We start from the raw sequence: 57,671 nt of genomic DNA, 5'->3' as shown, positions 1-57,671 counted from the left end.
CATTTCACAATATACAAAGGCAAAAATTTTCTCTGAAGTCGGTAAGAAAACAGATATGTTCCTACGCTTTTCAACTGTTGCAGGCGAACGCGGTGGCGCTGATGCAGAACGTGATATTCGCGGATTCTCTGCGCGCTTCTACACAGAAGAAGGAAACTGGGATCTTGTCGGAAACAACACACCTGTGTTCTTCTTCAGAGATCCAATGCAGTTCCCTGACCTAAACCACGCTGTTAAACGCGACCCACGTACGAATATGCGTAGTGCGAACAACAACTGGGACTTCTGGACATCACTGCCTGAAGCACTTCACCAAGTAACAATTGTCATGAGTGACCGCGGACTTCCAAGTTCATATCGCACAATGCACGGTTTCGGAAGCCATACATTCAGTATGATCAATGCACAAAATGAACGCGTTTGGGTGAAATTCCACATGCATTCACAACAAGGCATTGAAAACCTAACAGATCAGGAAGCTGAGGTAGTTGTTGGAAAAGATCGCGAGAGCCATCAGCGCGACCTTTACGACAACATCGAAAACGGCAACTTCCCGAAATGGAAAATGTTCATTCAAGTGATGACAGAAGAACAAGCTGCAAACATGCCTTACAACCCATTTGACCTAACAAAGGTTTGGTACAAAAAAGACTTCCCACTTATCGAGGTTGGCGAATTCGAACTTAACCGTAATCCAGACAACTACTTTGCTGAAGTAGAGCAAGCTGCTTTCACACCAGCAAACGTTGTACCAGGTATTAGTTTCTCACCAGACAAAATGTTGCAAGGTCGCCTCTTCTCATATGGCGATGCACAACGTTACCGTCTAGGGGTTAACCATCACCAAATTCCGGTCAACCAACCGAAATGCCCATTCCACAACAGCTACCATCGCGATGGCGCAATGCGTGTTGATGGTAATCACGGCAGCAAAATTCACTATGAGCCAAACAGCCATGGTGAATGGCAAGAACAGCCGAAATACAAAGAGCCAGCTCTTGATATCTTTGGCGCAGCAGACCAATGGAACTTTAGAGAAGATGACGACAATTACTTCGAGCAACCAGGTAAATTGTTTAACTTGATGAGCCCAGCACAACAGCAAGTGTTGTTCGAAAACACTGGACGTAATATGCAAGGCGTTGACAAGCATATTCAACTACGTCATATCGCTCACTGCTATAAAGCAGATCCAGCATACGGAAAAGGTGTTGCAGATGCACTTGGTATCGCTTGGAGCGAAGTAGAAGCTGCAGCAACATTCGAAGCTAAATAAGTATTTTATTGCTCATAAGGAGTAGCCGAAGTGGCTACTCCTTTTATTATGGTGAATGGAATTATGTTTGGTGGTTTAGTTTCGCCAAAGCGTGGGGCAATTTACGAAATCGGTAGCTCAGTTTCGTCAAAGCGTGGGACAGTTTACAGAATCGGTAGTTCAGTTCAAAATATTCCCCGGAAATCACGAGTATTTCCGGGGAAATCGCACGAAAATCATAGATTCGTCGTTTACATCGAAAATCCCCTAAAATAAGACCAAATTAAGAAAAAAGACCTCTTCTCCTCTCGCAAATACCGCAATCATACTACTAACTCTTCCCTTGCTAGTCCAATTTCCTAAAAGGATGTGCGTATAAACGAAGAAACATAGTTAGAAAAATTAAGGTAGCGAAACCAAACAAAATTCGAATCGGAAACCATTCAGCCCATAATCCCGCAATAAAAAGACCAAATGGCAAAGTCATTTTCATAAACATGGAGGACGTACCTGCAACGCGTCCAAGCAAATGATTGGGGGTGAATTCCTGCCTAATCGTGAAATAAACAATGTTAGAAATCGTTGTAGAAAACGTCCGAATGGCAAGCGCAATGCCAATTGCCCACCATGTCGGTGCAACTATTAAACAACCCATGCCGATAACATCGAACAGCAGACAGAACGTAAAAATATTTCCTCGTCCAAATTTCTTCCGGACACGACTGACAACTGCTGCCCCGACAATTCCACCAATCGCAGAAATCGTGTACATCAAGCCAACTTGTACTGCAGTCACACCGAGTTGATCGGTAACGTAAAAAATTAGTACACCAATCACAAGGCTAGAGGCAAAATTCATGAACAAGATTGTAAAGGTCGGCGTTAGCAATGTTTTATTACGAAATAATTCATCTATGCCCTCTTTGATATCCTGCACAACTGTGGTTTTCTTGTGCTCCATCCGACCAGTTGCCGGAGTTTGAAATAAAGAAACGCAAATAAATAAGATAACTAGGCACAGCATATACACAGCCAATGTTGACGTATATGAAAAGGCCACTAGGAGTACTCCTGCCAAACCAGGTCCGATTGTCTGGATAAATGTACTGACAAAAGATAGCTTCGCATTCGCGGAAGTAAGTTGTTCCTTCGTTACGATTTGCGGGAGAACTGCATGATGAGCATTACCAAATGTATAGCCCGCAGAAGATAAAAGAAATCCAAGGATATATAAATGCCAAAGTGATAGGTGCCCCGTAAAAAGAAGCATAATCATCCCTAGCATCGACATCATCTGAATGAGACTTGTCCATTGCATCATCCTTTTTCGATTCAACCGATCGACAAAGACACCAGCCATCATACCGATGACAATATTCGGGAAGAATTCAATGGCCCGCATTGTACTCATCGCCAATGCGGATCGACTTAAATCATAAATTAATAGCGGAATTGCGATGATGTACATTTGATGACCAAAGCTAGATATGATGGAGCCGCCCCAAATAAGCATGAAATTCTTATTCCTCCAAAGTGCCCGTTCTGTTGCCACTTGCTCTGTTGCTTCTAAAGCCATTTTCCCATCCCCTTATTGCTTCTTTCCGTATATAAACTATAGAATAGATAAAGGTGAAGAAAAAGTGAGCGTTATATTTTTATCAGTTCACCTTTTTAGAGTGGAGGATAGCTATATGAAATATATTGAGCATACAAAAGAACTAACACGGCATTTCATCAAAAATATAGAGACAGAAACAACAATCGCTCAGCTAGCGCTACTGCTAAATTGCTCAGAACGCCACAGCAAAACCGTCATGAAGTATTTACATCAGCAAGGACATATTCGTTGGGTAGTTCAAAAAGGTCGAGGCAAAAAGCCGAAAATCACTGTACTTCAATCCAACGATGAGATTCAGCTGACAGAAGCAAAGCACAACATTCAGCAAGGCCATTACAAAGATGCATTCCAGATTATTCAGCAGTTTGATAGCCATTTACAAGATGATTTTCAACGGTGGTTCGAAGAGCATTTAGGTCTGTCACAAGAAAACACGACAGAACTGAACAACGATGTGCTGCGCTATCCCTTTTATGAAACAAGTCTTATCATGGATCCTCCATACATCCTTTCCAGGCATGATGCACATATGGTCCAACAAATTTTTGACCGTCTTGTAGAATACGACTCTATCTCTCAGCAACTGCTTCCTCGAATTGCTCACCATTGGGAGAGTTCGGATGGGCAGCAATGGACTTTTTATCTTCGAAAAGGCATCCGCTTCCACCATGGACGCGAGTTAACAAGTGAGGATGTAAAAGCAACTTTTACACGATTCCCTTTGCAGGAACCGATTATTCAAAATCTCAAACAGATTGACACGCCATCCCAAACCGCAATTATTTTTCATCTAAAAAATCCGGATTTTCTCTTTCCGAGATATTTATCTAACAAAAAGGCATCCATTATACCAATTGAAATGATTGAGAAGGATGACAGTTTTAGTCTACACCCTGTTGGTTGCGGCCCCTTTCAATTAGTGCGGCACGATGAAGACATGGTTCGCCTCGATGTCTTCCCAGACTATTATGGAAATCGACCATGGCTGGATTGCGTAGAAATCATCAAAACCCCTTTCACAATTCATGCTGAAGCGAAACATCCTCTACTGTTAAATGCACCGGATGCCTCATGGAAGGAAATTCGTGTTCAGGAGGAAGGCGCAGATTATATCGCATTCAATTGTCGTAAAAATGGACCAATGCAAGACGCACAGTTCCGCCGATTCATCTATTCAATCGTTAACCGAGCTGATTTTTGTTTGCAGGGCGGAAATGAAAAAGTCGCATACAGTTTTGTCACTGAGCGGTCAATGATACTAAACAATAAGGAGCATCAGCCTTCAATTGAATGTATTCCACCAGATGTTATTATTAAAATTGCGGCACAACAAATTCGACCAGATGCTAATCACGAACGTGAGGCACTCATTCTTCAACTGCAGCTGGCAGAGCACGGAATCATATCTACTGTAGAACTCTTCGACTTACCTGAACTGAATGATAGGCTGTTCGATTGTTTTGATATGTTTGTCGGTGGTATTGCCTTAGGGGAGGATCGACTATTATCTGTTTTGACAGCGAGCCAATCATCTACCCTACCCATCTACCCTTGCTTAACTGATGAAATGAAAAAAGTGGTTGATCAAAAAATTACCACAATTAAAGAATCTAGAACTGATAAAACGCGTTGGGAATCGTATTTTCAATTAGAGTCGTATTTAACAACGAACCACATACTTCTTTTTTTAACGCATCGTTCACACACTATATATGAACCGGGAAATAGCTCGTATGTGAATATACAATTGGATCGTAATGGGAGAATTGACTATCGAAAAGTATGGAAACGAGCTGGTAGATAGGGGGCGTATACATTTTGCGTAGGCGTAAATGAATGAAGTTACTGCTCTTTATTCCCCGGAAATCACGAGTATTTCCGGGGAAATCGCGCGAAAACGGAAATTTCGCAGATTAAAGCGTAATTACATGAAAATAGTAGACCCCGTCCCCTATATTAATAAAGATTCCGACAAATATACTGACTTTTTCGTCAACCATAGTTAGAATAGACATAGCACGCATGATTACTTTTAGGGGGAAATAACAATGACTATCCAATTCACAGCACATGAAGAATTTTTCACATTCCATGATCCAATGCAAGAGCGAAAACTCACTGACCGCAAAACCGAAATCCGTAAAGATCCACTTACAGGTGAAACATCACGCATTATTTTTGATCCTGGAGCTCCATTTGTACCGACGGATTACAGCGAACTTGCGAAAGAGACAGCAGGTAGCAAATGTCCCTTCTGTCCTGAAAATGTACAATCATTTACACCGACTTTCCCTGAAACGCTAGTGACAGGAGGTAGACTTACCAAAGGCGAAGCAGTCGTTTTTCCAAATTTATTTCCGTATAGTAAACACAATGCCGTCGTTCGCATGTGTGATCTGCATTACGTGAAGCTCGATGCATTCACAGCTCCGATGATTGCCGATTCATTTTCAGCTGCACATGACTATTTGAACAAAGTAATTGCCCAGGATGCACAAACAACGTATGCATCCATCAACTGGAACTACTTACCGCCATCAGGAGGTAGTATTTTACATCCACATATTCATGTATTGGCATCTGAACACCCTACGAACTATCAGGCAACAACATCAGCAGCAGCCGCGCAATTTCACAATACACAAGGTCAAAACTTCTATGCTGCATTAGTTGAACAAGAACGCGAACTAGATGAACGTTTCATCGGGACAGCCGGAACGATTGACTGGCTACATGCGTTCGCACCCAAAAGCCATACCGACTTTATCGGCGTATTCAACGCTGCTTCTCTTGATGAATTGACCGATGACAACTGGCAAGACCTTGCCGACAGCCTTACACGTTTCTTCCGTTACTTTAACAGCATCGGCATTGCCAGTTTCAATCTCGGGCTCTTTATTCCCGTTTCACCTAATGGCGCTGAACGAGTTCACGTTCGACTTGTCCCCCGCCTCACTATTGGCGCACTTCAAACGAGCGACATGAACGTCTTTAACTTCCTGCATAATGAACCGCTGTGCTTAAAAGTTCCAGAACAAATTGCAAAAGAGGTTGTCCCTTTTTTCGGCTGAAAAAATGAAAAATCGCAGCTAGACAACAATTCCCCTGTTGTCTAGCTGCGTTTTCAACTAAAATAATAGGAAGAAAAACGGTAGAAAGAAGATAGATAGCACAATAACAAGCAAAACGCCTGGAATCACAACTGTCCAAAAGCCACGCCATCCGGAGATTCTATGCGCTTCCGCAACAACCATTACCGTAATGATGAAACTCCATATACCTAGCACAATACCGACAAATCCACTAAAAAACTGCCAAATTAACCGCCAACCTGAGACAGTAAAATCTTCTACAAATAAAGATTTCCCCAATATAAGGAGATCCGGAATCCATATAAGCCCTCCAAGTATGACAGGTATATACGATATCGCAAAAGCCATTTTCAGCTCAGCAAAAGTCCCTGTACCACCGAACCATGTACCAACCATCGTAGCAATCCCAGCACCAATCCACCAACCAATTAATCCTAAAACAGGGCTTAATACTATCAACCAGATAAAAAAACTAGGCGATGTAAAAGTGGCACCCAGATTATTTTGCGTCGCCGCATTCAACACATCAAATAGACCGGCAATTATGACCAACATGATGGCATACTTCATCGTCTTATGGTCGATCGCATAACGTACAGTTTCTCTTGGTTCCAGCCAAATAGACGTCCATAGATTCCGTTGTTCTTTCTTATCCAACGCATCATTTCCCTCATTCATAGATGAACACCCTCTTTCACTACCTATTCTACGTGTAGTAGGATAATAAGTTTCATCGAAAACAAAAAGATGTAGAAGCCTATCGCCTCTACACCATTATTGCCTTACAGTAATTAACTGCTCCGCCATTTTAATCTTTCCATCATAAAGTCTCTGCGCTAATAGTTCCTTCGCCTCGATAGAAGCTTTCAAATAATCCGTATCATTGACCGTGGCCACAATTGTAAACTTATAGCCATATGGACTCGTATCTAATGAATGCAAGCCATAAATCTTATACATTTCCTCAAACTCACCCGTAGATGAATCTACTTTTAAATAATGCTTTTGCATTCCATTCAACTCTTCACAAACCTCTTGCAATAATTGCTTTACCTCGCCTGGATTCTGCTTAAAAGACACAATGATACTTTCAAAGACTCGTCTTTTCTCCACGGAGCCATTGACAAATTTCCGGATTTCTCCATTAGAAATCGTCACCAGTTTTCCATTAATCAACCGAATCTTCACAATCCGAAAACCTAATTCCTCAATCGTTCCACCTTCAAGCTCGCCATTGACATGGACAAAATCACCTTGTTTAATTGTCCCTTCAAAAATCATGAATATCCCACTGATAATATCATTGATAAGTTTTTGAGCACCAAAGCCAATGACAGCTGCAATAATTCCCCCAGCCACTATGACTTCCTTCAAATCACCGACAAATGGTTTGATTGCCGCGATTAAAATAATGATAGCAAAGACATACTTGGATGTATTTTTCACAACACTTTCAATCGTTTCTTTCTTTTTTTCTTCTAAAATTGTTGTACGCTTAAATAATTGCTGCATCGCGATTCTAAAAATAACGAGAAGTCCATACGTTATAGCAATCGTCAACGCTAATTTTGAAAAATAAGAACTTACATCGTCAAAACCAAACGGAAAAAATTTTCGTATTTCTTGTAAAATACCTTGCATAGCTATCCAAATCCTTTTCTGCAAAAATCTGCAAGTCGCATAATCGTCATACACCACTTACTGATTATAGTAGCAGGTATTGCGCTGAAAATCATTTTTCAACGCAGACAATCCCCAATCGCACATAGAATTGGGGATTGTCTGGATTTTATTGTACTGGCAAATATCCTAAGCTACTCTAAGCGTGGAGGTTCATTATTAATTTCCCTCGATTGCCTTCAGCTGATCCAATTGAATCATGCCCTTAATATTACTACTTTTAATATAATCTGCTTCTTTACTAATATCGGCCATCTCCTGAATGACTTGCTCATTGACAGCTGTTGTTACTTCAAGATGCGCAAATGCTGCCTGCAGTTCTTCTTTATTAATTTCTTTCCCTGTTAAGCCTTTGATATGCTGAATGACTAGGTCTTGGCTTTCTTGTGGATTTTGTTTTATAAAAGCAACCGCTCTAGTGTGAGCTGTTAAATAAGCTGTGACAAATGGTTCATTACTCACAAAGTTTTTAGTCGCTGCGACAACTGTATTGGTCGATTCTTTGCCCCACGCAAACGACTCCCAATCTAGCAATAACTTGCCGTTCGCCTGCGTTTCTAAAATATAGCCCCATGGCTCTTGCGTTGCTGCTGCATCCACTGACTTTTGGATGAATAGCGTTGCTGTATCAGCAGGTGCCGCTGCAAATAATTCAACTGTTCCACCATTCGATGTCGGCTTCAATCCAACATCCTTGAGCGCTTTACGCAGCATGACATCTTGAGTACTGCCAATGACAGGAATAGCTACTTTTTTTCCGTCTAAATCCGCTAGATTTGTAATATTACTATGTTCACTCGTAACAAGCACAGCTCCACCATTGACAGCGCCTGAAATAATATGGTAATTCGGATCTTTCACATATAAATTTAATAATGGCCCCGGTCCAACAGTGCCGACATCGATTGATTTAGTCACCAGTGCTTCCGTGAACAAGCCACCATTACTGACCGTCTTCGTATTGATCTTAATATCTTCTCCGAACTCTTCGGCAAAATAGCCTTTTTCTAAGGCAACAATCGTTGCGATATGTGTTAAGTTTGGAAAATAACCGATATTTACTTCTTTACTACCGGCTGCACCTTGATCTCCTTTGCCACATGCTGTTCCAAAAGCTAATACCAGTATCGAAATAACTCCAAGCATCCATAATTTACGTTTCATTTTTCTCTCTCCCCCGAATGATGTCATTTAATGAATGCCCCATTTTTTCTGGACACTACGTTCTAATCGTAAAAACACCAGATTATCCATAATCGTACCGATAACACCAATGATAATCATGACGGAAATGACTAAATCCATCTGGCCAAGCGATCTGCCCGTTTCTAGTAGATGGCCAAGTCCCCCTCCTCCACCAAGTAATTCACCGGCCATTAACGCACGCCATGAAAATGCCCAGGCGATGCGTAAGCCCGATATAATTTGTGGAACAGATGCCGGTAAGATCACTGTTCGTAAAAAGTGGAAGCCACTTGACCCTAATGTTTTAGCAACCCGTTGATACAATGACGGCACATTTTTAAAGCCACTTGTTGCACTGATCGTCATGGTCCATGTGGCCCCAATCGTGACGATAAACAGAATGGAGAAGTTATTTAAACCAAACCAGATAATGGCGAGTGGAAACCACACAATACTTGGAATGGATTGTAAAGCCGTTATCAGAAATCCTAGTGTGTCCTCTACAAGCTTAGAACGCCAGATTAGGTAGCCTAGGAACACGCCTACTACTACGGCTATCAAAAATCCAATGAGTAACCGTGCCATACTGGTGACAATCGCTGTCGTGATTTGCCCGCTAGTGATCCCCGAAAAAAGTGTTTGAAGTACTTGGGTTAGCGTTGGAAACATAAAATCTGGCAAACTTGATAATCTAGATGTTACTTCCCATATCGCCGCTAGTAGCCCGATGAAGAGGATCCGTCTCCAAAATGTAGTCATCCCCCATCTCCTCCTTTAACACTTTCTCTATTTCACCTTGTAATTCCGCTAAGATTACCTTCTCTAAATGGAATGTCACATCATTCGGTGTAATTCCATCTGTCGACGTCTTCATCGTATGAGTCGATTTAATTTTTCCAGGCCTTGTTTCAAACACAACAATTTTTTCAGATAATAAAACCGCTTCGCGAATATTATGTGTGATGAAGAAAATGGTCACTTTTGTTTTCCGCCATATTTCAAGCAGTTCATGATGCAAAACCATTCTTGTTTGCTCATCAAGAGCCGCAAATGGTTCATCCATCAACAAGACGGCGGGCTCCATCACGAGTGCACGCGCAATGGACACGCGTTGTTTCATGCCCCCCGAAAGCTGATGAGGATAGGAATCGATATAATTACTTAAATGCACCATTTTCAACATATCTTTTGCTTTATCTTGTGCCTCACCTTTAGCCATTCCTTTCAACAGCAAGCCGTAAGTAACGTTCTCCAGAACAGTAAGCCAAGGGAATAGCCCCGCTTCTTGAAATACAACGACGCGATCTGGTCCCGCATCCGTCACTTTCTTTCCTTCAATGCGGATTTCTCCTTTGTCAGCCTTCTCAAGACCCGCAATGAGATACAGCAACGTGGACTTGCCGCATCCTGATGGACCAACAATCGAAACAAACTGACCTTTCTCCACTTCTAATTGGATATTATCGAGTACTTTCACTTGCCCTTTTTCTGCGTGAGGAAAGCTTTTTTCGATGCCATCAATTGTTAAATACATGCGAATCCGCCTCCCTTCAAAATGCCGATTAAATCAATATATTTAATAAAAAATCACTAATTTCTATATCATTTGACAACTATTATTCTAAAAATTCTCTTCGTTTTTTTTGAGTTGTGACCGCTATGAAATGATGATTAAAATGTAAATAAATCACTCGACAAGTAACGTTCACCTGAATCTGGTGCTATACAGACGACTGTATCGTTTGGCGTCAGACGCTTCGCAACGATGAGGGCTGAGTAGATAGATGCGCCTCCCGACGGACCAACAAGAAGCCCTTCTCGCGCCGCGGCACTACGGACAATGTCATACGCTTCTTCATCCTTAATCTGAAATATTTCATTATAAATAGTCGTATTTAACACCGAAGGAATAAAGCCAGGGCTGGTCCCGACGAGTTTATGTTTCCCTGGCTCTCCGCCTGATAGTACAGGCGATCCCGCAGGCTCCACAACATGAACAGTGATGTTGGCATCATGCTCTTTCAGTGCCTCTCCAGTTCCTGTCACCGTACCACCCGTGCCTGACGTACAAACGAAAGCAGTCAGTGTCCGATTAATAGATGCTAGCGCCTCAATGATTTCAACAGCTGTCGTTGTTCGATGAGCGTCTGGATTGGCTGCATTTTCAAATTGCATCGGAATAAAACTATTATCAATTTGCGAAGCCAATTCATTGGCCTTAGCAATCGCCCCAGGCATCCGCTCTTCACTAGGTGTTAGGACGACTTCCGCTCCGTAAGCCTTCATTAAATTGATGCGTTCAATCGTTGCGTTATCTGGCATGACAAAAATCGCCCGATACCCTCTTGCTGCCGCATTCATCGCTAATCCAATGCCCGTATTTCCAGACGTTGGCTCAATAATCGTTGCCACTTCCTTCAATTGCCCACTTTTCTCAGCCTCAACAATCATATTAAAAGCCGCCCGATCCTTGACACTTTTGCTCGGATTAAAAGACTCCAGCTTGACGTAAACAGCTGCCCCCCGCGGATCAGCAAGCCTATTTAATCTGACCAATGGTGTTTGACCAATCAGTTCAGCTATATTATTCACGACTCTCACAGCCATCATCCTTTCAAATCCCACATTATCTTACTAGAAGAAAGGCAAATTCAACTAAGCCTCTCAATAAAGGAATAATCGTTTTCAAAGCGATCTATCATCTCCAGAAATGCTTGCTGCATTCCATACGATTGTCGATATGATTCGCCCGTAATTTCTTTCAATATGCGCATTTTTGTTGGTTGATCAAATCTAGAATGCTTCACTTTATCCCGAGCGAACGCAAGGAAATTTAAATAGTCCTTATAAGAGTCATCATACTTCTCCGCCAGTTCATCACGAATAACCGTAGCCAACGAGGGACTAGACCCACCCGTCGCCACACAAATCGTTAAGTCACCGCGCTCCAGCTTAGCTGGTACTTGAAAGTCACTTAACGCCTGGCTATCCACGACATTTACAAGCTGATGTTCACCAGTTGAAGCAGCGACAAACGCATTGACTTGCCGCTGATTCGTCGCTGCAATGACGAGTAAAGCATCTTGAAGATCTTGCGGCTCAAACGCTTTATTATGCCACTTAATTTGCTTATCTATAAATAGTGCTTCCATTTTCAAATGAAGGGCTGGGCTAATGACTGTTACGTTAGCCCCCGCCTGCAATAAGCCAAGTGTCTTCCGATAGGCAATCGTGCCGCCCCCAACAACGACAGCTGCTTTGTTTTTCATATTCAACATGATTGGATATGTTCCCATCCCTAAAGCCACCTATCGTTCCAAAGTTACGCTAACTTACTATGCATTTGTACTAGCTACCTCATCATGAAAATCCAGACCATTTTGAACGGCATTGACATGACCCGATCGGATGACAAAGTCACCAAAATGCTCGCCTTCCAATCTTTCTTTTGCATATTGTGCCAGTAGTGGTTTAAGTAAAGCCAAAATCTCTTCTTCTCCGACATTTTCACGATAGATTTTGTTTAAACGATCGCCAGCAAAACTCGCACCTACATACATATTGTATTTGCCAGGCGCTTTCCCTATAAAAGCAATTTCCCCTAATGCTGGACGTGAACAACCATTCGGACAGCCCGACATACGAATAACAATTTCTTTGTCCCGTAAGCCAGATTCATCTAAAAGGACTTCAATTTTATCTACTAACAAAGGTAAATAGCGCTCTGCTTCTGCCATCGCCAGCCCACATGTTGGAAACGCAACGCAAGACATAGAACTGCGACGTAATGCAGAATGGTGCGCACCGTCAGTCATATTATGCCGTTCTAGCAACTCCACAATTTCCTTCTTTTTCTGGCTCGTCACATTACTAATGACAAGGTTTTGGTTTGGACTCAGTCGGAAATCTCCCGTATGGATGTTGGCGATTTCTCGTAGACCTGTCATGAGTGGATACCCATCCACATCGCGAACCCGCCCATTTTCGATAAACAGCGTGTAATGCCATTTTCCATCATTGCCTTTAATCCAACCATAGCGGTCGCCATTATGCTCAAAACGATACGCGCGTGCAGCTTCAAGATCCCAGCCTAAACGGTTATTGAGCTCACTTGCAATCCACTCCAACCCTTTCGTATCGACTGTATACTTAAAACGAGCATATTTTCGGACAGAACGATTCCCGTAATCGCGCTGAATCGTAATCACTTTTTCCGCGACTTCAATAATTTTATCAGGTGTACAGAAACCAATTACCCTCGCCAACTGCGGATATGTCGCTGCATCTCCATGCGTCATCCCCATGCCGCCACCGACAGCAATATTGAAACCAACTAATTGGTCATCTTCTAAAATGGCAATCATCCCAAGGTCCTGTGAAAAGACATCAATATCATTGCTAGGCGGAACTGCCAAACCAATTTTAAATTTACGTGGTAAATATAGCTCACCATACATCGGCTCAACTTCGACCTCTTGGCTATTCACCACTTTTTCGCCGTCCAACCAAATTTCATGGTAGGCTTGCGTCCGCGGAGATAAGTATTCACTCAATTCGCGGGCCAATTCATACACTTCCGCGTGAATGTCTGATTGGTAGGGATTCGGATTACACATAACATTACGATTGACATCCCCACAAGCTGCCAGAGTATCCATCAATGCTGCATTAATTTCTTGCACGTTTTTCTTCATATTCCACTTTAAAATGCCGTGCATTTGGAATGATTGGCGCGTTGTTAATTTCAGCGTCCCATTGCCATATTTATTGGCAAGATCATCCATCACCAGCCATTGCGCGGGTGTGGCAATACCACCTGGTGCACGCACTCGTACCATAAATTGATACGCTGGTTCTAACTTTTGACGTTGGCGCTCGTTGCGTAAATCACGGTCATCTTGTAAATAACTGCCATGGAATTTCATCAACCGATTATCATCATCATTAATCCCAGAGCTGATTTGTTCTGTCAGTGATTGTGCAAGCGATCCCCGCAAATAGTTACTTTCTAGCTTAATGCGCTCGACATCACTCGGCTTGCCCGCTTGTGGCGGTAATACAATTTTTTTCGTCATCTACGCTTGCTCCCTTCACAATTTCCTTAATAAACATCTCTCTGATAGCGTTTCTGCTGTTGCATCTCTGCCAAATAGTCTGCCGCTTCTTTCGCATTCAAGCCGCCTTCATCCTGCAAAATGGTTTCCAATGTATCGTGGACATCTGCGGCCATATGTTTTTCATCCCCACAAACGTAAAGGACAGCTCCCTCTTCCAACCACTCGAAAAGTTCCTGACTTTTCTCTAGCATGCGGTGCTGTACATACACCTTGTCGGCTGTATCACGTGAAAATGCCACATCAATTTGCGTCAAGATGCCTTCTTTCGCGAAGCGTTGCCATTCTGTCTGATACAAAAAATCAGTCGTATAATGCTGATCGCCAAAAAATAACCATGTCTTCCCTTCCGCGCCAATTTCCTCGCGTTCTTCGAGGAATGCTCGGAACGGTGCAATGCCTGTTCCAGGTCCAATCATAATGATTGGTGTATTAGGATTTGCCGGTAATCTAAAGTTCTGATTGCTTTGCACGTAAACGGACAAATGGTCTCCTGGTTGTGCGCGTAACGCTAATTCCCCCGAGCAAACACCTAGTCGCTGACGGTCATGCGCTTCATAACGTAGCGTTCCAACCGTTAAATGGACTTCATCTGGATTGGCTTTTTGACTGCTCGCAATCGAATAGAGTCGCGCAGGGATTTTGCGAAGTATTGCGATAAATTCACATGCAGGCACTTGCCAAGGAGCAAAGTCACGCACAACATCTAACAAATCACGGCCATACATATAGTCCTTCAATTCCCGCTCTTTGCCTGCCACTACTAATTCTTTCAATGCAGGATTCGCAGTAAGCTCCGCTAGCTTTTGTAGCAATGGCTTCGTCAGCACGGTAATTTCAACAGTAGATAGCAATGCCTCACGTAACGGACGAAACGTTCCTTGTTTATTGACTGCAACAGGATCATCGCCATTCCAGCTCAGCTCCGCAATCAAAGCATCGACCAGCTCAGGATCATTTTGAGGATAAACACCCAAACTATCGCCTGGTTCAAACTGTAAATTAGATCCTTCCAGTGATAATTCAATATGACGTGTTTCTTTGTTCGAGCCACGTCCATTCAGATTCAAGTTTTCAAGAATTTCCGCCTTGAATGGATTTGTACGCGAATACTCAGCCTCTGCTGAAGCATCTTCTCCGGTAACTGCTTGTTGATCAACCGCAGAATGACTGCCTTGTAAATGATTTAATGCTACTAAAACTGTCGCAAACCATTCCTCTGCCGGTTCATCAAAATCTAAATCACAGTCGACACGCGGGCTAAGCTGTTTCGCACCTAATTCAAGCAGCCGCTCATCAAACTCTTTTCCTGTGTGACAGAAATATTCATAGGAGCTATCCCCTAAAGCAAGGACAGAATACTGAAGGTTTTCTAATCGTGGTGCTCTTTTCCCTAGCAGAAACTCGTAAAAAGGTAGCGCAGTATCTGGTGGATCGCCTTCTCCGTGTGTACTAACAATCAGCAATAAGTTGTCAATTTTCTTTAATGTATTTACCTTGAAATCATTCATCGACGTGAGTGTGACGTTAAAATTCTTTGCTTGTAAATTTTTTGTCAACTTACCCGCAAGCGCTTGTGCATTGCCTGTCTGAGAGCCAAATAGAATCGTTACCTCTTTCGTAATGACTTTTTCCACAATTTCTTGAGCCTCTAAAACAGCTGTACTACTAGACTCACTTGGCGTTTTCTCGATTTGACGAGCACTCAAATAGCCACCTAGCCAAATTTGCTGTGTCTCCGTTAATGCTGGCAGTAGCTGATTGAGAAGTGCCACCTGCTGCTCATTAAATGGACTATTCATCACTTGAAGAGTCATTGTATCCACCTCATATTTATAATAGTGTCGAGCTTAACCTTCATTTAAGTCTAATTTTTTCATTTTTTTCAATTTGAACAACAACATGATCTTGGACAACCAATGTAATCGAACCATAATTCATTGTTGTCAACATTTGCTTTAACGTATCAATCGCCAGTTCCACATTGTCCTTTCGATTTCCCATCGTAGTCTTCATCCTTTCATATCGCTTACATGATTGCTGGTGCAGCTAGCAAGTCATTTACCCGTTCAACAAGTACATCTTGAACATATTTGTGATAGCCCAAATTTTCGCAAAGAATAATCTGATGATCGTTTGAGGAATGCTTGGCAATTTTTCTTTCAATACCATTCATGAGGATTCCTGAAAATAATAGGTAAGGAATGATAAAAATTTGTCGGGGTGTCGTTTGCCGTATTTGCGCCAAGGCTTCATCAAACGAAGGGGATGTGCCATAGAGAAAACAAACGTCCACTTGTTGAAAGGGATACTTGTTCGCAAGTAGTTGTGCAATTTCTGTTAAATCACGTTTCACAGCTACATCACTGCTCCCCCGCCCTACGAGTAACACCTGTGCTTCTACATCAATCGGAACCTGCTTCTGGATAACTCGATCATATAAACTATCAACGATTTTTGGATGAATACCAAATGCTTTGCCGTATGTAAATTCAACATCAGGATACATAATCTTGCCTACCTCAATTTCAAAAGGAATATCCTCATTGGCATGATTCGCCGTTAATAACAGGATAGGAACAACAGCAATTTTAGTTGCGCCGCGTTCCACACACTTCGTAATCCCTTCATCAACACTCGGCGAGGCCAGTTCTAAAAAACAAATTTCTTGAATGGCAACGTCTATCATCACTTTGCAATTTTCGATAAATTGAATCGCTTCCTCGACACCTGCTTGTATTCGGCTACCATGGCCCACATATAAAACTGCCTGCATATTGCTCCCTCCCCATTACTCGTTATATAGATAGTTCCTTCATCAAAACCTCATTCAAATTACTTTGTTCAAACCACTGAATTTTTTCTCGCAGTTTGACCACTTCACCGACCACAATCATGCTTGGATTTTTAATATCCGATTTTGCCACAACATCAACAATAGTGGCAAGTGTTCCTGTCACCGTTTGTTGCGCTTCCGTAGTGCCCCAATGGATGAGCGCAACTGGCGTACTAGCGGGTTTACCATGCTTCGTCAATTGCTCACAAATATGAGGCAGGTTCCCGACTCCCATATAAATTGCCAGCGTATCGATGCCTTTCGCCAAGCTTTCCCAGTGAATGGCATCACTTTTTCCAGCACGCATATGCCCCGTAACAATCGCAAAACTAGAACTCAACTCGCGATGCGTCACTGGAATACCCGCATAGGCGGGAGCCGCGATTCCCGCCGTAATCCCGGGAACGACTTCAAATGGAATTCCATAATCCACTAGTGCCTCTGCTTCTTCCGCACCTCTCCCAAAAATGAAAGGATCCCCACCTTTTAACCGCGTCACCGTCTTGCCTTGCTTGGCAAACTTCACTAAAAAATGGTTTATGGTTTCTTGAATCATGGCATGATAGTTTGGTAGCTTACCGCAATAAATCAAATCTGCCCCCGGCTTCGCATAACGTAACAGCTCTTTATTGATCAATCGATCATACAAAATGACATCTGCCTCTTGAATACATCTCAACCCTTTAACAGTGATCAAATCAACATCGCCAGGTCCAGCACCTACTAAATATACTTTTCCCATCTTCTTCGCTCCTCTCACCGTTTTAGTTCAATATGATTTATGAATGAACCTCTTGTTGCTTCATTCCTTCGATCAATACCTCAATTACTTCCGGACGACTAAACGTCACAGGTAGCTGCTCACCATTGCGCAACATTTCCCTCACCTTTGTCCCCGACAAAATGACATGGTCACTCGCATCATGTGGGCATGTTTTCGGCGTCGCCATACTCGCACATTTGTTGCAATAAAAACTATGTTCGAAGAATAATAGCGTGATTCCTAGTTCTTCAGGCGTAAAATTACTAAATATTTTTTGCGCATCATAGGTGCCATAGTAATTACCCACCCCTGCATGATCCCGCCCGACAATAAAATGCGTGCAGCCAAAGTTCTTTCTTACCATCGCGTGGAAAACAGCTTCCCGTGGTCCTGCATAACGCATCGCCGCTGTAAATACACCTAAAAACACATGATCTTTGGCATAATAGTTTTCAAGCAATACTTCATAGCTTGTTAATCGTACATCTGCTGGCACATCATCCGACTTCGTTTCCCCAACTAATGGATTTAAAAACAAACCGTCAACAATTTCCAATGCTGTTTTTTGAATATACTCATGTGCACGATGTACAGGGTTTCTCGTTTGAAAGCCAACAACTGTATTCCAGCCAAGTGCCTGAAAGTTTTCACGGGTTTCAGATGGATCATATAGATAATCCGAAAACTCGTTCAACGGACGACGCTCAATTAGCGTAATCTTTCCGCCTAGGTAGACATTCGGTCGTTCAAACAGCTTCTTGACACCTGGATGCTCACGATCTGTCGTTTGATACACCAGTGCAGCCTCTTGTTCTTTATCAGGCGTGAAGATATCCGAAACGTCTAGCACCCCATAAACAACGCCATCTCTTACTAATTTCACAACACTGCCAATCGCAATGTTTTCCGCATTTTCCTCCGTCGTTGGCAATGTAATCGGAATTGTCCACGGCTCTCCCGTCGTCAATCTCATTGTTGTCACAACAGAATAATAATCTGCTTCAGACAGAAAACCACTTAAAGGACTATAGGCACCCGAACCAATCAAATCTAAATCACTACTCGCTATCTCATCTAGTTCAACGATTTCAGTAAGCCCTTCAAATTGAAATGTAGGATTCCAACGATTAATCAATATTCCACCATGCGGTTGACTCAAAGCCATTACGATTCCCCCATTAGATTAGTTAGTTTTATGCAAGCCACATTCTGTCTTCGTTTGATCAGCCCATCGTCCCGACCTCGAGCCTGTCGTTGTATCTCCTGGCATCGTACAAGGTGCACAGCCAATACTTGGATAGCCCTGATTATGCAGAGGATTATAGGGCAATTGATGTTGGTCAACATATGCCCAAATATCCTCCCACGTCCAGTGAATAAGCGGACATATTTTAACTGATTGAAATGTTTCGTCTTTATTGACGAAATTCGTCTGACTTCTTGATGGAGATTGCTCTCTCCTGAGTCCAGACAGCCAAGCAGTTGCACCACTCAATGCTTCACGCAGTGGGATCACTTTTCGCAAATAACAACAACGATCCGGCTGTCGTTCCCACAACTTGTCACCCAACTGTTCAGCTTGCTGCTCCACCGTAGAGGCTGGCTTTTTCAATTCAATCGCCAATTGCGGATAACGTTGCCGCACTTCGTCAATCAGTGCATACGTTTCTGGAAAATGAAGCCCCGTATCCAAAAATACGACTTTAGCTGTCGGTTTAATTTGTGCGATTAAATCAATCATCACAATTCCTTCCACTCCGAAGCTACAAGCATAGACAAGCTCCTCATCATAAGCGCCATACGCCCAGCGCAATACATTAAGCGCTCCTTTTGTTTCATCGTCGATTCCAAAATTCTGATCCGACTCTATCCAATCCGTGTACGTCTGCTTTACCATAATCAAACCCCCTTTCTTTAGTTTTTAAAAAAGGCGATTTTAATCTGTTATCGATTAAAATCGCCTCTACTTTTTGTAGTCAGCATATGATTATTGATTATAATATCCTTACAATCCCTATAAGTCAAGTAGGCTTTAAGATATTCTATTCCCTTTATCTCAAAATGTTACGACAATAGCTACTTTTTAAATATAATCATTGTCCTTCAAATAAGTAATAATGGCTTCGACAGACTCTTCAACACTTAATTGATGGCTGTCAATGACGATTTCAGCATGAGTGGGCTCTTCATAAGGTGCATCAATCCCTGTAAAACCTTTGATTTCACCTAATCTTGCTTTTTTGTAAAGTCCTTTTGTGTCACGCTGCTCACAAATTTCTAAACTAGCCTGCACATAAATCTCGATAAATTCATCCGCTTCAACAAGTTGGCGCACTTGTTCACGATCATCACGATACGGAGAAATAAATGCCGTCAACGTAAACAAACCTGCGTCGACCATCAATTTGGATACTTCGCCAATTCTACGAATATTTTCTGTCCGATCCTCGGGACTAAACCCTAAATTATTATTCAAGCCATGACGGACATTATCGCCATCTAATCGGTACGTATGAAATCCTTGTGTATACAATGCTGTTTCCAACGCAACTGAAATCGTTGACTTGCCAGACCCAGATAATCCCGTAAACCAAAGAATTGCACTTTTATGACCTTTTTGTTGCTGGCGATTTTCTTTCGTCACCTCTGATTCGTGCCACACAATATTTGTTGACGCTGCCATTACCTTCTCCCCCTTATTTGTTAGTAGTCTACTGAACATGTTCTAACAGTAAGGAGAAAAACGGGAAATGTCAATGACTTTTCAGACTATTTTTTAATTCTTATCTGTTTAATAGGCTTTAAGTCAAAAAAAAGAGCAAATCAGTGAAAAGATTTGCTCGGTTTGTCCACTATACATCGTGCTTAACTAAAAATCGGTAACGTAACAATAATCATCGTTAAGAATAATATCGCTACGTAATTCACTGAAAACAGGAACATCATATGTGCCCATTTCAAATCGTCTTTTGTTGTAAACCCGGTTAAACTCGCAATCAACCAGCCAACATTCAATAAAGTCGCAATGACAATAAAGACTGTACCAAGTGACCCTAACAAAAACGGCAATGGAAGTAAACAAGCTACATAAACGACAATTTGCCGCTTCGTAAACGCAAAGCCACGAACAACGGGCAGCATTGCAACTTTTGCAGCTTTATACTCATCGTATTTCTTCATAGCAATGACAAATGTATGTGGCATTTGCCAAATAAATAAAATTAGCGCTAGTACAATTGGTACAATATGATAACCGGGCGCGATTGCTGTCCAGCCAATTAACGGCGTCACGGCGCCTGATACGCTACCAATGACTGTATTCAATGTATATTTACGTTTTGACCACATTGTATACAAAATGACATAGACAAACCAACCAATAAATGCGTAAATAACAGCTTCAAACGTTGTAAAAAACAACACGATAAAACCTAAAAATGATAAGGCAATGCCCAACGTCAAAACGGTTTTTAAAGAAATATTGCCCGTAACCGTCGGACGTTTTTTCGTGCGCTCCATGACCGTGTCAATATCAACGTCATACCAATTATTAAGAATTAATGCACCTGCCATTACCAACGTGCTTCCTGCCATTGTTAGCAAAAAGACTTCCCAATTAGCCCCGAGAGTCGTATTCGAAAAATACAATGCTAACCAAAATCCAGTAAGAACGGGCAAAACATTTGCAATTAAGACGATTCCCTTAAACAGTGATTTTAAATCAGCAATTTGGGTGGCAATCGATCGTGTAGATTTCTCTACCTTCTGCTGAGAAGGTATCATAACTTTAGTCATCTATTCTTCTCTCCTCAAAATCGCCAGATGTTTTCCAATGTAATGAATGCTCAAAATCGGGGACACTGACATGCTTGCATTCATTTTACTATTACTCTGCAATGAAGACAAAGAAAATTGTTCAGTTCGTTGAAGAAAAAGTGAAGTCCCAGTTAAAAAGTTCAAAATTTGACACTTGATTTATAATCAAATGTATACTATCCCTTATTCACACGCGTATTGATTAAACCGAAAATAACATAATCAAATACTAGGCACTACATGTACTGTTGCTTCTGGATCGCTTGGGTTAAACGACTTCTATACAATAACCGTGCTATTTTTATGCATAGGGATGCGACTGCGCCGCATCCCTATGCATTTTTTCGGCAATCGTATGGCGGTCGTTCACTCGCCGCTCTCCAAAAACGCAGATACACGAAGGGCTAATGCTTTTGGGGAAGAAGGAATTGAGTGCTTCTTAACTAGAGAGGGCCGCCAAAGATACAATTTTGGCAGCCGAATCTATTACCATGATCTTTTCTATTTTTATTTTGAGAAGTGTCACTTTTTCATAAAGCTTGCAACAAGTAAAGTAGAAACAACTTGTACCTAGTACAAAAGTGCCCGAAATTGTATCTTCGGGCACTTACAATCTTTATAAAAAGTCATCTATTCTTTTCTTTCCACGCAACTGCATTTTTTACTAAAGCAATGTAGGTACGCGACAGGCAACTATTCATAATAGGATGACCGAAAAAAGCATGGCTAGAAATGACGAAGTCGTTTCTAGTCATGCTTGCTCCTCGGGGGAGGAATTATGTCGTGAATAGTTTGCCGAAAGCGAACCGGAAATGATATAGAGAAAGAGATGGTTTTCAAGCCTCGCTTACTTGTGATTTATGCAAGTAAATGGTTAACTAATAGAAGTGCCCTATTCTACTTTATTGAGTACAAGAGACCTATACACACAATGTAGGATATATGACCATTTCATGATACAATCGAATTACTAAAGCTAGATAAAGGAGATGAATTCATGCAAGATCATAAAGGGATTTTACTAGAAAGCGGTACAAATGAACTTGAAATCGTTGAATTTGAAGTAGGCAACAGCAAATTCGGCATTAACGTTATTAAAGTAAAGGAAATAATTCAACCGATTCCGATTACATTTATCCCGCATGCTCACCCACATGTAGAAGGTATTATTCAACTACGCGGCGAAGTTTTACCCGTGGTGGACATGGTCAAAGTACTTGGCCTCTCTACAGATAATCGCAGTGCTGAACAGAAATTTATTGTTGCTGAATTTAACAAACAAACGGTCGTTTTCCACGTAGACAACGTATCGCAAATTCATCGAATTTCTTGGGAGCAGATTGAAAAACCTTCTGAAATGTACCAAGGCGGCAATTCACAAATTATCGGCGTCATTAAATATCAAGGTCAAATGATTCTACTGCTTGATTTTGAAAAAGTCGTCGTAGATATTAACCCCGATACAGGCATTCATATCGATGCTGTAAAAAAATTAGGTAAACGGGAACGTTCGGATAAGAAAATTGTCATTGCGGAAGACTCCCCGCTACTTCGTAGGCTATTATCTGACACATTGTCTGAAGCCGGCTATGTCAATCTTGAGTTTTTTGAAAATGGTCGGGAAGCTTTTGACCATTTGGAAGCCCTCGTCGGCAAAGGTGGGGATATTAGCGAACACGTACAGTTTGTCATCACCGATATCGAAATGCCACAAATGGATGGCCACCATTTGACTAAGAAAATCAAAACACATCCAGTGTTATCTAAATTACCGGTTGTTATTTTCTCCAGTTTAATTACGGACGAGCTTCGCCATAAGGGTCATCAAGTCGGCGCAGTCGATCAGATTAGTAAACCAGAAATTGCAGAGCTAATTTTGAAAATTGATAAGCATATTTTATAATACAAATTGTCCTAGTATTCTTTTGCCATACTTCGATTGTGCTAGCATCAAAGAGCCTTTTTTCAACCAGTTCACTTTGCACGATTTCATTTCCCTCACTGTTTTTTTGAAATAAAAAAAGAGGACAACAAATGAAAACAACGCTATGCTATTTAAGGAGAGATGAAGAAATGGATAAGAAAAATCTCAATTGTCAAAAGGAATCCCAATTAACAGGTGACCAATTAGCTAGTTTAGCATTACCAATCATTCAATCATATAAAGTAGACGCAGAACCTTATCTATGGACGATGGATGAATCAACTAGATTTGTTATTCCAAATACAGACGACTACTTAAAGCACTCAAGACTAAAAGAGGTTGTAGAATTAGTATCAGCTGAATTCTTAGCAAAAGAAATCCCTACAAGGGTAGAAATAAAAAAAGTATATGCCGAAGAATCAGAAGTATCGTCTAAAGATATAGTAATAACTTTAGATAGAAACAATCCAATTATAAAAGAGATGAATAGTGAAGAAGCTTATTCAATTAAAATTGGAGCCCAAGGAGTAAAAATAGTTGCTGCATCAGAAAATGCTGCTCTATATGCATTACGTACAATACAACAATTAATGATTACTAATAAAAATAGTTTAGTTTATGGAACAATCATTGATTATCCTAATTTATCAGAACGACGCGTTCATATTGATATGGGCAGAAAGTATATTTCAAAAGATTGGATTATTCAACATATAAGACAATTATCATACATGAAAATGAATACAATCCAACTTCACTTTTCAGAGAACCTAGGATTTAGAATTGAAAGTGATTTTGATCCAACAATCGTTTCACAGGATGGATATTTGAAAAAGTCGGAAATAAAGGAAATTCTAGTTGAGGCTAAAAAATATGGAATAAATATTATACCTTCTTTAGATACTCCAGGTCATGTGGAACATATATTAAAATCACATCCAGAATATGGACAAATAGATAAAAACGGTAATAAGAGCAAAGTAGCATTAGATGTAACAAATCCCGAGACAATAACTTATATAAAAGGACTTTATAGTGAGTTTATGGAATTATTTGAAGGCACTACCGATTTTCATATAGGCGCTGATGAATATATGGAATTCGATAGACCACCATTTACTTCAGATTATAAGGTAGTTTTAGATGACTATGCATATGAAACATTAGGTTCAGGATTTACTTGGAAAGATGTAATGGCTAATTATATTAACGAAATAGCTGCCCATGTATATGATGGTGGCTTTAAACCTAGAATTTTTAATGATGGCATTTATTATGGAGAAGATAATTTAGATGAGGCAAAGCAACAAATACAACTCAATGATTATATTGGTATCGATTTTTGGTCGCAAATGAGTTGGAATCCTAGTATCGCAAAACTAAATACATTTATAGAAAAGGGACATAAAGATATTTACAATCTAAATGCCGGATATTTTTATTATGTATTGAGAAATGATGTACCGCAGGATGGACGTGAACAACATTCATTTGATTTCTTAAATCAAGATAGAAGAATATATGATGAATGGACACCTGGTAAATTTGATAGAAATACCGTTGACGATCATTCAGACTATATTAAAGGGGCATCTTTAGCTATATGGAATGATAATCCAGACATAGTTGGAGAAGACGTAATAACTGAAGATATCGCAAAAGAATTACGTTCCTTGGCAACAAAATCTTGGAATAGTAAAAGTAATGAAGTAACTGACTTTCATACATTTGCAGAGAATTGCCTAAGGTTAGGCAATGTTGCTGGATTTGAAAAAGGTAGTAAATTACCTGAAGTTCAACCAGTATTAGCCATAGGTGAAGTTAGTATAAAGTGAAACCAATATGAAAAAGAAGGTAAGTTTTCGGGCAACAAGTTAATCATAAAAAAGCGTTTAATTGGGGATGTTTTGGGGGCAAATGCCCCCAAAACTCTTAACGCCGTCTTACCTTAGCCGTCTCCCAAGTGTTTTCAAGCCACTGATCAAAATCAGCGCCCTTATCACCTTCATACGTGTCATACAAATCTAAACGCATCTTTTTCAGTTTTTCTTTAAATTCTTCATACGTATGATCCGCTGGCAAGCTTTTTTTGATTCTCGACCATACTTTATTTGCATCTTTAATTAATTCATGCTCATTTCTTGCAGGTAATTGAACATCTTCACCAAACTTTTTCAGTTGACGATAAGCAGCTTCTTGTACTTTATAGACCGCGTCGTTTTCCATTCTAAATACGAGTACATCGATCACTCGTTTATGTTTCCACTGACCTAATTCTTCAATCGCATCCAAACGTTCTCTCCAGTTTGATGTTCGGTTGATTGATTTTTTTAATTCCTCATAATTTGGCGGTAATTCGTTTTTTATTGACAAAGATTCCAATCTCCTTCTGATTCGCAATACTGTTTTCCTCAAGATTACTTGAACTTGTATTGTACCACACTAATCCATTAGGCTTATGCATTTTTGCATACAAACTTTGAATTGTATTGATGCAAGTCAAACAAACAGCGCAAACCAACTATTTAATTGGTTTGCGCTGTTATATTATGAACCCATTTTTCTGCGTGCGCTACTTACTTTTTTGGCTTGTTGACTTTGCATTTTCTTTGCAGATGAACCTGCATTTCCTTTAGCGTTGTTAGTAGCCGTATTATTTTTCTTTGCTTCTAACTGTTTTTGGATAGCTTCTTTTAAACTCATTTTTTTCTGTTCAGTCATTGTATATCCCCCCATTGTTTCTTTTATTATACCCCAAATTTGATCAATTCATAGATAATACTTTTTTCGCATCTTCCCGAAGGGTTTCCAAGCGCTTACGATCTTCGATACGTTGCATAGATTGCTCTTCTTTTACTTTTTTATATTCATCAATTCCTGACACAATCGTATCCCACATATTTTCAATTGTTTCCATTTTAATGCTAGAGCTACCTGAACGCTGTGCTATTTCAATGCTCTGTTTCATAATATCACTCGTCACATCTTGTAACATCTGATTAGCCCGATCTTCAAAGGCATTTAAAGAATCAGAATGCACTTTTTGACGTTTAGCACTAACCGTATTGATGATACCCATTTTAAAAATCGGAATGGTCGTCACAAAGGCACTATTAATTTTAGCGACTAAATCATTGTTCCCTCTTTGCATCGTTTTAATTTGCGGGGCAGCAATAACGGCAACCATACGCGCTTTTTCTAAATCATCAATCTTACGTTCTAATAATTCTTTCACAGCCACTAAGTTTTCTAGTTCCATTCGTGCCATTTGGTCGCCATTTTCTACTTTTTGCTGACATTGTGGGATTAATGTTTGCATTACTTCGTCTAACTTAATTTCCGCGGCTACCACATATTTCTCTAATTCAAAATAGTATTCCACATCTTCTTCATAAAGTCCTTCTAATTCACGGTTAGATTGCTTAAGTTCTTCTTCAATAATAGCAAATTGACCATGAATCTTTTCAATTTCGCTCCCCAATGTCTGATACTTTTTAAACATTGCTTCCGCTTGTTGCTTGGCACGTTTAAATAATTTATCGAGAAAGCTTGGATCTTTCGTAATTTCGTTACGATCAAATCGTTTCATCAATTTTTCCAACTGATTGAGTAATTCTCCCGAATCATCCAATTTTGACATCGTCATCGTGTTCAAAATACGATCCGAAAAGCGAGACAAGCGATCTGCAGGCTCTCTGCCAAGCGATAATAATTCCGTTTGATCTCGAATGTCCATCTTGCTTACAATTTGCAATACTTGTGGTTCTTGACGTAATTGGAGTCGTAATTCATTGGCTGATTGTTCAGTTAAACCGTCTTTTTGGAGTACAACTGGCATTGTCACTGTAAAATCCCCCATCTATTTATGATCAGAAAAAATATTAATGAATTTCTTAAATATCGATTGCTCTTTTGCTTGGTATTCTTGATATTGTTGCTCAAACACCATATCCTCCAACCAATGCACATCATAGTTAGTAGGATCAATAAATTCTTCAATATCTGTATGCCCCGCTGGATTATAGAGAATAATGTCTACCCCAAACCGATTGAGAAATTGCAGCAAAGCCGCATCTTCACGACAAGGTGCACCATTCGTTTCCATATTATATAAAACAAGTCGAGGTACTTCTTGAGAATAGTCAAATCCTTGTAGTAATTGCAGAATTTCTTCTGGTAGCATACTCGCTTGTTTAAAGATGAATAACTGCAAATCATACGCTGATTCATGAGCCAACTTGATCAGTTTAGGATGTTCACAGCATTCTTTTATTGTATAGGCAATGGCATTTTGCAAGCCCGCATACAAATGTCCATAGCGCCACCAATTACTTTTTACCATCTTATCGGGTGATAATGAGCCGTCCCGATCTAAGGATTGCTGATAATGAAAATGATAATTGGCTTTTGTTGTTTTGGCATAAGGAAACTGGAGAATAGACAACGCATGCTTGTCACTCGTTAACTGATGCATCCGTTGCCAGTAATCCGCTCGATCAGTCGACATCCCTTGTATTTTTGCGAAAACAACAGGAATCGTTACGCGATCTTCATCAATTTTGAAATCCGGTCGAATCATGGCCTTCTCTTTTGAATAAATAAAGACATCATCATACGTCATACGCAACGTCAGTGCAGCGGGAATATGCTCCCTAAACTGCCATGGCTTAAAAACACCCGATCGATGGTCATTCAACATCTTTTCCAGCTGTTTATTGGCACGATACGCTACGGTCGTTTCTCGATCTCTAATTTTTGTTGGAAAAGGTTGCAATTGTCCTTTGTCAGGATAGCTATAGACAACAGAAAATTGATTGTCCGGATCTACTTCTGCAAATAAATCTTCCGCCCCTGGATGAAAAATAACGACATCACAGCCGAATTCCATTAGCAATAATAAAAAATATTTTTGACTACTTGATAATTCACCATACCAAACGACTTTCGGGAAATCCTCACCAATTGTTAAAGACTCAGACCATTTCTCCCAGTGATTTTTTAACCACTTGACAATATCAATGAGAAATCTACGGAATTCAGGTGACTGTAAGCCGCTATTTTGTCGTCGTTGGAAATAATCAACAATTTTCAACGTAGATAACTGCACATGGTAGTTAATCGCAGGATCCTTGTGCTTCGGTATTAGATTTTTCCCATACATAAAGGCAATTAGCCGATTAACAGACAGGCCCTTTGGCTCTTTTTGGTGAAGGACTAGAATTTCCTGTATCGCTTGAAAGTCTTGCTTATCAATGGTTTTATCTAAATCTTCGCTTAAGACATGAATGAATGGTTTACTGTGCATATCGAACAAGGAATTATAATATTCATCTTCAACTAAAGGAATTCCTAAGACACGCAAGCCTATTCGGTTAAATCGAAAAGTCGTGTCATTGACTACATAGGATGGTCTATCCCGAGTTGTCGCAAGAAATAGTGCCAACCAATCCGTTGTTGAAGTATATAAAATAGGTTCTATTTGCAGATTGCTCACCTAACGCTCTCCCTTCCACTAAGATCCATCACACCACACCATATGTACAATTGAGCCCCTTTTACTTCTTTGTCGTCATTTCCAACAAATGACCTAACAATTGTTCTGTTGACGCTGCACCCATTTTTGTTAACCACGTCATTTTCGAATCATTTTCTTGCCTCTCAAATAACTCACCATGCATAGGACTAAAGCCAATGGCTGCTTGCATCAGCATATCATAGTCCATGAGTGAATCTCCCGCCGCAACATGCATATCGTAATCCACATAATTTTGCAAATGGGCCACTGCAAACGCTTTGTTTAATTGGTTAGGAAGAATATACAGTTTTCTACCATGGAGAAACAATCGCCATCCGATTTCAATGATTTCTTTTTCAAACGCGAAAAGCTCTTCATACGGAATACACTGTCGGTTGACATGAAACGTAAAGAATAAACCATCCATATCAAGTTGTTTTTCAATCCACTCTTCGTGACGAATTCTGGAAAATAAGTTTAATAGGTCTTCTTTCGGAAGTGCTGTCGACGCTACTTTCTCGCGAATCAATTGCCCCCACACGGCATCGGGTTTACCATCCACTAAAATCGTGCCACCATTACTCGTGATGGCATATTTAGGCTGAATCCACTGTTGAAAGGCATGGATTCGTTCGTATTGATAAATAGCTCTCGTTGTGACAGGTACAAATAGATGGTTTTTATGAAACTGTTGTAACAGTTCGATAGACCGCCGCGACATAAAACCAATCGCCTTACCATCTTTATATTCAATCGCTGTCACTGCACCGTGAATAGGATATTTTTTCATCATAGCTGTTGAATAAATTAAGGTACGATCTAGATCTGACGTAAATAATATCAAGGAAGACACTACCTTTATAACTCTTTGATAAGGCCGCAGCAAGAATACGACATTTCTGTAAACTCTTCAATAGGAACATTGCGTTCTTTAGCAAGCATCATAATATGCGTTAAATCATTGGCTAGGACAGGATTCACAAGGATTTTCCATGGTACTCTTCGAAGTAATACGCGCGTTGTTTCCCCAACACCAGGTTTAATAAAGTGTTGATTGTCAATAGCAAACCTCTGTTGAATCAGCTCAACGGATTGTAACCCTTTCCATGAAGGTATAGCATCTTCTTGCTCAATTGCCTCTAAAGCTTGCTGTACTTCACTTTGCACGTTATCAAATTCATGTTCAACAGTATCCACATACAAATTTGAAACATCCACATCCGCCAATTCTTTATAATATTTAGCCCCGTGAAAATCACCTTTGTCCATAAAATTATAATTTAATACGGTTCGGCTCACTAGTCCAGAAACGGTTGAGTTCAAACAAGCAGATGGAATTAAAAAATCATCTCTTGTGCCATAAATTTGCACACAATGACCTGGATCTGCTAAGACCGCCAGACTTGCGTCAATTTTGTTAATGTGGGTAGCATTATAATTCAAACAGGCTTCCTCTAACTCGGTAGCAATCGCACCTTTTCCTGTCCAGCCATCGACAAATTGGATTTCCGCCTTGGCATGCTGCTCAAAAATGTAATCAATCGCTCTTTCATCAATACCACGCCCTCGGATAATAGAAATGGAGTAGTGAGGTACTGTAACCTGATACTTACGCTGTAAGTATCTCTTAATTAGCACACCAATTGGTGTACCTGCTCTGGCTAAACTAACTAGTACTAATTCGTCTAGGCCATTGCGTCTTTTGATTTGCTCGGCTACGACGCCAACAGCCACCGCAATTCGTTTAGCGTACAACTCTAATGTATCGTGGAACAAGGAAATATAGTCTTCATTTGGCTGATATTCTACAGGAAGCATTTCAGAATAATGAGTCCCCCCCTGAATGAGTCCTTCTCTTTCTTCAGTTGCTGTTTCTATGACAGAATGACCTATATCGCGCAGTAAAAAGATGACATCGTCTTCTCCGTAACTGCCCATCTTATCTGGATTCGCTATTGATGTAAGCATGTGCTAGATCCCTCTCTCTATTCAAACTGCTCTGTCATGGTGACGATCGTGACATATGGAATTTGTGTTTTCCTTAACTCTTTTAGTAATGTATCTAACCCGTTTACAGATGACATTCTTTCAACAATAATAAAAATCTCATCATATTGATGCGGTTTAATATTGTATAGATGATTTACTACACCTGTGTTTTCAGGACTATCAAAAGTAAATTTGTTTTGAATAGTATAAGATTCCCTATCGATTTGATAGATTGGGCTGCGAGTAGTGGCTTGGAAATATACATTTGAACCCATATAAGAGGCTATTTGCATGGGTACATACATGAACTCTCCAGTTCCTACGACTAATGTCTTAGCCCCTCTTCGTTGCCTTTTGATATGACAAGCGGCCATTTCAAGCTGACGTAAAAAGGTGTTATCTTCTTCAATTGTATGTCCAAATCGCCCCGTTGCAGTTAGATAAGGAGAGGAGTTGCGACTACCATTTGCACTGATTGACGTAACGCGTTCGAGTAACTCATTAGCCATAAATCCTTTCATGGACACATAAGTTAGCTCTTGTATGCTTTCCGAAGCCGCTTCAACAACGCTTTCTTCTAAAACAGGCTGGCCTGTAACAGTGACGTCACCATCTACTAGTGTAACAGCGTGAATAGTGATGCCTAATTCCTTCTCCAGTTGACGATATCTTTGTCGATGTTCTACTGAACGCCAGTCCAAAATAGACACTACTGTAAATATCTTTTTGGAAGGGTATGCAGCTACAATCGTCTTAATAATATTGATGGCAGTCTTTCCCGTCGTGATTTCATCGTCGACGAGAACGACTTCGCTATCATCTTGGAAGAATTGTAAATCCCGTGCATAGACCCGATGACTCGTAGCGTGTGAATGTTCTTCCTCGAAATCGATGATAGATGTGCGCTCATTGATTTGTTCTCTTGTTGTATGAATGTATTTTGCATTATTGTTAAATGTGCTAAAAACAGCGTGACCGAGTGCTGTCGCAGTTTCCGCAAAACCAATAAATGTAGTAAGCCTCGGAAGTGCAATAGGCTTATTCCGAATGGAAGCTAGCAGTTGCTCTGTTTGCTCGTTGGTTTGAATTGCCTGTGCGATTGCAGTGGCACGCGGATCATTAAGACCATGAACGACTTCCATATAGCGCATGGCCAATAAACTACCTACTAGCAAAGGTGTATGGGGATTGACCGCAAGATGCTTACCCAATACCTTACTAACAAACAGAAAGCTTCTTTTTTTGTTAATACGTGTAGCCATTTGAAATAGCTCATCTAACTGGAATTGATAAGGATTTTGATGTACCCCAACTTCCACAGTTAAATCATCCACTATGTGGTAAGTTTCTCTTGTTGAAAGAACACTCGATGTCATACTCTCACCTCGTAAAGCGCCTCTTGTGGTTGCGTATCTATGATTAAACTCGTAAAATCTTGATCCTCATTATAAACACCAAAAATACTTGCTTGTTGTAAAATTCGCTTTGCCCAATATAAATGCGGCTTCATTTCATTCATTTTATTATTATATTGGCTCTTCAAGACGCCTACTTGACCTTCGCTATTCGCCATAATGCTCAAAGCATCTAAATACTCTTCATGGCTTACTGTGTAGAGGGAATGGACCGTTTTAATATGTGTTGGGTGGATAACCGTTTTCCCTACAATGCCATTTAATCGATCCAACAACACTTCATTGATCAGTCCATCAATATAGTGGTCGATGATTTCAGTTCGTTTTTGCATACCCGTTCTACCGTAACGCTCTTGGAAGGGTGTCATACGCAGTTTCGATTTTAAAATTCGTTGGTCTTTCGAGAAATACTCCCATACTGGGCCTGAAACGATATAACCATTGTCTTGTCTATTAAAGATATTCAAAATATCTGTCAAACAATCTCGTATAAGTGAAACATCATAAATCGTCGTATCAACATTTCTGCGAATACCAAATAAGCCACAAAAATCCGTAGCACCTATCCGAATATTTAGAATATAGTCACGGTATGAGTCTACTAGTTCTTTAATATTCAATAAGGTTTCGATTCTTGTTTCTTTGTAGATAATGTCAGAGGACTCTAAAATAGGCATGCCATATAAGAAAATATCATCACGATTGTTTTCTTTGAGGATAGCTAAGTATTCTTTGCCTGTTTCATATGAAAACTTCGGGAAAACATACCCTGTTAAAACGCGTTGATAGTTTCCAAACTGAGCCGTTATCCGTTTCATTTGTTGTGGAGTTCTTACGCGAACAAAAATGAGTGGTAAATCGTCTATTGTAATTAGTTGTTTTCCTAGTGCATCGTACAACGCCTTCATATGTTCAAACAATTGATTTTCTGCCTCTTGTAATTGATGGTCGCCAACTGCATCTTCCAAATCAATGACCATTGAGGTCAATTCCGAAAATTTATTGTCAATCAAATCTTGGGCGATGCTCTTCTTAGTTGCAGGCATATATAACGTTGCGCCAAGCGCATATGAAAGTGTTTCTTTATCCGCATATTTTGTAAATGATTCTGGCTCTTTAAAGAAAATCTCGCGTTTTCTTTCAGGCGTTTCATAATCGAAGTGCTTCATATTTATCCCCTCTCCATGTTAACCGCGTTCATTTGCATCGTAAAAATATCGTAACGAAAAAAGACTACTGCTTTTACAGTAGCCAGTCAACAGGGATATTTTTTTAGTTGTTAAATTCTCTTGTAAAGCAGTCTTTTCTCGCATGACACCTTGAATAGTACTCAATGTAATGAGAGAGGGTAAAACCCTCTCTATGATTGATTATGCGTCCAGTCCATATGCATGAACGAGAGATTGAAGTCCGCCTTGATAGCCTGACCCCACTGCATTAAACTTCCAGTCATTTGCATGCCTGTAAACCTCACAAAATACAACCGCCGTTTCAACGCTAAAATCTTCACCAAGATCATAGCGAAGAACTTCTGCTCCTGTATCTTCGTTAACTAGTCGAACATAGGCATTTGAAACTTGACCAAAATTTTGACGACGCAACTCTGCATCATGAATGGTGACGGAAATTGCAATCTTATCTACATCTTGAGGTACTTTTGACAGGTTGATGGTTAAGTACTCATCGTCTCCATCGCCTTCGCCTGTCCGATTATCCCCCGTGTGAATAACCGAACCATCGACGCTTTTCAGGTTGTTGTAGAAAATAAAGTCTAGTTCATTACGGCATTTACCGTTTGCATTTAACAAAAATGCCGAAGCATCGAGGTCATAGTCCTGTCCGCCATCGAATTGTTTAACATCCCAGCCTAAGCCGATACCAATTTTTTGTAAAGTAGGATCATTTTTTGTTAAATCTACACGCTGACCTTTACTTAATTGAATTGCCATAAATGATATCTTCCCTTCCATCGTGCAAACATTTTTTGACGTCATTGCACCGTATTAACCTACTTGTAGACCAAAATCGTTACATAGAGCAGCTAAACCGCCTTGGTAACCTGAACCTACTGCACTAAACTTCCACTCGCCATTGTGGCGATACAATTCACCCACAACAACAGCCGTTTCAATACTGAAATCTTCGCCTAAATCATAACGAATCAATTCAGCGTTTGAATCTTCATTGACAATACGGATAAATGCATTAGATACCATACCGAAGTTTTGGTTTCTTGCTTCCGCATCGTGAATCGTCACCGCAAATGAAATTTTTTCAATATTAGCGGGGATATCTTTGATAGCAACCTTCACTTGTTCGTCATCGCCATCGCCATCGCCAGTTAGGTTGTCACCTGAGTGAACAACTGCACCATTAGCGCCCGTTGTATTGTTATAGAATACGAAGTCCTGTCCACCTGAAACTTTGCCATTAGCGTCTAATAAGAAAACAGATGCATCAAGATCGAAGTCTTGGCCGCCATCATATTTGTTAACGTCCCATCCAAGCCCAACAACCACTTTAGATAGTCCAGGATTTGTTTTTGTTAAATCAACCTTTTGACCTTTTGCTAGAGAAATTACACCCATTAAAAAAACCTCCGATTAAATTATAGTTGTCTTACACGTATTCCATTTACCTTTTCACTGAAATCTTTTGCTGATTCCTGACAGGTTTTGGTCTGTTGTACCATCGCCAACAGCTCCAAACTTCCATTCTCCATTATGACGATAAATTTCGCCTGTTACGAGTGTTGTTAGGCCTCCGTAGTTGTCAGACAAATTATATCGTAGCAACTCAGTGCCTGATGTTGGATCTACTACTCGGATATAAGCATTTTGAATCATACCAAAATCTTGTTTTCGTTTAGCACAATCATAAATATTCACAACGAAAACTAGCTTATTAATACGTTCTGGAACCGATTTCAATTCCACCATGATGACTTCATCGTCGCCAGCGCCATCGCCTGTTGTATTATCGCCAGAGTGGATCACTGACAAACATGCACTTTTTAAGTTCCCAAAATACACAAGATCATTTTTATTGACGAATTTATCGTCTGTTAACATAAATACAGAGGCATCACAGTCAATAGCTGGTGCTGATTTAAAAGCTCCAAAGAGCCCGCCGCCCTTCGATTGAACCGGATCCCATCCTAAGCCCACCTGAATGCGATTTAAACTTGAATTCCCTTTTGTCAAATCAATCTTTTGACCTTTTTGTAAGCTGATAGCCATTCGGTTATTCATCTCCTCATTTTCACTCTACTGTGAATTTAATCATATGAAATTATCATACCAACCAATCATTCATAGCGCAAATTCTAATACAAAATTGTGCCTGCTTCGTACAAGCACTTATATATACGCTGTACCCTTGAAAAAGTTTCATTTTTTTATTTATCCCCTTGAGTCAATTTCATAATCAAACAAGCAGCCTTAAATCCGAACAAGGTTGATTTCCACTCCAGGCGGACGCTTTCCGCGGGCTTGGCTTCAGCCAATCGAACAGCGTAGGGTTCGATTTGCCGTATTTCTGCGTTCTTTGCGGAAATTAAGGCATCCTGCTCTCAACGCTTCGCTTTTGTTCGCAAAAGCCGCCTTGCGTTCCAATCAACGTGAGTAAAACATCATAGTAACGAATATTTAAATTAGTCATTGTAAAATCGTTCGTCTTTTTAATCAAAATAAGTAATTATGAAATTGATCCCCTTAACTAATTCAATATCATTTCCCTACATATAATAATGAATCGCGAACATTCGTCAAAATCTACTCATTTAATGTCTAATTCGTAGAATTCGCGTTCACATGATTGACACAAAAACTATTTTGATGTTAAATGAATAAGGCTCAACTAATTAGACATCTAAATAACATAGCCATATGCTCATTATTACGGGGCATTGAATAGAAAGAGGAGGAAATATCGTGGGTACGAAAGTGAACAAGTTTCATTTTGCATGGCTAGTTTTAATAGGCTTATGCATTACAGTTGGTCTAGGTAAATCTGGATTAAATAATTCGGCAGGATTATTTTTGTCACCAGTATCACAAGACCTTGGTGTTGGAATAGGAAATTTAACATTGTATTTTAGTATAGCCTCAATTGTTACAATGGTATTTTTACCAATTGGCGGAAAACTTATGGCTAAGTATGATACGCGTGTCTTACTAAGTATTGCTATTATTTTACAAGGCGGAGCTTTTGCTTTATTCGGTTTAATGAATTCTGTATGGGGATGGTATGTACTATCAATTCCTTTAGCTGTCGGTGGCGTACTGATTACGGTTTTAGCCGGACCAGTACTAGTCAATCAGTGGTTTAAAAAGCGTAGTGGTATGGCATTAGGGATTATTACAGCTGCTGGTGGTTTAATTGGAGCTTTCACACAACCACTAATTGGACAACTAATCGGTAGTCAGGGCTGGAGAAGTGCCTATATTATAGTAGGGATTGCAGCTATTATTATTATTGTTCCTACGATTGTCTTGCTGTTAAGAAAATCTCCAAGTGACAAAGGCTTAATGCCTTATGGTGCAGAAGAGAATGAAGCAAGCGATAAAGGCAAGGAGAAAAATTCCAACCAAAGCGGAATTACATTTGCTGATGCAAAAAAATCAATAGCATTTGCTTTATTAACACTGTTCTTCTTCTTCATTACATCTATTGCAAGTTTCTCTATTCACATTCCATCTTATCTTATGAACCAAGGATTCAGTATAGAGTTCACTGGTAATGTAATGGCCGCAATGATGGTCGGGGTACTTGTCGGTTCCATTCTATTCGGTTATTTAATCGATAAAATTGGTGCTAAAAATACGGCTGTAATTGCGATGACTATCGGTTTAGTTTCTATAATGTTACTGTTATTCTTCGTTAAATTTACAGTTGCTATTGTCGCGGCTGTAGGACTATTCGGTTTTGTTTCAGCTTCAATCGGAACGATAGCTCCTGCAATCACTTCTGCGTTGTTCGGAAACCGTGATTACAGTCAAATTTACTCCACTGCATCTGTTGGTTTAGCAGTTGCAGGTATTATTGCTTTACCTTTATACGGGTATATTTTCGACTTCACAGGAAGCTATACACTCGTACTTTATACATTGATTGCGATGCTCATTACTAATATCGTTTGTGTATTCATAGCCTTCACGAACAAAGAGAAAATGGTGAAAGCCGGTTTATGGAAATAATGATGATTGAAGCCTTCTGAGACATTTCAGAAGGCTTTTTTCCATGGGAAAAACCGCTCCTGTACCCATCTGTACACCCTTCCATTCCAATAAAAGAAGTGACTAACCACTCCGCCCTGCTTCATCACTTTTTTGGCAAGCAATCTAACCTCTCTTTGTTCATTCACTTTCCGATCCGATAAGTAAACGCCCAATAGTCCTCGATTGATTAGTTTATGGAACTTCTGATCAGGTAGCTCGCTTGTAAATTGATCAGCTTGCTGTAAAAAATGAATCAAGCGATTACATAACTCTTCATCATTGGCATAGTAAAAACAAAAATTCAAATCGCCGCCCTTGCGATCTTCATCCTGATCAATAAAATAGTCCAATAAAATATGCAGCCCTTGAATATAAGGAAAATAACCACCCCTAATCATCTCCGCATGGCACGCTTCAAAATCACTGCGGAGCGCATAGGATACAAGACAAAAAACACCTAATGTAGAGCCGGAACAAGCTGAAAATTCATACCACTTCATGTCAGGCAACGACTGCCTATTTTTTTCATACCAATTTTTTAATCTTTCTTCACGCTCATCTATACAAACATGTTTATGAATTTGTAAATCACAATAATACCGGCAAAGTTCAAGCAAATATGGCTTAATCTTTTCATAGTTTGGCATTTCTCGTAGCACAGACTGACAGGCTTGCACCAACTCACCTAAATAGCCACCATCATCCCGATCTTCACGATAGCGATAATATGATTGTAGAGGGGCATCGACCGTTAGAGCATCCTCCATCGACTCATGCAAAGCTGCAAAGTCTTGTGCGTCTAGTGACGTACTTCTGTCGCATAGGTTATCCAAGTAATCACTGATGGTCTGGTAAGCGACGATAAACTTGATAGCAGCATCCTTCTGTCCGAGTGCAGTCAAAGCCATAATGGACCCACCTTCACAGTGGAACGTTTTGTTGGCTATACTTGCCAGCGCCTGTTCCCTTAGTTCTTCATTCGGAATATCTTGTGCCCGTTTTTTCCAATAAGTTAACTCGTCATGTACAACAGGCATAATGTTACGGTACACTTGGTTCATTAAAGATAACGGATGTAAAGGTAACGTCATTTTCCAACACCTCATTTTCTTCGAAAATTATTATTGTAAAGAGTTGTCATACTAAATATATTGTAATTAGAATATATTGAAAAGTACTGCATAATATTTTATTTTTAATAATAGTATTGACAGGACAAAGTAATACTTTATATTTATAAATGAGTCAATTTTATAATCGCTCAACACTTGTCTGATCTAGGTTATACCGTTCATTCAATTAAGTAGCATCCCACAATGAGAGGAGTGATGATTGGGTTGGAAAATAAGCTGAAACTGTATGGCTTTAACAACCTCACCAAAACACTTAGCTTTAACATCTATGATGTGAGCTATGCAAAAAGTGAGCGAGAGCAAAAAGATTATATTGCTTATATTGATGAGCAATATAATTCTGAGCGACTAACTAACATCCTGTACAATGTAACGGAAATTATTGGTGCACATGTACTCAATGTCAGTAAACAGGATTACGATCCTCAAGGCGCCAGTGTAACCATCCTAATATCGGAAGAGTCCATTCCAGTTGGTCTGATTGATGCGTCCTGCAATCGTGGTGAAGTCGATATTTTAAAGACACGTGACTCAGTTGTGGGCCACCTAGATAAGAGTCATGTCACGGTGCATACGTATCCGGAGTATCATCCAGATAACTCGATTGCCACTTTCCGAGTTGATATAGAAGTTTCAACATGTGGTGAAATTTCACCATTAACCGCCTTAGACTATTTAATAGGAAGTTTTGACTCCGATATCATTACAACCGATTACCGCATACGCGGGTTTACACGTAATGAGCGAGGAAAAAAACTGTTTATCGATCATAAAATGACATCCATTCAAGATTATATTGATAAAAATACAATGAAAAAATATGATGCGATTGATGTCAATGTTTATCAATCGAATATTTTCCATACAAAGCTGCTTATTAAGGATATTGATTTACAAGATTATTTATTCAACAGAGATGTCTATGAAATTCCGCCGAAAGAAAGGCTTCATATTACGAATAACCTGCGCAGAGAAATGATTGAAATCTTCAGTGGGACAAATATATATGAAGAAGTAGAGCTACCGAAATGACGAAATATTCACAAGACAAAGCCCCGATCATGGAAGCCTTGAATCGGTACAAATCAATGCGCGTCGTCCCTTTCGATGTACCTGGTCATAAACGTGGCCGAGGCAACGACGCGTTAGCTGCATTTTTAGGTGAACAAGCCTTAAGCATGGATGTCAACTCCATGAAGCCATTGGATAATTTATGTCACCCTGTTTCAGTCATTCGAGAGGCAGAGGAATTGGCGGCGGAAGCCTTTGGTGCTAAACATGCCTTTTTCATGGTCAATGGCACCACTTCTGCTGTTCAAGCAATGGTCATGACTGCCTGTAAAGCCGGGGAAAAAATCATTATGCCGCGTAACGTCCATCGTAGCGCCATTAATGCACTCATTTTGAGTGGCGCCGTTCCGGTCTATGTCAATCCTGGCGTAAACAGTGAATTAGGTATCCCTTTAGGTATGTCCGTCGATGAGGTGAAGCAGGCGATTTTGGATCATCCAGATGCCAAAGCGATTCTCATTAACAACCCTACCTATTATGGAATTTGCTCAAATTTACAAGCCATCACAGACCTTGCACATCAGCATCATATGCTCGTCCTCGTCGACGAAGCACATGGTACACATTTTTACTTTGGTGAAGATTTGCCCGCATCTGCTATGTCAGTTGGCGCTGATATGGCTTCCGTTAGTATGCACAAATCCGGTGGTTCATTGACACAAAGCTCTTTTCTATTAATTAATAACGGAGTCAGTGAGGGCTATACCCGCCAAATTATTAATTTGACGCAAACGACGAGTGGTTCATATTTGTTACTGTCATCTCTGGATATTTCACGCAGAAATTTAGCGCTAAACGGCAAAGACATATTCAGAAAAGTAACCGAGATGGCGCAATACACCAGAGATGAAATCAATAAAATCGATGGCTATTACGCATTTTCAAAAGAGTTATTGAACGGAGATACAGTCTTTGATTTCGATGTCACAAAACTATCTGTTCATACGCTTGATATTGGATTAGCAGGTATTGAAATATATGATATTTTGCGTGATGAATATGATATCCAAATTGAATTTGGTGATATCGGTAATTTGTTGGCTTATATCTCTGTCGGTGACCGGCAGTTAGATATTGAGCGTTTAGTCGCAGCATTGGCTGAGATAAAACGCAGATATGCGAAAGATAAAACTGGGCTGTTTGATCATGAATATATTAAACCACAAGTGATTTTAACGCCTCAGCATGCATTTTATGCACCTAAGGAAAAGCTTCCGATTGAGAATAGTTCAGGCCAGATTTCAAGTGAATTCGTCATGTGCTACCCTCCAGGTATTCCTATTCTGGCGCCGGGTGAACGAATCACAGATGAAATACTGGATTATATTCGCTACTCCAAGGAAAAAGGATGTTTCTTAACAGGAACAGAGGATAGCAAGATAGAAACTATTAATGTCGTGAAGGAGGAGTGCTAACAATGAATGTTTGGTATACGGAAGACCATTCACCTGGTGTTCGTTTCTCGATAAAATTGGAACGGCATCTTTATTCCGGGCAAAGTGAATTTCAAAAGATTGACATTTTACAAACGACGGAATTCGGCAAGGTGCTTACCCTCGACGGATTGGTGATGGTCACGGAAAAAGACGAATTTATCTATCACGATATGATTGTCCATGTCCCAATGGCTACCAATCCTGCGATTAAAAAAGTTTTAGTCATTGGCGCAGGTGACGGAGGGACAGTTCGAGAGCTGACAAAATATGATTCCATCGAACAAATTGATATGGTCGAAATCGATCAGATGGTCGTCGATGTCTGCCTGGAATATTTACCGCAGACCGCTTCAAAATTAACTGATCCACGCGTCCATTTGTATTACGAGGATGGCCTAAAATTTGTTCGGAATAAGGAAAACGCCTATGATTTGATCATCGTCGACTCAACGGACCCATTCGGACCTGGTGAAGGATTATTTACAAAAGAATTTTACGGCAACTGCTACAAAGCCCTGCATGAGGATGGCATTTTAGTCAATCAGCATGAAAGTCCATTTTACAGTGAGGATGCACTTGGCATGCAAAGAGCGCATCAACGGATCGTAGGATTTTTCCCGGTTTGTGACGTGTATCAAGCACATATTCCTACCTACCCTTCTGGACACTGGCTGTTTGGCTTTGCATCAAAAAAATTCGATCCGATTCAGGATTTAGATGCGGCGGCATGGAATGCACTCGGTTTGACAACAAAGTATTATAATACGGATATCCATGTTGGCTCGTTCGCCTTGCCTAACTATGTAAAGGAGCAATTGACAGATGTTGAATAAAAACATAGAAACCTTTATCGGTTGTGACAATGACTACGAAGAATCCAATCTGGTTATTTTCGGGGCTCCTTTTGACTCGACGACCTCTTTCCGACCTGGGACACGCTTTGCCAGTAAAACAATGCGTAGTGAATCATTCGGAATCGAGACGTATAGCCCCTACCAAGATAAGGATTTAGAAGATATCGCCGTCTTTGATGGTGGAGACTTGGAATTGAGCTTTGGCAATACCGTCAAAGCATTGGCGCAAATTGAAGAATTTACAGCGAAAGTACTGGAAGATGACAAACTTCCATGTATGATTGGTGGAGAACATTTAGTAACGTTAGGCGCCATTCGTGCTGTCGCTAAAAAACATCCCGATTTGCATGTTATTCAATTTGATGCACATGCTGACTTACGCGAAGATTATCTTGGTGAATCACTGTCGCATGCTACGGTCATTCATAGAGTATGGGACTTGCTAGGAGACGATAAAATCTTTCAATTTGGTATTCGCTCGGGAGACCGCAGTGAATTCCAATGGGGACAAGATCACGTCTTTACCAATAAGTTTAACTTTAATGGACTAGAGCAAGTGATTGAACAACTAAAAGGCAAGCCGGTTTATTTAACGATTGACTTAGACGTGCTAGACCCTTCTGTGTTCCCTGGAACGGGCACACCTGAGGCTGGCGGTGTCAGCTTTATGGAGCTGTTACAAGCGATGCTACAAGTGACTGAGTTGAACATTGTCGGCTGTGACATCAATGAGCTATCCCCTATCTATGATCAAAGCGGTGTATCGACAGCTGTCGCATGCAAAGTGTTAAGGGAATTGTTGTTGGCGATTAAATCTAACTAATCTATATCAAAAATTATGAAAATGGTGGTGTTTACCTATGGGTAAAGCTTTAATTATTGGTGCTGGTGGAGTAGCTGGCGTTGTTGTGCATAAATGTTGTCAGGTTCCTGACGTCTTCGAAGAAATTTGTATCGCAAGTCGTACTGTATCGAAATGTGATGCATTGAAAGAAAAACTAGATGGCGGTCGTACTAAAATCCAAACTGCTCAAGTTGATGCGGACAACGTAGAAGAGCTCGTTGAACTTATCAACCGCTTCCAGCCTGATATTGTCATTAACGTCGCATTACCATACCAAGACTTAACAATCATGGATGCTTGTTTGGCAACTGGTGTTGACTACATGGACACAGCAAACTACGAGCCACTCGATACGGCTAAATTTGAATATAGCTGGCAATGGGCATACCGTGAAAAGTTTGAACAAGCTGGCATTACTGCCCTACTTGGTAGCGGCTTCGATCCAGGTGTGACAGGCGTATTTTCTGCTCACGCACTTAAACACCATTTCGATGAAATTCACACAATCGATATCGTCGATGCAAACGCTGGCGATCATGGCTACCCGTTCGCAACTAACTTTAACCCTGAAATCAATATTCGTGAAATTACAGCGAATGGCCGATACTGGGAAAATGGCGAGTTTATTGAAACACCACCACTTTCCGAAAAACGTGTATACAATCTGCCAGAAATCGGACCAAAAGATGTCTACCTGCTCTATCATGAAGAGCTAGAATCACTTGCTCAAAATATTACAGGCATCAAAAAAATTCGCTTCTGGATGACATTTTCTGAAAAGTACTTAACTCACTTGCGAGTGCTTGAAAACGTTGGCATGACTTCGATCGAGCCAATCGAATTTGAAGGCCAGCAAATTGTTCCATTACAATTTTTAAAGGCTATTCTGCCAGATCCAGCATCTCTTGGACCACGCACAAAAGGGAAAACGAACATTGGCTGTATTTTCCAAGGGATCAAAGACGGTGAAGAGAAAACGTATTACATCTATAATGTTTGTGACCACGAGGAATGTTACGCAGAAGTTGGCTCACAAGCTATTTCTTACACAACAGGCGTTCCAGCAATGATTGGTGCTATGATGCTTCTAACGGGCAAATGGAAAAAGCCTGGCGTGCATAACATTGAAGAGTTCGATCCAGATCCATTTATGGAAGCACTCAACAAATACGGACTTCCATGGCAGGAAAGCTTCAATCCTGAATTGATTGACTGAGGAGGGCTAGCAATTGAATATAGATTTAAACGCACTCCCCTCTCCTTGCTACGTGGTAGATGAGGCGTTGCTTATCAAAAATTTTGAGAAGCTAAAGTCAGTTATCGACCGCACAGGCTGCAAGATTCTACTTGCGCAAAAAGGTTTTTCAATGTTCTCGGTTTACCCGTTAATGGGGCAATACTTGAATGGTGTAACATCTAGTTCCCTTCACGAAGCGAGACTAGGCTTTGAAGAAATGGGCAAGGAAGTTCATACCTATGCTCCAGCTTTTTCAGAATCTGAGTTTGATGAAATTTTGTCGTATTCGGATCATATTGTCTTTAATTCATTTCAGCAATGGCGTCAATTTAAGGACAAAGTAACAAATCATTCAAAACAAATAAGCGTTGGACTTCGCATTAATCCGGAGTACTCGGAAATTGAAGTCGATATGTACAACCCATGCTTTGCACACTCCCGATTTGGGGTCACACTGGACAATTTTGAGCCCGACCAACTCGAGGGCATCGAAGGACTGCATTTCCACACAATGTGCGAGCAAAATTCCGATACACTTTGGCGTACCATTCAGGTAGTTGATGAGGAATTTGGGGACTATATTAAACAGATGAAGTGGATTAACTTCGGCGGTGGGCATCATATTACCCGACCAGATTATGATATTGAAACACTCATTCGTTCCATTCTTTTTATAAAAGAGAAATACGATATTGATGTCTATTTAGAGCCTGGTGAAGCTGTTGCCTTAAATACAGGTTATCTTGTAACAACCGTTTTAGATACACTTCAAAACGACATGCCGATTGCTATATTAGACACTTCAGCGGCGTGTCATATGCCTGATGTCTTGGAAATGCCTTATCGTCCTGAAATCATCGGTGCGGGAATGCCTAACGAAAAAGCCCATACCTATCGATTTGGCGGGCCTACCTGCCTGGCAGGCGATGTCATTGGTGATTATTCTTTCGATCAACCTTTACAGCCTGGCGACAAGCTCGTATTTTGCGATATGGCTCATTATTCCATGGTGAAAAACAATACATTTAATGGCGTCAACTTACCTGCAATCGTGTTAAATACAGTCAATGACGGCGTTAAAGTCATTAAACAATTTAGTTACGAAGATTTTAAAAGCCGTTTATCTTAATTATTAAAGGCCTCCCAACAAAGTTGTACGATTGTTGGGCAGGCCCTTTTTTAAATTAATTTAAGACTTTCATCTTCACTTTCTTTACGCCCCATTGCATCGCACGATCATAAGACGGGATGAATACATCAATTTTATGCCCTTTAATAGCCCCACCTGTATCGCCAGCAATCGCCTCCCCGTAGCCTTCCACCCATACTCTTGTCCCTAGCGGAATCAACTTCGGATCAACCGCAATGACTTTATGATTGGGATTTGCACGTAAATCAATGCCGTAAGCCGTTGTGCCTGAACACCCTTCGCAATACGCTGTATACGCCGTTGCAGTTACTAGCAACTCTCTCCCCTCACCATCAGCCGGTTCTTCCGATGGGACAACAGCTTCTACCAACGTATTTGAGGCAGGCACAACTGTTTTGAAGGTTTCACTAATATCACTGGGTTCAACTGCCTCCCCATCTGTACTGACAATTAATTCATCTCCAGGGTAAATCAATGACTCCGTCAAACTGTTCATGGCCATAAGTGAGGTTAACGAAATATCGTGATTACGTGCAATTCGATACAAATTATCTCCTTGAATAACCGTATAGATCTTCGGCTCTGGTTGCAACTTCAGCTGTGGTTCTACGACGATATAATCCTTAAAAGGCACTTCACTTTCTGATGATCTTAATTCATCAGAAAGATAGTGTAAAAATGTAAATTCATCCCCCTTCTCAACAGAAGTTGCCAGAGTGGAAGCTTGTGTTACAACAAAGGTTGAACCTACAAAAAATATGGCTAGCAAAAGAATCTTTATTTTCGACATGAAATCTCTCCTTATAGAGTCTTTGTGATGGCTTCTAATCTGCTATCACTCATTGGTTTGAAACAAGTATTGCCCCGAAACTGTAAAAAACAAACATTCGAAGTAAATAAAAAGATACTCCATTGCCAAACAATGAAAATTTGTTTGGTAATAGAGCATCTTTATCTCGAAGAATTTCTATAATTCACAAAAAACTTTCTCGCGAATTAATGCTATAATGAAACTACATTATTGAATGATTACCTTACTTAAGGAGAGTGCTTATATGGGCTTATTCGGATTTTTCAAAAGTCAATTTATAGAAGTGATCGAATGGACAGATAGCAGTACGAATACGATGGTCTACCGTTTCCCGGTTGACAACAATGAAATTAAAATGGGGGCAGAGTTAACTGTACGAGAATCGCAAGCGGCAATTTTTGTCAATGAAGGCGAGATTGCCGATGTCTTTGGACCAGGGCGCCATCAATTATATACACAAAATATGCCGATTTTAACGAAGTTGAAGTCGTGGAAACATGGCTTTGAATCCCCTTTTAAAGCCGAAGTCTATTTTGTCAATACGAAACAATTTGTCAATCAAAAATGGGGCACTTCCAATCCGATTATGATGCGGGATGCTGAATTCGGAATGATTCGTTTACGCGGCTATGGGATTTATTCCTACCGCGTGTCTGAGCCAACGGTATTCCTCAAGGAACTGTTTGGAACGGGTGCTTCCTACGAGACAAGTGCCATTGAAGACCAACTGAAAAAGATGATTTTGTCTGGACTAACGGATCTGTTTGCGGAGTCGAAAATTCCAGCTTTGGATTTGGCCATGCATTATGATGAATTGAGCGCGCAAGGGCAAGCGAAGATGAAACAACGCTTCAACGCATTTGGCTTTGATATCACCTCCCTGTTCATTGAAAACTTATCATTGCCTGAAGAAGTTGAGAAAGCGATGGATAAGCGCACAACGATGGGTGTACTTGGCGATATGAATCAGTATCAGCGATACCAAGCGGCAGAAGCGATTCGTGAAGCGGCGCGTAATGAAGGCGGCGGATTAGCGGGTGCAGGGGCTGGACTAGGTGCGGGGGCTGCACTCGGCGGCGTGATGGCCAATGCATTTTCGGGTGGCCATCAACAGCCTGTGGTAGCACAGCCAGCTACAATCAGCTGCCCCCATTGCCAAGCGCCAATTCTAACAACGGCTAAATTTTGCGGACAATGCGGCAAAACGGTTCAAGCAGAAAAAGTGCCTTGTATTAGCTGTCAAGCTCCTGTCAATACAGACGCCAAGTTTTGCGGAGAGTGTGGCGCGCAGCAAGTGACGGAAAAAACCTGTGCGAAATGTGGCAAGAAAAATGCGCCAACGGCAAAATTCTGTGGCGACTGTGGAGATACGCTGTAACATGCATATGAATGAGGTGGTTTCATGACAGGTGAAGCAAACGAATCCTATACAGTTGAACAAACAGCAGTGACGAAATGTCCTTCTTGTGGCGGCAATGCTGCATTCGATCCCGCAACGGGCACATTAAAATGCCCGTTTTGCGGGGGCGAACGTGACATCGAAAAAACACGCAACAACACAACTGAGCATGATTTTTTACAAGCACTAGAGCAAGTGGATCATAGCTGGGACGATGAAAAACGGGTATTCAGATGCGACAGCTGTGGAGCTGAAACTCTATTAGATAAAGACAAGGTAGCGGATTTCTGTTCATTTTGCGGCTCTTCACATATTGCCATCAGTGACCATCATGCCGGCATCAAGCCTGCATTAGTACTCCCCTTTCAAATTTCACAGGACGAAGCCGTCGATAAATTTAAAGTGTGGATACGCAAAAGATATTTTGCTCCTAACAAACTAAAAAAATCATATACGCTACATACTTTATCTGGCGCCTATATTCCTTATTGGACATTTGATTCGCAAACGGATTCTGCCTATGTTGTCAAAATTGGCACCTATTATTATGTTATGGAAACACGTACGGTCACCGAAAACGGCGAGACGAAGCAGGTGACGGAGCAAGTGCGTAAAATTAGATGGCGTACAGAACACGGCCGCTATCGTGAGTTTTTTGATGATGTATTAGTCAAAGCTTCTCGCAATGTAGCTAGTGGGCTCATTGACAATATTGAACCTTTCGAGTTAAACAGTTTAGTGGATTATAAATCTGACTATTTATCTGGATTTTTAGCGGAAAGATATTCAATCCCCTTAAAGGAAGGTTGGACAGATGCCAAAGGGCTCATTGACCGAGGAATTACGAGTGGTATTTACAGACAAGTGCATGGGGATGAAGTTCAAATCGTGAGTGTTTCCACCGACTATTCGGCCATTACCTATAAGCATGTTTTGTTGCCTCTCTGGATTTCATCCTTTAGCTTTAACAATACAATTTATCGTTTTCTCGTCAATGGGCAAACTGGCAAGGTTAGTGGCAAATCACCAGTGAGTGCTGTCAAAGTAACATTCGCCGTATTGGTCGCCATTGCCATCATCAGCGTCATTTGGTTTTTCTTTCAAACAAACCAATAATCGGACGAAATGTTGACTTTGTTCAGACGACGTGCAATAATCATTCTAATTCATGAATCGATAAGCGTAGACGAAGATTAGTAAAAGTAGCAATGGACAGCAGAAAATGTGGCCACCGGCTGAAAGCCACAGTCCCTCTCCTACCTTGAACCTCCTTCCGAGCTGCCGTGGAAACCCGGCCGTGCCTTTCGCGTTACGAAAGAACAAGATGTACTAGCAAAAATTAGCTAGTAAAACTAGGTGGTACCGCGGAAACATGCGTTTTCGTCCTTTTATTAAAGGATGAGAGCGCGTGTTTTTTTTATTCAGCAAGGAATCAATAGACATAAAAGGAGAGATTGATATGAAGAAAATTGTATTTATAGGTGCTGGTTCAATGGCGGAAGCCGTTATTGCAGGGATTGTTAAACGAGGTGTCATTGAGCCGAAGCTGGTCTATGTGATGAATAAATCAGATGACGAAAGACTGATTTCATTACAACATCAATATGGCGTTTCGATTGTTTGTAATAATAAAGAGGCATTGAAAACGGCAGATCTAATTGTACTTGCGACAAAACCAAAAGACATTCATCAGGCGATGGCGGACATTCGCCCTCTCCTTACGGCACAAGCCGCCATCTTGTCTGTCATCGCGGGCGTTTCCATCGAGACGATTGAAAATGGACTCGGCGCAAGGCCAGTTGCTCGTTCCATGCCAAACACTTCGGCAACCATTGGCAAATCGGCTACCGGCATTGCGATGAACAACGCCGTAGATGATTTGATGCGCGGACATGTTCTCGGGTTATTGGAAGCGATTGGCCTGGTGAAAGAAGTCGAAGAAGACGATCTCCATGCGGTTACCGCACTATCTGGCAGCGGTCCTGCGTATGTATACTATTTAGCAGAAGCGCTTGAAGAAGCCGCAATCGCCAAAGGCATTTCCAAAGACGTCGCACGCTCCCTCATCATCCAAACGCTCGAAGGCGCCGCGGCGATGATGAAAGAGACTGGTACTGAACCAGCAGAACTGCGAAAAAACGTCACCAGTCCAAACGGCACAACGGAGGCCGGATTGAAGGCATTGGAAGGTAGATTGTTTAAAGAAGCGATTGGTGAATGTATTGATAAAGCGACCGCACGCTCGCGGGAGCTTGGGGCGCACACGCTTTCTACACCAAAATAAACGATGAAAAGGGGCTGCCCTGAAAGTCAGTTTTCAGGACAGCCCAAGCTTTATATCCCCCGATAAGCATCATTGGAAACTTATCGATCATTTGCCAGAGGTTATCGATCAATTCGAAGTCATTATCGATCATTTGCCGGAGGTTATCGATCATTTCCGCAGAGTTATCGATCAATTGGACAGAGTTATTGTCATTTCGGGACCTTCGACTCATCGAATCCCTATTGCTGCGGCTGTGCCGACCTCATAGACGTCAAATCCTTCCGCCGATAAACACTTAGCACAACGCCCATTATAAAGGCATTCAAAATAAACGGTAAAGAGATAGAAGGAATCGGAAGCAATCCCAGCGTCATGACAAAACAAACAAATGAGTTGCTTTTCACGTATTTTTATTTGGTACGTGCCTCTTCTTCTGAATATTTCATTCACATCTAATCCAACAAGTAATCTGAACCAATATCTAGACGCCGTACTCATTTTTTTAGTGTTGCTATTTTCGCGAAGTTCTGCGTTAATTCTCATGGGAGTTGAAAAAAACTCTTAATAGTGTTGATACAAATTCAGTGCAACTAGTAAGTACCTTCTAACAATAGCTATATAAAAACGACACGTATGTATTCCTCGTTTTTCAAGCTTTCAAGATGATGCAATTCGACTTCTTCAATAGTGATACGACGACTTTCTATTTTTCCGTCGTAATCTTCTGCCCAAAATCTAATTAATTCAGCGCTTTGCTCCGGTTTTATATGTTGCTTCAAATAGATTAAAAAGTCCGCTAAAAATTGATGTCCCCAATTTCCCTCGATGCCGTATACAAAGGGTTTTTCATTATAAAACTCTAAATCATATGGCGGATTATTCCATTGAAATATATTCAAATGACCAAAATTTGACTCATCTGGCACATGCATAATACGTGCATCATCATCCATCAAATGCCACGATTGTACTGTTGTACTTTCTGTAATTGGATATATTTCCTTCAATTCTCTTACCGTAATTTCAGCAATTCCTGTACAATCAACTGTTTGTAAAGGGCTATTCCCCACCAGTACTGAATATAAAGTCATATGTTTGTCTCCTCGATTTTCAATTTACAAATTTTCTTCAACAAATGCATTCGTTAGCCATACATGTAGCGCAAAATCAGCACGACACTACAGAGTTAAAGATAGATTGCTTCATTTTTTAGGATCCATTTTATGTTCTATTTCAATTAAAATCCAAGGATTATTTCCTGCTTTCGAATAAGTAGTAGAATACTCTTTATTTTCCTCTATTAGATTCCAAACCATCACCTCATCAACAACGATTTTAAAAGCTACGTCTTCAGTGTGATTATTCGGATCATAAGCTTTTATCCAGTATTCGTTATAATTGTCCGAGTGTCCTTTTTCCGTAATCTTCAAGAAAGACGTTGTCGATGTATAGGGTCCGCCACAAGATGTAAGCATTATTAATACAAATAATAGTATGAAAAATGACGTTTTTCTCATTGTTCCTCCCCCAATATTGTTATGTAAAGCACCCCGCTATTTCTTCCAAAGCTTGATCAGTCGACCTTCGAGATCTTATTTTCTCTATAAATCCTAGTAGGGTCTTCAAAATAATAGAAGCAATAATTGTCACGGATATCTACTTATATTGCAAAATAACTTAATAAGCCATCAAAAGAATTAATCTCAGCATATGGCTTTATTTCAGAATCATTCTTATTCATATGGGGATTGAACCAAATACCCTTTATACATTGCGTGGCAATTTATATTTGGGTGGGAAATCATCAAAAAATGATTCCAAAACTTTTATTTTATTACTATCGCCATAACTTCTTTTATCATATTCTTTGAACCTTTGCAGCATGTCGTTTTTAGCCGAATGTTCGATATCCCCATAACACTTTTCTAAAATAATTGAAAATAGGTTATCTACTGCCATATCCCTATTAAGTAAGGTATCATCTAAATCGAATAGCACTGCTTTATAATCTCCCAATTAACTTCACAGCCTTTCTCACAATGGATAAATAATCCCTAGTTCGCCCTTTTCTTATCTCCTTCGTATGGCTCGTAGTGTTTTAATTTGTCTGTTGAAAGAATCGTGGAGTCTATTGAATAATATTCAAATTGTCCTATCTGTTCTTTATCGTGAGCAAAATAAACATACACAACATTTGGTTCATCTGAAAAAACGACGTTAACCCAATACTTTGGCAGTCCTGCAAAATGCCATTTACCTTCAATTGACTGTATATCTTCCTTACCATATAACATCACTTCTGTCAGGAAATGTTCAATTTTATTTTCGTACAAGCGTTTTTTTGTTTGTACAATATAAAATGGAGCAAGTAATAAAATGACCAAGCCAATTATGAGGTACTTTTTCATCCACTCCACCCCGTTACTTGAATAAGAAAACCTTACACACTTGACATTACTGAATAAACAAACAATAAAGCCAAAACTGTGCCCATAACATATTTGGAAATCTGTTTAAGTCTATTACTCTCAACTGTTTTATTTAACAAGTAAAAAAAGCCGACTACCCAGATACCATCTTGAAAAAAGCTAGAAATTATATTTCTAAACATATTAAAATAGAAAAATGATTCCATTACTATTCCATCTCCCACTCATTAGCTGAACAATAATAAAAATAGTCTAATTTAACAGCCCTGTTCTTTAAAGGTTAATAAACATCCACATGATTGCCCATCATCAGGCGGTCACTCCACCAAGTAAGAAATAATTTCCTTATTCGTGATGTTAAGATCCTCTGGCAAGTCCTCACGATTTGACACAAGGCCAAAATAATAAGTAGTCTCTTTATCCTGATAAGTGTTACATTGCATATTTATGTCCCCGGTTGTTAATTGGCCAGCTAATTCTTCGATGAAAGTGCACTCCTTCACCATGTCCACCGCAGCTAAATGGAATATTCCGCTCAATTCATTTTCAAAAATGAAGCATACTTGACGGGCTAGCTGTACATCCGACAGGAAACTACATTCTAAGTTACTGTAAGCTTCGATGGGTTCAGCTGTTTCAAGGTTATTTTTTAGGCTGTTCATGCGAGGGGAGTTCTTTCCCCAAATACCTGGGATTCTAATAATAGCCGAACGATTGCCTAGTGATTGCATTAGCATATTCTCACAGTTCATCTTAAATCGACCATAATCTGAGTTAGCGATAGGGGCATCTGATTCACTATGATGCATGGACAAATCGCCATCGAAAACATTGGTTGTTGAGAAATAGTAAAGCATAGTCGCTTTATTTTTTATGGCCTCCGTTAAGTTTTGATGGAATGTGAGTTGCTCATCAAAATCGCCCCGTAAACTCGAAATAATAATATCAGGCTGAACTACCTGCAATATCTCTCTTATTGCTCCCTCATCCTGAACGCTTAATTGAAATTGTTTGACTTCTGCCAGATCCGTTTTTGTTGAAAAATACGTTCCATATACATCAAAATTCTTTGCGCATTCCTTCGCAATCGCTTTACCAACTAACCCACTAGCACCAAGAATTAATAGTTTTTTCATGAAACATCCTCCTCTACAATCATTTTTCATTTCCCTAGTTCCAAACGACTAGATTTATGTAATAAAATGTTCTAAGAACTGAGCACACAAACCCCGATAAAAATATAGTCTTTTATAATAATCTTTAATGGCTTACTGTTAGATGCAAGGTCTGAAGTTCAATGCACTTACTATATAGCTGAAAGAGGTCGTTCATATGAAAATTGATGCACCCAAAATCCCCTATGATTTACCTACAATGAATTTCCAAGATATTTTTTATCAAGAAGATCCAGAACTAGAAATGTGCATCATTAATGATTCCATTTTTACGAATGAAGTGTTGGATAGACCGCGGTTGTATCAAATGATCGTTAAAAATTGTAAGTTTAATAATACCGATTTTAGCTATATCGAAATCACAGACGTCATTTTCGAAAATTGCGATTTTTCGAACGCTACTTTAAGTCATTCCTCCATACACAGGGCTGTATTTAAGAATTGCAAATTACTAGGGCTTGATTTGACAGAATCTCGCTTCGGCAATGTAGAATTTGATAATTCTATACTGAACTTAACTGCGTTCGGGAATTCAAAACTAGAGAAGGTTAATTTTCAAGATACCTCATTAGTAAGTGCCGATTTTTATGATTGTATTTTTAAAAATGTCGTGTTTAACTTGTGCAATATTGATGGTTCAAACTTTGAAAAAACGCCACTTAAAGGGGTTGACCTAAGCAATTCTACTTTTGAATCGCTGATTGTATCTTTTGATGATCTGAAAGGCTGCAAAGTAAATTCTTATCAAGCCATTCAAATGGCTTCTTTGTTAGGGTTGATTGTTACGGAATGAAAATCAGCCTCGCAATGCGAGGCTGCCATTAACATCTCACATGCTTTCGCTTAAAACCAATCCTCCCTTTATCAACCATTTTATCAATACTTTCACAAGCATTGACAAAACTGCTTTTCTTATTATCTTTTTTGATTTCTACTATTCCTATCACCTTTGCCGTCTCCACTGCTTTTTCATGGAGCGGTACATAGGAAGTCCCCACGGTGTATACAAAATTATTCATAGCGGATTTCGTTCGTTCTGGTGAATCGTGAATTGTATTTTTCACCAAATCAAGCATATCGGCCATCTTACTTTCCGAAAACTCCACATCTTTCCGACTCCCTAACAACCAACAGTAGCAACTCCAGCCCGCTGACATTTTCAGCTCTTCCCCGCTTGCAATCCATTTATCGGCAACTTGTTGTGCAATGTCTGACTCTGATAACGTTACGGCCACCACATAATCGGACAGCATATAAAAATACGCTGCGTCCATCCAACGATCATAATCCCCCTCCGTCATTGCTTTTGGGTCTGCAATAATGCCTGCAAAATACATGGCATCATAGTTGCCTGTCGCATAAAGCTCTTCAGCTAAAGGCTGATTTATTTTTATGGTCTTTACCATTGGTTTCATAGCACCTGTCGCCACGCCAAAAAGCGGCTCATGGGCACCATTTGACATGTACATTTTTTTCATTCGTTCCTTGCCAAGGGCCTCGAGCTCCTGCATAACCATTTCAAAATCCACTGCTCTACACTTCCTTCTTTGCGGAGTTTCCTCCATACTATTTCCTATCCTATACATAACCATTATCCTATAACAAACTACCCTTTGTCATTGTTAATCATTATTAGATAAATGGATGGTATATAACATTCGAATAAAAATAAAGGAAGCGTTTTAACTATTCGACGGATATAGATTTGGTGGAGGAACTTGAGTTAACGAAGGATAAGCAAATTGGTGAGATTACACATAATACAACAAATCCCCATGATTTTACGAACGGCATGGCAACTAAATTGCCAATAAGCGCAATACTATTAGTAATAGGACTTGTGGGTTAATGGTTTTGTTACGCCTCAGTAGACTTGGCTGCTTTTGATGGATTCGTACGCTCACCCGTTTACATTTTCACCATAGAAAAAAGAGCAAAACATGTAGTCTTACTCCCCCCTTTTAAGCTCGGATTCATAGACAAATTTCAAACAAAATAAGCACCAAAATTAAATAATGCTTACCTTTTTCACTGCCTAAAACGATTTTCAAGCTCATATATACGTTGTTCCAATTCTAAGTTCTTATGTTCGATAAAACTCGTTTTCTTCCCTGCATATTCGCGATGGTTATCTAATTTTTCACCGTTATAAATTGCATATTTTTCTATCGTTTCTAATCGTTCAACCACTTCAGTTCGGAATTCATTCATTTCAGTTCGGAACTCATTCTGTTCCTTTTGTATTGATTTTAATACGTCTAAGATTTCATCCATTTTCATTCCCCCCTTCTCTCAAAATCATCGTGATTCTATTATAACAAAAAGTTGATTCTAGTAACAATCCTCATACTCAAACCTACATCACCTCCAACACCCGCTCCCCCGCCCGCGCATGTCCCAAATAATACGGATACGCGACGACTTTATTGCGATGAAAATATAAAATGTTTGCATCATCCGTTTCATCAAAATGAAAAAGCTTGGGCATTAAATGCGAGGCATTCGTCAATCGATTCGGTGTCTCTCGGAACATCTCTTGATGGAGTGCGTGCGCCTCTAAAACATTTTCACTATAATAAAATGCGTATCGATCTGGCATTATTGTTTGAGCGACGTACAGTTTTATTTTTCCAATATTTAACTTATTTTGCGCAACCATCTCCGAAATTATTTCATCGTCATAGTCAATGACATCCAAACGTTCAGAATCCTCCTCCACTCTCACTTTTCCATTGGCAATTGCCCAAAAAATCCGATGTGCCAGGTGAATCATGTCCATTTCAATCGCCAACTGAAACACCTCTTGTACAGATACCATATTCACGCCATCCTTTCTCATTGTCTAGACGCCCTGCGCTTTTCTTCTTGCCAGTCGATGTTGTGAAGAATTCCAGTTTCCTTCACATAGCCAATAGTTGTTGTGCCAGTGGGGCCATTGCGATGTTTTGCGATATGAATTTCTAACAAGCCCGGCCTATCCGTGTCTATGTTATAGTAATCGTCGCGGTATAAAAAACCGATGACATCCGCATCTTGTTCAATATTTCCCGAGTCGCGTAAATCGCTCATGACGGGACGTTTGTTATCACGGATTTCAACACCGCGATTTAGCTGCGATAGACAAACGACAGGACAGTTAAATTCTTTGGCTAGTTGCTTTAACTCATTGCTAATCTGTCCAATCATTTCAGTACGATTGTGATTCGGGAAGTTACCACGGATAATTTGCAAATAATCAACGAAAATAATCGGTTTTAGCTTCGGCTCCGTATGTATCATTTTTCTCGCTTCGGCACGCATTTGGGACACTGTCAGTCCGGCGCGGTCATCGATATGAATATTCGCTTCGTTCAATCTAGCGAGTGTCGGGAGCCAGTTCGATTTTTGCTTGTCGGTAAAATGCATGTAAGGATTCCGCATGCGTAGTCGGTTATAGCCCCCCGTTATTGCGATGAAGCGATCGATCATCGACGTTCTACTCATCTCTAGCGAAAAAATAATCGGCTTATAGCCCGCTAATCCTGCATGGAGCGCAAAATGGTTCAACGTATCAGTTTTTCCCATCGACGGTCTCGCGGCAATGATGATTAATTCGGCAGGTTGGAAACCGTCGAGTAATTTGTCCACATCATGCAATCCAGTCGGTACGCCAGGTACATGCTGCGTTTGTTCATATGGCCTTTCACCCATACGTACCAACTCCATTTTAATGTTGGTTTCGCTTCCTACGCTGCCTTCCTTTTCTAACTCCTCGAACGCTTGTTGAATCGAGCCGATTTCCCAATCTCCCTCTTTTGCCTGTATGAGGATGTTATTTTTCTCACGGTTTTTCCACGCCTCGCGCATCATGTCAACATAACGGTCAAACTTCGTCTGGTTCGCAAAATTCGCCAGTTCAGCCAAGTAATTCGCACCGCCAAGTAGCACGGGCTCCATCATTGTCAATAGCGTTATATAGTCAACTGGACGCCTTTTCGCCAGTAATGCTTGCATGCAGCCAAAAATATTCTTGTGAATTTGACTGATGAAAAAATCTTGTTTCACATCACTATCGACGATTAAATAATTTTCCGCCAACATCGACCCTAACACGCTTTTTTCAATCTGTTCATGACGCCCCATCCGTTACGCCTCCCCTTTGCTAAAGTCTAATTCAGGTGGCTTTGATGGACTGCTTACTGGTGGCTTGATGCCCCTCGACTCTTCCAAATAGTTTTCAAAATTCGTCGCATTGAATAATGTGGAAGGACGTAAATACTTCTGCCAATGCGGATCACCCAGCCACTCTTTCACTTTCGTATCAATGACTTTTTGGCAATCAACCACCGTATACCCTTCACGTAAACGTGCTGTCACTAATCGAGCTGTCGCCTTTGAAGACGCATTAAATTGCTTAGTTGTTTTGTCATTCAAATAATCAATAACAGATACAACGTCGAGTTCAT

Annotated in this window: 55 protein-coding genes and 2 pseudogenes (1 of these 57 running past the window's edge); 16 read left to right on the top strand and 41 right to left on the bottom strand. The window is 40.4% G+C overall.

Annotated elements, in window-relative coordinates; genetic code table 11:
* Positions 1 to 1,276, top strand: partial view of a catalase gene (locus R2B72_RS01775; protein WP_318614427.1) — the 3' portion only. It extends 215 nt beyond the left edge of the window; the window shows 1,276 of its 1,491 coding nt (coding positions 216–1,491); the start codon falls outside the window, past its left edge; its stop codon occupies positions 1,274 to 1,276.
* A 325-nt stretch (positions 1,277 to 1,601) separates the two neighbouring features.
* Here the strand turns inward: R2B72_RS01775 and R2B72_RS01770 are convergent, their stop codons facing one another.
* Positions 1,602 to 2,831, bottom strand: a complete 1,230-nt coding sequence (locus R2B72_RS01770) for an MFS transporter (RefSeq protein WP_318614426.1) — start codon at positions 2,829 to 2,831, stop codon at positions 1,602 to 1,604.
* A gap of 115 nt (positions 2,832 to 2,946) precedes the next feature.
* Between R2B72_RS01770 and R2B72_RS01765 the strand changes: the two genes are divergently transcribed.
* Both R2B72_RS01765 and R2B72_RS01760 read left to right on the top strand, forming a co-directional pair.
* Entirely contained in the window at positions 2,947 to 4,677 is a 1,731-nt protein-coding gene (locus R2B72_RS01765) for an ABC transporter substrate-binding protein (RefSeq protein WP_318614425.1), read from the top strand.
* Positions 4,678 to 4,921: 244 nt separating this feature from the next.
* Positions 4,922 to 5,944: a hypothetical protein gene (locus tag R2B72_RS01760; protein WP_318614424.1), complete on the top strand. Its 1,023-nt coding sequence runs from the start codon at positions 4,922 to 4,924 to the stop codon at positions 5,942 to 5,944.
* A 57-nt stretch (positions 5,945 to 6,001) separates the two neighbouring features.
* Here R2B72_RS01760 and R2B72_RS01755 read toward each other — a convergent pair whose 3' ends face one another.
* The 16 genes from R2B72_RS01755 to cyoE all read right to left on the bottom strand — a co-directional run bounded on the left by R2B72_RS01755 (position 6,002) and on the right by cyoE (position 21,338).
* Positions 6,002 to 6,643 (bottom strand): Yip1 family protein, encoded by a 642-nt coding sequence (locus tag R2B72_RS01755; RefSeq protein WP_318614422.1) that lies wholly within the window; start codon positions 6,641 to 6,643, stop codon positions 6,002 to 6,004.
* Positions 6,644 to 6,739: 96 nt separating this feature from the next.
* Positions 6,740 to 7,606, bottom strand: a complete 867-nt coding sequence (locus R2B72_RS01750; RefSeq protein ID WP_318614421.1) for a mechanosensitive ion channel family protein — start codon at positions 7,604 to 7,606, stop codon at positions 6,740 to 6,742.
* A gap of 198 nt (positions 7,607 to 7,804) precedes the next feature.
* Entirely contained in the window at positions 7,805 to 8,809 is a 1,005-nt protein-coding gene (locus tag R2B72_RS01745; RefSeq protein ID WP_318614420.1) for an aliphatic sulfonate ABC transporter substrate-binding protein, read from the bottom strand.
* Between the two features lie 27 nt (positions 8,810 to 8,836).
* Positions 8,837 to 9,589 (bottom strand): ABC transporter permease, encoded by a 753-nt coding sequence (locus R2B72_RS01740; RefSeq protein ID WP_318614418.1) that lies wholly within the window; start codon positions 9,587 to 9,589, stop codon positions 8,837 to 8,839.
* On the bottom strand, positions 9,522 to 10,364 hold the full coding sequence (locus tag R2B72_RS01735; RefSeq protein WP_318614417.1) for an ABC transporter ATP-binding protein: 843 nt from the start codon (positions 10,362 to 10,364) through the stop codon (positions 9,522 to 9,524). The genes R2B72_RS01740 and R2B72_RS01735 overlap by 68 nt, the downstream gene beginning before the upstream one ends.
* A 137-nt stretch (positions 10,365 to 10,501) precedes the next feature.
* The gene (cysK, locus tag R2B72_RS01730) at positions 10,502 to 11,431 is read right to left on the bottom strand and encodes a cysteine synthase A (protein WP_318614668.1); all 930 of its coding nucleotides are present in this window, start codon (positions 11,429 to 11,431) and stop codon (positions 10,502 to 10,504) included.
* Positions 11,432 to 11,481: 50 nt separating this feature from the next.
* Positions 11,482 to 12,126: a bifunctional precorrin-2 dehydrogenase/sirohydrochlorin ferrochelatase gene (locus R2B72_RS01725; RefSeq protein WP_318614416.1), complete on the bottom strand. Its 645-nt coding sequence runs from the start codon at positions 12,124 to 12,126 to the stop codon at positions 11,482 to 11,484.
* A gap of 39 nt (positions 12,127 to 12,165) precedes the next feature.
* On the bottom strand, positions 12,166 to 13,905 hold the full coding sequence (cysI, locus tag R2B72_RS01720; protein ID WP_318614414.1) for an assimilatory sulfite reductase (NADPH) hemoprotein subunit: 1,740 nt from the start codon (positions 13,903 to 13,905) through the stop codon (positions 12,166 to 12,168).
* 26 nt (positions 13,906 to 13,931) lie between these two features.
* Positions 13,932 to 15,761: an assimilatory sulfite reductase (NADPH) flavoprotein subunit gene (locus R2B72_RS01715; protein ID WP_318614412.1), complete on the bottom strand. Its 1,830-nt coding sequence runs from the start codon at positions 15,759 to 15,761 to the stop codon at positions 13,932 to 13,934.
* 40 nt (positions 15,762 to 15,801) lie between these two features.
* Complete coding sequence (locus R2B72_RS01710; protein ID WP_412177775.1) at positions 15,802 to 15,960, bottom strand: YezD family protein; 159 nt, start codon at positions 15,958 to 15,960, stop codon at positions 15,802 to 15,804.
* A gap of 13 nt (positions 15,961 to 15,973) precedes the next feature.
* Positions 15,974 to 16,720, bottom strand: coding sequence for a sirohydrochlorin chelatase (locus tag R2B72_RS01705; RefSeq protein ID WP_318614410.1), 747 nt, complete (start codon positions 16,718 to 16,720; stop codon positions 15,974 to 15,976).
* Between the two features lie 22 nt (positions 16,721 to 16,742).
* Complete coding sequence (gene cobA / locus R2B72_RS01700; protein ID WP_318614409.1) at positions 16,743 to 17,522, bottom strand: uroporphyrinogen-III C-methyltransferase; 780 nt, start codon at positions 17,520 to 17,522, stop codon at positions 16,743 to 16,745.
* Between the two features lie 37 nt (positions 17,523 to 17,559).
* The gene (gene sat / locus R2B72_RS01695) at positions 17,560 to 18,708 is read right to left on the bottom strand and encodes a sulfate adenylyltransferase (RefSeq protein WP_318614408.1); all 1,149 of its coding nucleotides are present in this window, start codon (positions 18,706 to 18,708) and stop codon (positions 17,560 to 17,562) included.
* Between the two features lie 18 nt (positions 18,709 to 18,726).
* The gene (locus tag R2B72_RS01690; protein WP_318614407.1) at positions 18,727 to 19,440 is read right to left on the bottom strand and encodes a phosphoadenylyl-sulfate reductase; all 714 of its coding nucleotides are present in this window, start codon (positions 19,438 to 19,440) and stop codon (positions 18,727 to 18,729) included.
* A gap of 186 nt (positions 19,441 to 19,626) precedes the next feature.
* On the bottom strand, positions 19,627 to 20,226 hold the full coding sequence (cysC, locus tag R2B72_RS01685) for an adenylyl-sulfate kinase (RefSeq protein WP_318614406.1): 600 nt from the start codon (positions 20,224 to 20,226) through the stop codon (positions 19,627 to 19,629).
* A 182-nt stretch (positions 20,227 to 20,408) separates the two neighbouring features.
* Positions 20,409 to 21,338: a heme o synthase gene (gene cyoE / locus R2B72_RS01680; protein WP_318614404.1), complete on the bottom strand. Its 930-nt coding sequence runs from the start codon at positions 21,336 to 21,338 to the stop codon at positions 20,409 to 20,411.
* Positions 21,339 to 22,356: 1,018 nt separating this feature from the next.
* On the opposite strand from cyoE, the gene R2B72_RS01675 reads away from it, so the two are divergent.
* Both R2B72_RS01675 and R2B72_RS01670 read left to right on the top strand, forming a co-directional pair.
* Positions 22,357 to 23,262 carry a chemotaxis protein gene (locus tag R2B72_RS01675; RefSeq protein ID WP_318614403.1) on the top strand — a complete coding sequence of 302 codons (906 nt, stop codon included), beginning with the start codon at positions 22,357 to 22,359 and terminating at the stop codon, positions 23,260 to 23,262.
* 170 nt (positions 23,263 to 23,432) lie between these two features.
* Positions 23,433 to 25,118 carry a glycoside hydrolase family 20 protein gene (locus tag R2B72_RS01670; protein ID WP_318614402.1) on the top strand — a complete coding sequence of 562 codons (1,686 nt, stop codon included), beginning with the start codon at positions 23,433 to 23,435 and terminating at the stop codon, positions 25,116 to 25,118.
* A gap of 97 nt (positions 25,119 to 25,215) precedes the next feature.
* Here the strand turns inward: R2B72_RS01670 and R2B72_RS01665 are convergent, their stop codons facing one another.
* The 11 genes from R2B72_RS01665 to R2B72_RS01615 all read right to left on the bottom strand — a co-directional run bounded on the left by R2B72_RS01665 (position 25,216) and on the right by R2B72_RS01615 (position 35,441).
* Positions 25,216 to 25,665, bottom strand: coding sequence for a HEAT repeat domain-containing protein (locus R2B72_RS01665; protein ID WP_318614666.1), 450 nt, complete (start codon positions 25,663 to 25,665; stop codon positions 25,216 to 25,218).
* A 165-nt stretch (positions 25,666 to 25,830) separates the two neighbouring features.
* Complete coding sequence (locus R2B72_RS01660) at positions 25,831 to 26,004, bottom strand: hypothetical protein (RefSeq protein ID WP_203247742.1); 174 nt, start codon at positions 26,002 to 26,004, stop codon at positions 25,831 to 25,833.
* Positions 26,005 to 26,047: 43 nt separating this feature from the next.
* The gene (locus R2B72_RS01655; protein ID WP_318614664.1) at positions 26,048 to 27,121 is read right to left on the bottom strand and encodes a toxic anion resistance protein; all 1,074 of its coding nucleotides are present in this window, start codon (positions 27,119 to 27,121) and stop codon (positions 26,048 to 26,050) included.
* Between the two features lie 21 nt (positions 27,122 to 27,142).
* Positions 27,143 to 28,777 (bottom strand): YceG family protein, encoded by a 1,635-nt coding sequence (locus R2B72_RS01650; protein WP_318614401.1) that lies wholly within the window; start codon positions 28,775 to 28,777, stop codon positions 27,143 to 27,145.
* Positions 28,778 to 28,838: 61 nt separating this feature from the next.
* Positions 28,839 to 29,642 (bottom strand): HAD family hydrolase, encoded by an 804-nt coding sequence (locus tag R2B72_RS01645; protein WP_318614400.1) that lies wholly within the window; start codon positions 29,640 to 29,642, stop codon positions 28,839 to 28,841.
* 14 nt (positions 29,643 to 29,656) lie between these two features.
* Complete coding sequence (locus R2B72_RS01640) at positions 29,657 to 30,766, bottom strand: cysteine protease StiP family protein (RefSeq protein WP_318614399.1); 1,110 nt, start codon at positions 30,764 to 30,766, stop codon at positions 29,657 to 29,659.
* Positions 30,767 to 30,783: 17 nt separating this feature from the next.
* Positions 30,784 to 32,163: a phosphoribosyltransferase family protein gene (locus tag R2B72_RS01635; RefSeq protein ID WP_318614398.1), complete on the bottom strand. Its 1,380-nt coding sequence runs from the start codon at positions 32,161 to 32,163 to the stop codon at positions 30,784 to 30,786.
* Positions 32,160 to 33,371 (bottom strand): HpcH/HpaI aldolase/citrate lyase family protein, encoded by a 1,212-nt coding sequence (locus R2B72_RS01630; protein ID WP_318614397.1) that lies wholly within the window; start codon positions 33,369 to 33,371, stop codon positions 32,160 to 32,162. Before R2B72_RS01630 ends, R2B72_RS01635 begins: the two co-directional genes overlap by 4 nt.
* A 201-nt stretch (positions 33,372 to 33,572) precedes the next feature.
* The gene (locus R2B72_RS01625; protein ID WP_318614396.1) at positions 33,573 to 34,151 is read right to left on the bottom strand and encodes a TerD family protein; all 579 of its coding nucleotides are present in this window, start codon (positions 34,149 to 34,151) and stop codon (positions 33,573 to 33,575) included.
* A gap of 54 nt (positions 34,152 to 34,205) precedes the next feature.
* Positions 34,206 to 34,790, bottom strand: coding sequence for a TerD family protein (locus R2B72_RS01620; protein ID WP_318614395.1), 585 nt, complete (start codon positions 34,788 to 34,790; stop codon positions 34,206 to 34,208).
* A gap of 54 nt (positions 34,791 to 34,844) precedes the next feature.
* Positions 34,845 to 35,441, bottom strand: a complete 597-nt coding sequence (locus R2B72_RS01615) for a TerD family protein (RefSeq protein ID WP_318614394.1) — start codon at positions 35,439 to 35,441, stop codon at positions 34,845 to 34,847.
* Between the two features lie 693 nt (positions 35,442 to 36,134).
* On the opposite strand from R2B72_RS01615, the gene R2B72_RS01610 reads away from it, so the two are divergent.
* On the top strand, positions 36,135 to 37,400 hold the full coding sequence (locus tag R2B72_RS01610) for an MFS transporter (RefSeq protein ID WP_318614393.1): 1,266 nt from the start codon (positions 36,135 to 36,137) through the stop codon (positions 37,398 to 37,400).
* A gap of 26 nt (positions 37,401 to 37,426) precedes the next feature.
* Here the strand turns inward: R2B72_RS01610 and R2B72_RS01605 are convergent, their stop codons facing one another.
* Positions 37,427 to 38,512 (bottom strand): tetraprenyl-beta-curcumene synthase family protein, encoded by a 1,086-nt coding sequence (locus tag R2B72_RS01605; RefSeq protein WP_318614391.1) that lies wholly within the window; start codon positions 38,510 to 38,512, stop codon positions 37,427 to 37,429.
* A gap of 237 nt (positions 38,513 to 38,749) precedes the next feature.
* Here R2B72_RS01605 and speD point away from each other — a divergent pair, with 237 nt between their 5' ends.
* The 6 genes from speD to nspC are packed head-to-tail and all read left to right on the top strand — an operon-like array spanning position 38,750 to position 45,125.
* Complete coding sequence (speD, locus tag R2B72_RS01600; RefSeq protein WP_318614662.1) at positions 38,750 to 39,586, top strand: adenosylmethionine decarboxylase; 837 nt, start codon at positions 38,750 to 38,752, stop codon at positions 39,584 to 39,586.
* Positions 39,583 to 41,040, top strand: coding sequence for an aminotransferase class I/II-fold pyridoxal phosphate-dependent enzyme (locus tag R2B72_RS01595; RefSeq protein ID WP_318614390.1), 1,458 nt, complete (start codon positions 39,583 to 39,585; stop codon positions 41,038 to 41,040). Before speD ends, R2B72_RS01595 begins: the two co-directional genes overlap by 4 nt.
* A 2-nt stretch (positions 41,041 to 41,042) precedes the next feature.
* Positions 41,043 to 41,894: a polyamine aminopropyltransferase gene (gene speE / locus R2B72_RS01590; protein WP_318614388.1), complete on the top strand. Its 852-nt coding sequence runs from the start codon at positions 41,043 to 41,045 to the stop codon at positions 41,892 to 41,894.
* Complete coding sequence (gene speB, locus R2B72_RS01585) at positions 41,884 to 42,738, top strand: agmatinase (protein WP_318614387.1); 855 nt, start codon at positions 41,884 to 41,886, stop codon at positions 42,736 to 42,738. The genes speE and speB overlap by 11 nt, the downstream gene beginning before the upstream one ends.
* Positions 42,739 to 42,775: 37 nt before the next feature.
* Positions 42,776 to 43,975: a saccharopine dehydrogenase family protein gene (locus tag R2B72_RS01580; RefSeq protein ID WP_318614386.1), complete on the top strand. Its 1,200-nt coding sequence runs from the start codon at positions 42,776 to 42,778 to the stop codon at positions 43,973 to 43,975.
* Between the two features lie 13 nt (positions 43,976 to 43,988).
* A complete protein-coding gene (nspC, locus tag R2B72_RS01575) occupies positions 43,989 to 45,125 on the top strand; it encodes a carboxynorspermidine decarboxylase (RefSeq protein ID WP_318614385.1) in 1,137 nt (378 codons plus the stop codon).
* Positions 45,126 to 45,180: 55 nt separating this feature from the next.
* Here the strand turns inward: nspC and R2B72_RS01570 are convergent, their stop codons facing one another.
* Positions 45,181 to 45,936: a 3D domain-containing protein gene (locus R2B72_RS01570; protein ID WP_318614384.1), complete on the bottom strand. Its 756-nt coding sequence runs from the start codon at positions 45,934 to 45,936 to the stop codon at positions 45,181 to 45,183.
* A 265-nt stretch (positions 45,937 to 46,201) separates the two neighbouring features.
* Between R2B72_RS01570 and R2B72_RS01565 the strand changes: the two genes are divergently transcribed.
* The 3 genes from R2B72_RS01565 to proC all read left to right on the top strand — a co-directional run bounded on the left by R2B72_RS01565 (position 46,202) and on the right by proC (position 49,640).
* A complete protein-coding gene (locus R2B72_RS01565; protein ID WP_318614383.1) occupies positions 46,202 to 47,335 on the top strand; it encodes an SPFH domain-containing protein in 1,134 nt (377 codons plus the stop codon).
* 24 nt (positions 47,336 to 47,359) lie between these two features.
* A complete protein-coding gene (locus R2B72_RS01560; RefSeq protein WP_318614382.1) occupies positions 47,360 to 48,472 on the top strand; it encodes a hypothetical protein in 1,113 nt (370 codons plus the stop codon).
* Positions 48,473 to 48,809: 337 nt separating this feature from the next.
* Positions 48,810 to 49,640: a pyrroline-5-carboxylate reductase gene (gene proC, locus R2B72_RS01555; RefSeq protein WP_318614660.1), complete on the top strand. Its 831-nt coding sequence runs from the start codon at positions 48,810 to 48,812 to the stop codon at positions 49,638 to 49,640.
* Between the two features lie 221 nt (positions 49,641 to 49,861).
* On the opposite strand, the pseudogene R2B72_RS01550 reads toward proC, so the two are convergent.
* The 6 genes and pseudogenes from R2B72_RS01550 to R2B72_RS01525 form a co-directional block, all read right to left on the bottom strand.
* Positions 49,862 to 49,996 (bottom strand): annotated as a pseudogene (locus R2B72_RS01550) (FtsW/RodA/SpoVE family cell cycle protein); the annotation flags it as partial.
* A 240-nt stretch (positions 49,997 to 50,236) separates the two neighbouring features.
* Positions 50,237 to 50,713: a hypothetical protein gene (locus tag R2B72_RS01545; RefSeq protein WP_318614381.1), complete on the bottom strand. Its 477-nt coding sequence runs from the start codon at positions 50,711 to 50,713 to the stop codon at positions 50,237 to 50,239.
* Between the two features lie 111 nt (positions 50,714 to 50,824).
* Positions 50,825 to 51,139, bottom strand: coding sequence for a hypothetical protein (locus R2B72_RS01540; protein ID WP_318614380.1), 315 nt, complete (start codon positions 51,137 to 51,139; stop codon positions 50,825 to 50,827).
* A gap of 230 nt (positions 51,140 to 51,369) precedes the next feature.
* Positions 51,370 to 51,620 (bottom strand): annotated as a pseudogene (locus tag R2B72_RS01535) (HAD family hydrolase); the annotation flags it as partial.
* Between the two features lie 56 nt (positions 51,621 to 51,676).
* Entirely contained in the window at positions 51,677 to 52,030 is a 354-nt protein-coding gene (locus tag R2B72_RS01530) for a DUF3139 domain-containing protein (protein ID WP_318614378.1), read from the bottom strand.
* A gap of 338 nt (positions 52,031 to 52,368) precedes the next feature.
* Positions 52,369 to 53,187, bottom strand: a complete 819-nt coding sequence (locus R2B72_RS01525) for a sugar nucleotide-binding protein (protein WP_318614376.1) — start codon at positions 53,185 to 53,187, stop codon at positions 52,369 to 52,371.
* Between the two features lie 196 nt (positions 53,188 to 53,383).
* On the opposite strand from R2B72_RS01525, the gene R2B72_RS01520 reads away from it, so the two are divergent.
* On the top strand, positions 53,384 to 54,019 hold the full coding sequence (locus tag R2B72_RS01520; protein ID WP_318614375.1) for a pentapeptide repeat-containing protein: 636 nt from the start codon (positions 53,384 to 53,386) through the stop codon (positions 54,017 to 54,019).
* Positions 54,020 to 54,047: 28 nt separating this feature from the next.
* On the opposite strand, the gene R2B72_RS01515 is transcribed toward R2B72_RS01520, so the two are convergent.
* The 5 genes from R2B72_RS01515 to R2B72_RS01495 form a co-directional block, all read right to left on the bottom strand.
* On the bottom strand, positions 54,048 to 54,755 hold the full coding sequence (locus R2B72_RS01515) for a DNA alkylation repair protein (protein ID WP_318614374.1): 708 nt from the start codon (positions 54,753 to 54,755) through the stop codon (positions 54,048 to 54,050).
* A 499-nt stretch (positions 54,756 to 55,254) separates the two neighbouring features.
* The gene (locus tag R2B72_RS01510) at positions 55,255 to 55,500 is read right to left on the bottom strand and encodes a hypothetical protein (RefSeq protein ID WP_318614373.1); all 246 of its coding nucleotides are present in this window, start codon (positions 55,498 to 55,500) and stop codon (positions 55,255 to 55,257) included.
* Between the two features lie 82 nt (positions 55,501 to 55,582).
* Positions 55,583 to 56,065, bottom strand: a complete 483-nt coding sequence (locus R2B72_RS01505) for a hypothetical protein (RefSeq protein WP_318614371.1) — start codon at positions 56,063 to 56,065, stop codon at positions 55,583 to 55,585.
* Positions 56,062 to 57,348, bottom strand: coding sequence for a replicative DNA helicase (locus tag R2B72_RS01500; RefSeq protein ID WP_318614370.1), 1,287 nt, complete (start codon positions 57,346 to 57,348; stop codon positions 56,062 to 56,064). The genes R2B72_RS01505 and R2B72_RS01500 overlap by 4 nt, the downstream gene beginning before the upstream one ends.
* 3 nt (positions 57,349 to 57,351) lie before the next feature.
* On the bottom strand, positions 57,352 to 57,671 hold a 320-nt coding region (locus tag R2B72_RS01495; protein ID WP_318614369.1), incomplete at its 5' end, for a conserved phage C-terminal domain-containing protein.

This window comes from Sporosarcina sp. YIM B06819 (assembly GCF_033485175.1).
Taxonomy (GTDB): domain Bacteria; phylum Bacillota; class Bacilli; order Bacillales_A; family Planococcaceae; genus Sporosarcina.
Note: the sequence above shows the minus strand (reverse complement) of the source record. Positions and strands in the feature narration are given on the sequence as shown.

Excerpts from the sequence above, each read along its gene's own strand:
- R2B72_RS01750 (WP_318614421.1), bottom strand. The coding sequence starts at position 7,606 with ATGCAAGGTATTTTACAAGAAATACGAAAATTTTTTCCGTTTGGTTTT.
- R2B72_RS01625 (WP_318614396.1), bottom strand. The coding sequence starts at position 34,151 with ATGGCAATTCAATTAAGTAAAGGTCAGCGTGTAGATTTAACAAAAAAT.
- R2B72_RS01725 (WP_318614416.1), bottom strand. The coding sequence starts at position 12,126 with ATGGGAACATATCCAATCATGTTGAATATGAAAAACAAAGCAGCTGTC.
- R2B72_RS01705 (WP_318614410.1), bottom strand. The coding sequence starts at position 16,720 with ATGCAGGCAGTTTTATATGTGGGCCATGGTAGCCGAATACAAGCAGGT.
- R2B72_RS01765 (WP_318614425.1), top strand. The coding sequence starts at position 2,947 with ATGAAATATATTGAGCATACAAAAGAACTAACACGGCATTTCATCAAA.
- R2B72_RS01565 (WP_318614383.1), top strand. The coding sequence starts at position 46,202 with ATGGGCTTATTCGGATTTTTCAAAAGTCAATTTATAGAAGTGATCGAA.
- R2B72_RS01580 (WP_318614386.1), top strand. The coding sequence starts at position 42,776 with ATGGGTAAAGCTTTAATTATTGGTGCTGGTGGAGTAGCTGGCGTTGTT.
- R2B72_RS01500 (WP_318614370.1), bottom strand. The coding sequence starts at position 57,348 with ATGGGGCGTCATGAACAGATTGAAAAAAGCGTGTTAGGGTCGATGTTG.
- speB (WP_318614387.1), top strand. The coding sequence starts at position 41,884 with ATGTTGAATAAAAACATAGAAACCTTTATCGGTTGTGACAATGACTAC.
- R2B72_RS01690 (WP_318614407.1), bottom strand. The coding sequence starts at position 19,440 with ATGGTAAAGCAGACGTACACGGATTGGATAGAGTCGGATCAGAATTTT.
- R2B72_RS01735 (WP_318614417.1), bottom strand. The coding sequence starts at position 10,364 with ATGTATTTAACAATTGATGGCATCGAAAAAAGCTTTCCTCACGCAGAA.
- R2B72_RS01630 (WP_318614397.1), bottom strand. The coding sequence starts at position 33,371 with ATGAAGCACTTCGATTATGAAACGCCTGAAAGAAAACGCGAGATTTTC.
- R2B72_RS01615 (WP_318614394.1), bottom strand. The coding sequence starts at position 35,441 with ATGGCTATCAGCTTACAAAAAGGTCAAAAGATTGATTTGACAAAAGGG.
- cyoE (WP_318614404.1), bottom strand. The coding sequence starts at position 21,338 with ATGACTAAAGTTATGATACCTTCTCAGCAGAAGGTAGAGAAATCTACA.
- sat (WP_318614408.1), bottom strand. The coding sequence starts at position 18,708 with ATGGCTTTGAGTCAACCGCATGGTGGAATATTGATTAATCGTTGGAAT.
- cobA (WP_318614409.1), bottom strand. The coding sequence starts at position 17,522 with ATGGGAAAAGTATATTTAGTAGGTGCTGGACCTGGCGATGTTGATTTG.
- cysI (WP_318614414.1), bottom strand. The coding sequence starts at position 13,905 with ATGACGAAAAAAATTGTATTACCGCCACAAGCGGGCAAGCCGAGTGAT.
- speD (WP_318614662.1), top strand. The coding sequence starts at position 38,750 with ATGATTGGGTTGGAAAATAAGCTGAAACTGTATGGCTTTAACAACCTC.
- R2B72_RS01505 (WP_318614371.1), bottom strand. The coding sequence starts at position 56,065 with ATGAGAAAGGATGGCGTGAATATGGTATCTGTACAAGAGGTGTTTCAG.
- R2B72_RS01770 (WP_318614426.1), bottom strand. The coding sequence starts at position 2,831 with ATGGCTTTAGAAGCAACAGAGCAAGTGGCAACAGAACGGGCACTTTGG.
- R2B72_RS01620 (WP_318614395.1), bottom strand. The coding sequence starts at position 34,790 with ATGGGTGTAATTTCTCTAGCAAAAGGTCAAAAGGTTGATTTAACAAAA.
- R2B72_RS01660 (WP_203247742.1), bottom strand. The coding sequence starts at position 26,004 with ATGACTGAACAGAAAAAAATGAGTTTAAAAGAAGCTATCCAAAAACAG.
- R2B72_RS01715 (WP_318614412.1), bottom strand. The coding sequence starts at position 15,761 with ATGACTCTTCAAGTGATGAATAGTCCATTTAATGAGCAGCAGGTGGCA.
- R2B72_RS01520 (WP_318614375.1), top strand. The coding sequence starts at position 53,384 with ATGAAAATTGATGCACCCAAAATCCCCTATGATTTACCTACAATGAAT.
- R2B72_RS01755 (WP_318614422.1), bottom strand. The coding sequence starts at position 6,643 with ATGAATGAGGGAAATGATGCGTTGGATAAGAAAGAACAACGGAATCTA.
- R2B72_RS01640 (WP_318614399.1), bottom strand. The coding sequence starts at position 30,766 with ATGCTTACATCAATAGCGAATCCAGATAAGATGGGCAGTTACGGAGAA.
- R2B72_RS01605 (WP_318614391.1), bottom strand. The coding sequence starts at position 38,512 with ATGACGTTACCTTTACATCCGTTATCTTTAATGAACCAAGTGTACCGT.
- R2B72_RS01710 (WP_412177775.1), bottom strand. The coding sequence starts at position 15,960 with ATGAAGACTACGATGGGAAATCGAAAGGACAATGTGGAACTGGCGATT.
- R2B72_RS01740 (WP_318614418.1), bottom strand. The coding sequence starts at position 9,589 with ATGACTACATTTTGGAGACGGATCCTCTTCATCGGGCTACTAGCGGCG.
- R2B72_RS01635 (WP_318614398.1), bottom strand. The coding sequence starts at position 32,163 with ATGACATCGAGTGTTCTTTCAACAAGAGAAACTTACCACATAGTGGAT.
- R2B72_RS01670 (WP_318614402.1), top strand. The coding sequence starts at position 23,433 with ATGGATAAGAAAAATCTCAATTGTCAAAAGGAATCCCAATTAACAGGT.
- R2B72_RS01595 (WP_318614390.1), top strand. The coding sequence starts at position 39,583 with ATGACGAAATATTCACAAGACAAAGCCCCGATCATGGAAGCCTTGAAT.
- R2B72_RS01545 (WP_318614381.1), bottom strand. The coding sequence starts at position 50,713 with ATGACTTTATATTCAGTACTGGTGGGGAATAGCCCTTTACAAACAGTT.
- R2B72_RS01530 (WP_318614378.1), bottom strand. The coding sequence starts at position 52,030 with ATGAAAAAGTACCTCATAATTGGCTTGGTCATTTTATTACTTGCTCCA.
- speE (WP_318614388.1), top strand. The coding sequence starts at position 41,043 with ATGAATGTTTGGTATACGGAAGACCATTCACCTGGTGTTCGTTTCTCG.
- R2B72_RS01510 (WP_318614373.1), bottom strand. The coding sequence starts at position 55,500 with ATGGATGAAATCTTAGACGTATTAAAATCAATACAAAAGGAACAGAAT.
- R2B72_RS01675 (WP_318614403.1), top strand. The coding sequence starts at position 22,357 with ATGCAAGATCATAAAGGGATTTTACTAGAAAGCGGTACAAATGAACTT.
- R2B72_RS01525 (WP_318614376.1), bottom strand. The coding sequence starts at position 53,187 with ATGAAAAAACTATTAATTCTTGGTGCTAGTGGGTTAGTTGGTAAAGCG.
- cysC (WP_318614406.1), bottom strand. The coding sequence starts at position 20,226 with ATGGCAGCGTCAACAAATATTGTGTGGCACGAATCAGAGGTGACGAAA.
- R2B72_RS01570 (WP_318614384.1), bottom strand. The coding sequence starts at position 45,936 with ATGTCGAAAATAAAGATTCTTTTGCTAGCCATATTTTTTGTAGGTTCA.
- R2B72_RS01655 (WP_318614664.1), bottom strand. The coding sequence starts at position 27,121 with ATGCCAGTTGTACTCCAAAAAGACGGTTTAACTGAACAATCAGCCAAT.
- R2B72_RS01540 (WP_318614380.1), bottom strand. The coding sequence starts at position 51,139 with ATGAGAAAAACGTCATTTTTCATACTATTATTTGTATTAATAATGCTT.
- R2B72_RS01760 (WP_318614424.1), top strand. The coding sequence starts at position 4,922 with ATGACTATCCAATTCACAGCACATGAAGAATTTTTCACATTCCATGAT.
- R2B72_RS01745 (WP_318614420.1), bottom strand. The coding sequence starts at position 8,809 with ATGAAACGTAAATTATGGATGCTTGGAGTTATTTCGATACTGGTATTA.
- R2B72_RS01560 (WP_318614382.1), top strand. The coding sequence starts at position 47,360 with ATGACAGGTGAAGCAAACGAATCCTATACAGTTGAACAAACAGCAGTG.